The 57058-nt window shown below is 68.5% G+C and carries 48 protein-coding genes, 3 rRNA genes, 2 pseudogenes and 1 riboswitch (2 of these 54 running past the window's edge); of the genes and pseudogenes, 29 read left to right on the top strand and 24 right to left on the bottom strand.

What is annotated here, in order from left to right; translation table 11 throughout:
* On the bottom strand, positions 1–276 hold the beginning of the coding sequence (gene otsB / locus WBK31_RS38770; protein WP_364068329.1) for a trehalose-phosphatase. It extends 495 nt beyond the left edge of the window; the window shows 276 of its 771 coding nt (coding positions 1–276); its start codon is at positions 274–276; its stop codon lies off the left edge, out of view.
* Positions 277–315: 39 nt separating this feature from the next.
* Positions 316–615: a DUF3263 domain-containing protein gene (locus WBK31_RS38765; protein ID WP_364068331.1), complete on the bottom strand. Its 300-nt coding sequence runs from the start codon at positions 613–615 to the stop codon at positions 316–318.
* A gap of 118 nt (positions 616–733) precedes the next feature.
* On the opposite strand from WBK31_RS38765, the gene WBK31_RS38760 reads away from it, so the two are divergent.
* The 3 genes from WBK31_RS38760 (at position 734) to WBK31_RS38750 (ending at position 3400) form a co-directional block, all read left to right on the top strand.
* Positions 734–1546, top strand: a complete 813-nt coding sequence (locus WBK31_RS38760) for an SAM-dependent chlorinase/fluorinase (protein WP_364068333.1) — start codon at positions 734–736, stop codon at positions 1544–1546.
* 127 nt (positions 1547–1673) lie between these two features.
* Complete coding sequence (locus WBK31_RS38755) at positions 1674–2228, top strand: hypothetical protein (RefSeq protein ID WP_406674011.1); 555 nt, start codon at positions 1674–1676, stop codon at positions 2226–2228.
* Complete coding sequence (locus WBK31_RS38750) at positions 2225–3400, top strand: S8 family serine peptidase (protein WP_406674010.1); 1176 nt, start codon at positions 2225–2227, stop codon at positions 3398–3400. The genes WBK31_RS38755 and WBK31_RS38750 overlap by 4 nt, the downstream gene beginning before the upstream one ends.
* 145 nt (positions 3401–3545) lie before the next feature.
* Here WBK31_RS38750 and WBK31_RS38745 read toward each other — a convergent pair whose 3' ends face one another.
* The 5 genes from WBK31_RS38745 to WBK31_RS38725 form a co-directional block, all read right to left on the bottom strand.
* Positions 3546–4562, bottom strand: coding sequence for a dipeptide ABC transporter ATP-binding protein (locus WBK31_RS38745; RefSeq protein ID WP_364068339.1), 1017 nt, complete (start codon positions 4560–4562; stop codon positions 3546–3548).
* Positions 4546–5583 (bottom strand): ABC transporter ATP-binding protein, encoded by a 1038-nt coding sequence (locus tag WBK31_RS38740; protein ID WP_406674009.1) that lies wholly within the window; start codon positions 5581–5583, stop codon positions 4546–4548. The genes WBK31_RS38745 and WBK31_RS38740 overlap by 17 nt, the downstream gene beginning before the upstream one ends.
* A 13-nt stretch (positions 5584–5596) precedes the next feature.
* Positions 5597–6571, bottom strand: coding sequence for an ABC transporter permease (locus tag WBK31_RS38735; protein WP_406674008.1), 975 nt, complete (start codon positions 6569–6571; stop codon positions 5597–5599).
* Positions 6564–7508 carry an ABC transporter permease gene (locus WBK31_RS38730; RefSeq protein ID WP_364068345.1) on the bottom strand — a complete coding sequence of 315 codons (945 nt, stop codon included), beginning with the start codon at positions 7506–7508 and terminating at the stop codon, positions 6564–6566. The genes WBK31_RS38735 and WBK31_RS38730 overlap by 8 nt, the downstream gene beginning before the upstream one ends.
* 125 nt (positions 7509–7633) lie before the next feature.
* A complete protein-coding gene (locus WBK31_RS38725) occupies positions 7634–9142 on the bottom strand; it encodes an ABC transporter substrate-binding protein (RefSeq protein WP_364068347.1) in 1509 nt (502 codons plus the stop codon).
* Positions 9143–9744: 602 nt separating this feature from the next.
* On the opposite strand from WBK31_RS38725, the gene WBK31_RS38720 reads away from it, so the two are divergent.
* The 4 genes from WBK31_RS38720 to WBK31_RS38705 all read left to right on the top strand — a co-directional run bounded on the left by WBK31_RS38720 (position 9745) and on the right by WBK31_RS38705 (position 11879).
* On the top strand, positions 9745–10341 hold the full coding sequence (locus WBK31_RS38720; RefSeq protein WP_406674007.1) for an ABC transporter permease: 597 nt from the start codon (positions 9745–9747) through the stop codon (positions 10339–10341).
* A gap of 23 nt (positions 10342–10364) precedes the next feature.
* Positions 10365–10679, top strand: a complete 315-nt coding sequence (locus tag WBK31_RS38715; RefSeq protein ID WP_406674006.1) for an ABC transporter permease — start codon at positions 10365–10367, stop codon at positions 10677–10679.
* Entirely contained in the window at positions 10672–11538 is an 867-nt protein-coding gene (locus WBK31_RS38710; protein ID WP_364068351.1) for an ABC transporter ATP-binding protein, read from the top strand. Before WBK31_RS38715 ends, WBK31_RS38710 begins: the two co-directional genes overlap by 8 nt.
* A 167-nt stretch (positions 11539–11705) precedes the next feature.
* Positions 11706–11879 (top strand): hypothetical protein, encoded by a 174-nt coding sequence (locus WBK31_RS38705; RefSeq protein WP_364068353.1) that lies wholly within the window; start codon positions 11706–11708, stop codon positions 11877–11879.
* Between the two features lie 845 nt (positions 11880–12724).
* Here WBK31_RS38705 and WBK31_RS38700 read toward each other — a convergent pair.
* Positions 12725–13687 carry a hypothetical protein gene (locus tag WBK31_RS38700; RefSeq protein WP_364068355.1) on the bottom strand — a complete coding sequence of 321 codons (963 nt, stop codon included), beginning with the start codon at positions 13685–13687 and terminating at the stop codon, positions 12725–12727.
* 392 nt (positions 13688–14079) lie between these two features.
* Positions 14080–15396 (bottom strand): lysine 2,3-aminomutase, encoded by a 1317-nt coding sequence (locus WBK31_RS38695; protein ID WP_364068357.1) that lies wholly within the window; start codon positions 15394–15396, stop codon positions 14080–14082.
* Between the two features lie 177 nt (positions 15397–15573).
* On the opposite strand from WBK31_RS38695, the gene WBK31_RS38690 reads away from it, so the two are divergent.
* Complete coding sequence (locus WBK31_RS38690; protein ID WP_364068359.1) at positions 15574–16131, top strand: DUF1707 domain-containing protein; 558 nt, start codon at positions 15574–15576, stop codon at positions 16129–16131.
* Between the two features lie 152 nt (positions 16132–16283).
* Complete coding sequence (gene plsX, locus WBK31_RS38685; RefSeq protein ID WP_364068361.1) at positions 16284–17303, top strand: phosphate acyltransferase PlsX; 1020 nt, start codon at positions 16284–16286, stop codon at positions 17301–17303.
* 71 nt (positions 17304–17374) lie between these two features.
* On the opposite strand, the gene WBK31_RS38680 is transcribed toward plsX, so the two are convergent.
* Entirely contained in the window at positions 17375–17659 is a 285-nt protein-coding gene (locus WBK31_RS38680) for a hypothetical protein (RefSeq protein ID WP_378785504.1), read from the bottom strand.
* On the opposite strand from WBK31_RS38680, the pseudogene WBK31_RS38675 reads away from it, so the two are divergent.
* From WBK31_RS38675 to WBK31_RS38660, 4 genes and pseudogenes are all read left to right on the top strand, one after another.
* A pseudogene (locus WBK31_RS38675) lies at positions 17589–18302 on the top strand (HAD-IC family P-type ATPase); the annotation flags it as partial. The gene WBK31_RS38680 and the pseudogene WBK31_RS38675 sit on opposite strands and share 71 nt — an antisense overlap.
* Before the next feature lie 145 nt (positions 18303–18447).
* Entirely contained in the window at positions 18448–19692 is a 1245-nt protein-coding gene (locus tag WBK31_RS38670; protein WP_406674005.1) for an HAD-IC family P-type ATPase, read from the top strand.
* Entirely contained in the window at positions 19689–21416 is a 1728-nt protein-coding gene (gene argS / locus WBK31_RS38665; RefSeq protein WP_378785508.1) for an arginine--tRNA ligase, read from the top strand. The genes WBK31_RS38670 and argS overlap by 4 nt, the downstream gene beginning before the upstream one ends.
* A gap of 121 nt (positions 21417–21537) precedes the next feature.
* Positions 21538–22872, top strand: coding sequence for a hypothetical protein (locus WBK31_RS38660; RefSeq protein ID WP_364068367.1), 1335 nt, complete (start codon positions 21538–21540; stop codon positions 22870–22872).
* Positions 22873–23754: 882 nt separating this feature from the next.
* Here WBK31_RS38660 and WBK31_RS38655 read toward each other — a convergent pair.
* A complete protein-coding gene (locus tag WBK31_RS38655; protein ID WP_364068369.1) occupies positions 23755–24138 on the bottom strand; it encodes a cell division protein SepF in 384 nt (127 codons plus the stop codon).
* Between the two features lie 168 nt (positions 24139–24306).
* Here WBK31_RS38655 and WBK31_RS38650 point away from each other — a divergent pair, with 168 nt between their 5' ends.
* From WBK31_RS38650 to WBK31_RS38640, 3 genes are all read left to right on the top strand, one after another.
* Positions 24307–25071 carry a PhzF family phenazine biosynthesis protein gene (locus WBK31_RS38650; RefSeq protein WP_364068371.1) on the top strand — a complete coding sequence of 255 codons (765 nt, stop codon included), beginning with the start codon at positions 24307–24309 and terminating at the stop codon, positions 25069–25071.
* A gap of 84 nt (positions 25072–25155) precedes the next feature.
* A complete protein-coding gene (gene cpt, locus WBK31_RS38645) occupies positions 25156–25692 on the top strand; it encodes a chloramphenicol phosphotransferase CPT (protein WP_364068373.1) in 537 nt (178 codons plus the stop codon).
* Between the two features lie 72 nt (positions 25693–25764).
* The gene (locus WBK31_RS38640; RefSeq protein WP_378785510.1) at positions 25765–26220 is read left to right on the top strand and encodes an NUDIX domain-containing protein; all 456 of its coding nucleotides are present in this window, start codon (positions 25765–25767) and stop codon (positions 26218–26220) included.
* 484 nt (positions 26221–26704) lie between these two features.
* On the opposite strand, the gene rrf is transcribed toward WBK31_RS38640, so the two are convergent.
* The 3 genes from rrf to WBK31_RS38625 all read right to left on the bottom strand — a co-directional run bounded on the left by rrf (position 26705) and on the right by WBK31_RS38625 (position 31831).
* Positions 26705–26821, bottom strand: a 5S ribosomal RNA gene (gene rrf / locus WBK31_RS38635).
* A 64-nt stretch (positions 26822–26885) separates the two neighbouring features.
* Positions 26886–29992, bottom strand: a 23S ribosomal RNA gene (locus WBK31_RS38630).
* 315 nt (positions 29993–30307) lie between these two features.
* Positions 30308–31831 (bottom strand): 16S ribosomal RNA (locus tag WBK31_RS38625).
* The 16S, 23S and 5S rRNA genes sit together here, the layout of an rRNA operon.
* Positions 31832–32361: 530 nt before the next feature.
* Here WBK31_RS38625 and WBK31_RS38620 point away from each other — a divergent pair.
* Both WBK31_RS38620 and mgrA read left to right on the top strand, forming a co-directional pair.
* The gene (locus WBK31_RS38620; RefSeq protein WP_364063287.1) at positions 32362–34452 is read left to right on the top strand and encodes a S9 family peptidase; all 2091 of its coding nucleotides are present in this window, start codon (positions 32362–32364) and stop codon (positions 34450–34452) included.
* Positions 34449–35441: an L-glyceraldehyde 3-phosphate reductase gene (mgrA, locus tag WBK31_RS38615; RefSeq protein WP_406674004.1), complete on the top strand. Its 993-nt coding sequence runs from the start codon at positions 34449–34451 to the stop codon at positions 35439–35441. The genes WBK31_RS38620 and mgrA overlap by 4 nt, the downstream gene beginning before the upstream one ends.
* A gap of 10 nt (positions 35442–35451) precedes the next feature.
* Here the strand turns inward: mgrA and WBK31_RS38610 are convergent, their stop codons facing one another.
* On the bottom strand, positions 35452–37827 hold the full coding sequence (locus tag WBK31_RS38610) for a YbhN family protein (protein ID WP_406674003.1): 2376 nt from the start codon (positions 37825–37827) through the stop codon (positions 35452–35454).
* A 218-nt stretch (positions 37828–38045) separates the two neighbouring features.
* Here WBK31_RS38610 and WBK31_RS38605 point away from each other — a divergent pair, with 218 nt between their 5' ends.
* Positions 38046–40055, top strand: a complete 2010-nt coding sequence (locus WBK31_RS38605) for a molybdopterin-dependent oxidoreductase (RefSeq protein WP_364063296.1) — start codon at positions 38046–38048, stop codon at positions 40053–40055.
* Here the strand turns inward: WBK31_RS38605 and WBK31_RS38600 are convergent.
* Together WBK31_RS38600 and WBK31_RS38595 are read right to left on the bottom strand one after the other, a co-directional pair.
* Positions 40042–40494, bottom strand: coding sequence for a GNAT family N-acetyltransferase (locus WBK31_RS38600; RefSeq protein ID WP_364064726.1), 453 nt, complete (start codon positions 40492–40494; stop codon positions 40042–40044). The genes WBK31_RS38605 and WBK31_RS38600 overlap by 14 nt on opposite strands.
* 60 nt (positions 40495–40554) lie before the next feature.
* Positions 40555–40971: pseudogene (locus WBK31_RS38595) on the bottom strand (GNAT family N-acetyltransferase); the annotation flags it as partial.
* Between the two features lie 76 nt (positions 40972–41047).
* Between WBK31_RS38595 and WBK31_RS38590 the strand changes: the two are divergent.
* A complete protein-coding gene (locus WBK31_RS38590; RefSeq protein ID WP_378785514.1) occupies positions 41048–41500 on the top strand; it encodes a hypothetical protein in 453 nt (150 codons plus the stop codon).
* Between the two features lie 4 nt (positions 41501–41504).
* Here WBK31_RS38590 and WBK31_RS38585 read toward each other — a convergent pair whose 3' ends face one another.
* The 3 genes from WBK31_RS38585 to WBK31_RS38575 all read right to left on the bottom strand — a co-directional run bounded on the left by WBK31_RS38585 (position 41505) and on the right by WBK31_RS38575 (position 43159).
* Positions 41505–41894 carry a VOC family protein gene (locus WBK31_RS38585; protein WP_364063302.1) on the bottom strand — a complete coding sequence of 130 codons (390 nt, stop codon included), beginning with the start codon at positions 41892–41894 and terminating at the stop codon, positions 41505–41507.
* A 32-nt stretch (positions 41895–41926) separates the two neighbouring features.
* Entirely contained in the window at positions 41927–42241 is a 315-nt protein-coding gene (locus tag WBK31_RS38580; RefSeq protein ID WP_364063305.1) for a multidrug efflux SMR transporter, read from the bottom strand.
* Positions 42242–42275: 34 nt separating this feature from the next.
* Positions 42276–42338, bottom strand: a riboswitch (guanidine-III (ykkC-III) riboswitch).
* Positions 42339–42361: 23 nt separating this feature from the next.
* Positions 42362–43159 (bottom strand): class I SAM-dependent methyltransferase, encoded by a 798-nt coding sequence (locus WBK31_RS38575; RefSeq protein ID WP_406674002.1) that lies wholly within the window; start codon positions 43157–43159, stop codon positions 42362–42364.
* A 102-nt stretch (positions 43160–43261) separates the two neighbouring features.
* Between WBK31_RS38575 and WBK31_RS38570 the strand changes: the two genes are divergently transcribed.
* Complete coding sequence (locus tag WBK31_RS38570) at positions 43262–45067, top strand: acyl-CoA dehydrogenase (RefSeq protein ID WP_364063311.1); 1806 nt, start codon at positions 43262–43264, stop codon at positions 45065–45067.
* 147 nt (positions 45068–45214) lie between these two features.
* On the top strand, positions 45215–45478 hold the full coding sequence (locus WBK31_RS38565; RefSeq protein ID WP_406674001.1) for a hypothetical protein: 264 nt from the start codon (positions 45215–45217) through the stop codon (positions 45476–45478).
* Between the two features lie 16 nt (positions 45479–45494).
* Here WBK31_RS38565 and WBK31_RS38560 read toward each other — a convergent pair whose 3' ends face one another.
* From WBK31_RS38560 to pdhA, 4 genes are all read right to left on the bottom strand, one after another.
* Positions 45495–45788 (bottom strand): Dabb family protein, encoded by a 294-nt coding sequence (locus WBK31_RS38560; protein WP_364063317.1) that lies wholly within the window; start codon positions 45786–45788, stop codon positions 45495–45497.
* Between the two features lie 115 nt (positions 45789–45903).
* Positions 45904–47364 carry a dihydrolipoamide acetyltransferase family protein gene (locus WBK31_RS38555; RefSeq protein WP_406674000.1) on the bottom strand — a complete coding sequence of 487 codons (1461 nt, stop codon included), beginning with the start codon at positions 47362–47364 and terminating at the stop codon, positions 45904–45906.
* Positions 47365–47374: 10 nt separating this feature from the next.
* The gene (locus WBK31_RS38550; RefSeq protein ID WP_364063323.1) at positions 47375–48355 is read right to left on the bottom strand and encodes an alpha-ketoacid dehydrogenase subunit beta; all 981 of its coding nucleotides are present in this window, start codon (positions 48353–48355) and stop codon (positions 47375–47377) included.
* 42 nt (positions 48356–48397) lie between these two features.
* Positions 48398–49489, bottom strand: a complete 1092-nt coding sequence (gene pdhA / locus WBK31_RS38545; protein ID WP_364063326.1) for a pyruvate dehydrogenase (acetyl-transferring) E1 component subunit alpha — start codon at positions 49487–49489, stop codon at positions 48398–48400.
* Between the two features lie 226 nt (positions 49490–49715).
* Here pdhA and purS point away from each other — a divergent pair, with 226 nt between their 5' ends.
* The 7 genes from purS to WBK31_RS38510 form a co-directional block, all read left to right on the top strand.
* Positions 49716–49961, top strand: a complete 246-nt coding sequence (gene purS, locus WBK31_RS38540) for a phosphoribosylformylglycinamidine synthase subunit PurS (protein WP_364063329.1) — start codon at positions 49716–49718, stop codon at positions 49959–49961.
* 221 nt (positions 49962–50182) lie between these two features.
* Complete coding sequence (locus tag WBK31_RS38535) at positions 50183–50572, top strand: ATP-binding protein (protein ID WP_364063332.1); 390 nt, start codon at positions 50183–50185, stop codon at positions 50570–50572.
* Between the two features lie 134 nt (positions 50573–50706).
* The gene (gene purQ, locus WBK31_RS38530) at positions 50707–51387 is read left to right on the top strand and encodes a phosphoribosylformylglycinamidine synthase subunit PurQ (protein WP_364063335.1); all 681 of its coding nucleotides are present in this window, start codon (positions 50707–50709) and stop codon (positions 51385–51387) included.
* A complete protein-coding gene (purL, locus tag WBK31_RS38525) occupies positions 51384–53633 on the top strand; it encodes a phosphoribosylformylglycinamidine synthase subunit PurL (protein ID WP_378785522.1) in 2250 nt (749 codons plus the stop codon). Before purQ ends, purL begins: the two co-directional genes overlap by 4 nt.
* A gap of 165 nt (positions 53634–53798) precedes the next feature.
* Positions 53799–55823: an adenylate/guanylate cyclase domain-containing protein gene (locus WBK31_RS38520; protein WP_378785524.1), complete on the top strand. Its 2025-nt coding sequence runs from the start codon at positions 53799–53801 to the stop codon at positions 55821–55823.
* 45 nt (positions 55824–55868) lie between these two features.
* Positions 55869–56531 carry a Crp/Fnr family transcriptional regulator gene (locus WBK31_RS38515; protein ID WP_364063344.1) on the top strand — a complete coding sequence of 221 codons (663 nt, stop codon included), beginning with the start codon at positions 55869–55871 and terminating at the stop codon, positions 56529–56531.
* Positions 56532–56571: 40 nt separating this feature from the next.
* Positions 56572–57058, top strand: partial view of an MFS transporter gene (locus WBK31_RS38510; RefSeq protein WP_406673999.1) — the beginning only. The gene runs 983 nt beyond the window's last position; 487 of the gene's 1470 nt are visible here — the first part of the coding sequence; its start codon is at positions 56572–56574; its stop codon lies off the right edge, out of view.

The following is a 57058-nucleotide window of genomic DNA, read 5'->3' as shown; positions in this document are numbered from 1 at the left end:
GGAGATGCGGCCGTCCTCCCAGCGCTCGAAGCCGTAGTGGCCGAGCACCACCAGGCCGGGCACGTCGGCCAGGCCGGGGCCGAGCTCCAGTGCGGTGGCCGCGGGCCTGCCGGTCACGATGGCCACCGCACGGACGCGGGCGCCCAGCTCGGCGAGCACGCCGGGCGCCTTCGGATGGATCACGGCCTGGGCCGGGTCGGGCACGATCGGCGACAGGGTGCCGTCGAAGTCGAGCCCGATCACGGCGCCCGCCGGATCGTTCACGATCGCTTCCATTGCAGGGATGTTCTTCACGCGGCTGCCGTACCCAGAGGGTCAGGGACGCATGCCGAGCCTCCTGGCCGCACGATCACGCCTGCGCGCAGAGCGTAATCTGCGCAACCGCTTGACCAGCATGGGGTCCTGTTCGAGCGCCTCAGGCCGGTCGATCAACTCGCCGAGAAGCTGGTAGTAGCGCGTGGCGGAGAAGCCGAACGTCTCCTTGATGGCCTGCTCCTTAGCGCCCGCGTAGCGCCACCACTGGCGCTCGAAGGCGAGGAGATCGAGATCGCGTTGGGTAAGTGGTCGTCGGGACGGTTCCTGGGCAGCATTGTCACCGCTGAGCGGTGCTCCCATGGTGTCCTCCTCGAAAGGGGCGGGTGACGATCTCGCCGCCCGCACGCGGCCCGTTCGCCATCGTAATGTGCGAAGTGCGGCTGTTCACGATGGATTGGGAGACGTACAGTCACGAAATGTGACCTCTGTCATCACGCTCCTCACCGACTACGGGTTAGAGGATGGGTATGTGGCGGCCTGTCATGGAGTGATCGCCCGGCTGGCCCCGGAGGCCAGGGTGATCGACGTCTGCCACCTGATCCCCGCGGGCGACGTGCGGCGCGGCGCGGCGGTCCTGGCGCAGACGATTCCGTACCTTCCCGAGGGTATCCACATCGGCGCGGTCGATCCCGGAGCGGGTGGCTCCCGGCGCGCGGTGGCCATCGAGGCGGGCGGCCGGGTGTTCATCGGGCCCGACAACGGGCTGCTGTCGTGGGCGGTGCACGCCGGCGGCGGCGCGCGGGCGGCGTACGAGATCAGCAACGACGACTGCTTCCTGCGCCCCGCATCCCCGACGTTCCCTGGACGCGACGTGTTCGCGCCGGTGGCCGCGCACCTGTACGGCGGGCTGGCCCTAGCCGAGGTAGGGCCGCAGGTACCGGTGTCCGGGCTGGTCACGCTGCCCGAGCCGACCACGGTGCTGCGCGACGGCTCGGTGGAGGGCGAGGTGGTCTCGGTGGACCGCTTCGGCAACACGCAGTTGTCCATCGGCGCGGGCGATCTGCAGGCGCTGGGCGTGCGGGTGGGCGACACGCTGGGGGTCTGGCTGGGGCGGCGGCGGTTCTCGCTGCCGTATCGGGAGACGTACGCGGCGGTGCCGCCGGGCGAGCTGGTGGCCTTCACGGACTCGGCGGGGCTGATCGCGATCGCGGTCAACTGCGGCGACGCGGCCCAGCGGCTGGGACTCCCGCCCGGCGCGCACGTCCGACTTTCACCTACTTATAGGAAATAGAAGACAGTTCGGAACTACTCCACGTATCGGACTGTTTACGGAAGCGTCCTTACGTCGGCGCACACGCGTGTCAGAATGCGAGCTGACCGGAGGTCCCTCCCCTCCTGCCGAGGTCGACGTGTTCCAGTTGTCCGTTGTACTGATCTTGCTGCTGTCCGCGGCCTGGCCCGCTCCCGTCACCCCCGTCTCCGAACGCTGGCGCTCCTGGCCGGTGGCCCGCATCTTCCCGCCGCTGGTGCCTGGGCACAGCCCGTCGGGGGCGCGGGTCACGTACGTGCTGGCCGGGGTCGCGCCCGAGACCGCCTGCGCGTCCGCCTTCCAGCCCGGCGCCGTGCGGCCGGGCTGCCGCGTCGCCCTGCGCGCCACGTACGCCGACAGCACGCAGACCTTCGTCGTCACCGCCGGCATCGGCGTGCTCGACGGCCCCGGGACGCCCGTCCACCGCTCGGGGCGGCCCGCGACCGTGCGGCCGGCGGCGTTCTCCGGCGGTCCCGCCGCGCGCTTCGGCGACCGGCAGTACGTCACCGGCGTGGTGCTCGGCTCGGCCGAGCGTTACGTGGTGGCGACGGCGGCCGGGTACGCCGACGGGCGGGCGTACCGGCCGGGCGCGCCCGTCCCCTCCCGCCTGCGCGGCGCCGCCCGCCAGGTCGCGACCGCACTGCACCAGGCGCTGACGCGATGAAACCGATCGTCGCATGCCTGGTGTCGGCCGCGCTCCTCGCCGGGAGCGCTCCCGCGGCGTTCGCCGGCGGCATGGGAGACGGCGCGGGAGACGGCGCCGACGAGGTGGCCGCGGCCGCGAGGGCCGGGCAGTGGCAGCTCGGCGCGCTGCGCCTGTCCGAGGCGTGGCGGATCACCAAGGGCGAGGGCGTCACGGTGGCGGTGCTCGACACCGGTGTCAACGCCGACCACCCCGACCTGAAAGGCGCCGTCGTCCAGGGCCCCGACCTGACCGCACCCGGCGGATCGGGGAACGGGCGGCGCTGGGGGCCGCACGGCACCGCGATGGCCGGGCTGATCGCCGGCCGCGGGCACGGCGAGGGTCACAAGGGCGGGGTGCTCGGCATCGCGCCCGCCGCCCGGGTGCTGTCGATCAGGGTCACGCTGGAGAACGGCGACCCGCGCCGCGCCCGCAGCCGCCCGAGCTGGCGCGACGCGCTGGCCAGAGGCATCAGGTACGCCGCCGACCACGGCGCCGGCGTGATCAGCATGTCCCTCGGCGGCGGCAGCGGCGCGTGGGAGGGCTCGGCCGCCGAGGAGGAGGCCGTCCAGTACGCCATCGCCAAGGGCGCGGTGCTCGTGGCGTCGTCGGGCAACGACGGCGCCACGGAGAACAGGAAGAACTTCCCCGCCGCCTACCCCGGGGTGATCGCCGTGGGCGCGGTGGACCGGCGCGGCAGGGTGGCCCGCTTCTCCAACAGGCAGGACTACGTGTCGGTGGTCGCGCCGGGCACGGACATCGTCACGGCCGACGGCGACGGCTCGTACGTGGTGAGCGACGGCACCAGCTCGGCCGCCGCCATGGTGGCGGGCATCGCCGCGCTCATCAAGTCGGCGCATCCGCACCTGTCGCCGTACCACGTGCGGATGGCCATCGAGATGGGCACCAGGCGGCGACCGGGCCAGGACGGCTACAGCCCCGCCTACGGTCACGGGGTGGCGAACGCGGCGCTCGCGCTGCGCGCGGCCGCCAGGCTGGCCGCCCCCACCGCAGCGCCGCCGCGTCCCGGGCCGTACTTCGGCTCCGGCCCCGCCTCCAGGACGGCGGTGGTCGCGGGGATGGTGGTGCTGGCGATCGCGATGTCGGGGTGGGTGGTGCTGCGGTCCCAGTCGCGGCGCGGGGATTCGACCTAGCAAGCCCGGCGCGGCTCCTGCCCCAACCCGCGCTGCCGGCCTGGCCGCGAACCAGGGCCTGTTCGGCCACGGCTCGGCGCTGATCGCCACGGCCTGAGAACGCGAAGACCCCCTGGGGCTCCCCAGGGGGTCTCCATGTGTCGGTTCAGCCCGCGTGCACCACGTCGTGCGTTTCGGCGAAGTGGCAGGCGCTCTCGTGCCCGATGCCGGGCCTGATCTGCAGCAGCGGCTCCTCCTCCGCGCAGATCTCCTGCGCCTTCCAGCACCGGGTGCGGAAGCGGCAGCCGCTCGGCGGGTTGGCCGGCGAGGGCGGGTCGCCCTGGAGGATGATCCGCTCCCGCTGCTCGCGCCCCTCGGGGTCGGGCACCGGCACCGCCGACAGCAGCGCCTGCGTGTACGGGTGCGCGGGACGGTCGTAGATCTCGGCGTCCTTGCCCAGCTCCACGAACTTGCCCAGGTACATCACGCCCACGCGGTCGGAGATGTGGCGCACCACCGACAGGTCGTGGGCGATGAAGATGTAGGCCAGGCCGAACTCGTTCTGCAGCCGCTCCAGCAGGTTGACCACCTGCGCCTGGATCGACACGTCCAGCGCGGAGACCGGCTCGTCACAGACGATGATCTCCGGCTGCAGCGCCAGACCACGGGCGATGCCGATGCGCTGCCGCTGGCCGCCGGAGAACTGGTGCGGGTAGCGGTTGATGTGGTCGGGGTTGAGGCCGACCACCTCCAGCAGCTCCTGCACCTTCTTGCGCCGATCGCCCTTGGGCGCCACCTCGGTGTGGATCTCGAACGGCTCGCCGACGATGTCGCCGACGGTCATCCGGGGGTTCAGCGAGGTGTACGGGTCCTGCATCACCATCTGGATGTTGCGGCGCATGCGCTTGAGCTCGGCGCCCCTGGCCTTGGCGATGTCCCGGCCGTTGATCAGCACCGAGCCCGACGTCGGCCGCTCCAAGGCCATGAGCAGCTTGGCCAGCGTGGACTTGCCGCAGCCCGACTCGCCCACGATGCCCAGCGTCTCGCCCTTGTGCAGGTCGAACGAGACGCCGTCGACGGCCTTGATCGCGCCGACCTGCTTCTTGAAGAGGATGCCCTGGGTCAGCGGGAAGTGCTTGACCAGGTCGCGTACCTGCAGGATGGCCTCACTGCCGCTCGCCATCGAGGACCTCCCTCCAGTAGTGGCAGGCGCTGCCGCGCGTGCCGCTGATCTCGTACAGCGGGGGGCCGTCGGTCTGGCAGTTGTCCTGACGGAACGGGCACCGAGGATGGAACGCGCACCCCTTCGGCAGGTTCAGCAGGTTGGGCGGCAGGCCCTTGATCGCGTACAGCTCCTGGCCCTTCTGGTCGACCCTGGGGATCGAGTCCAGCAGGCCCTTGGTGTACGGGTGCGCGGGGGCCTTGTAGATGTCGTACACCGGGGCGTGCTCGACGATGCGGCCGCCGTACATGACCGCGATCTTGTCGGCCACGTCGGCCACGACGCCGAGGTCGTGGGTGATGAGGATCAGGCCCATCTGGCTCTCGCGCTGCAGCTCGGCCAGCAGCTCCATGATCTGGGCCTGCACGGTCACGTCGAGCGCCGTGGTCGGCTCGTCGGCGATCAGCACCTCGGGGTCCAGCGCGATCGACATGGCGATCATGATGCGCTGGCGCATACCGCCGGAGAACTGGTGCGGGTAGTCGTTCACCCGCTGCTTGGCGGCCGGGATGCGGACCCGGTCCATCAGCTCGACGGCCTTCTTCATGGCGTCGGACTTGGACATGCCCCGGTGGACCCGGAACATCTCGCTGATCTGCCAGCCCACGGTGAACACCGGGTTGAGCGCGGACAGCGCGTCCTGGAAGATCATCGCGATCCGCTGGCCGCGCACCTGCGTGCGCGCCTCCTCCGACAGCTTGAGCAGGTCGGTGCCCTTGAAGCGGATCTGCCCCTTGGGGATCACCGCCGGCGGCATGTCGAGGATGCCCATGATGGCCTGCGCCGTCACCGACTTGCCCGAGCCCGACTCGCCCAGCACCGCGAGCGTCTCGCCGGGGTTGACCGTGTAGCTCACGCCGTTGACCGCTGGTACGACGCCGGCCCGCGTGTGGAACTCCACGTGCAGGTCGTCGACCGCGAGCAGCGGCCCGTCGCCCGGCCCTCCCTCGGCGGGCAACACATCCGTTTGCGTCTTCTTCACGTGATCCCCCCTTCTACCTGAGCTTCGGGTCGAGCGCGTCGCGCACCGCGTCGCCCAGCATGATGAACGCGAGCACGGTGATGCTCAGGAACACGGCGGGGAACACCAGCGGCAGCGGCGCCTCAAGGAACCTGTTGCGCGCGTCGGCGATCATCAGGCCCCACGAGATGTCCGGCGACTGCACGCCCACGCCCAGGAACGACAGCGCCGCCTCGGCGGCGATGAACGTGCCCAGGTTGATCGTGGCGACCACGATGACCGGCGCCAGCGAGTTCGGCAGCAGGTGACGGAACATGATCCGGCCCGCTCCCGCGCCCAGCGCTCTCGCGGCGACCACGAAGTCCTGGCTCTTCGCCGTGATCACCGCCGCCCGCATGATACGGAAGACCATCGGCCAGCCGAGCACCGTCATCGCCAGGATGACCAGCAGGATGCTGTTGGCCTTGCCGCGGAAGGTGGCCGCGATCAGCAGCGCGCCGAGGATCGAGGGGATCGCGAAGAAGATCTCCGTGACCCGCGAGGCGACCGTGTCGGTCACGCCGCCGCGGAAACCGGCGATGATGCCGAGCAGACCACCGATGAGCGTGGTCATGAGCGTGGTGAGCACGCCGATGACGATCGAGTTGCGAGCGCCGTAGATGGTCCTGGCGTAGACGTCGCAGCCCAGGTTGTCGCGGCCGAACAGGTGACCCGGCCCGGGACCCTGCCGCGCCGTGGACAGGTCGCAGGTCCTGGCGTTGTACGGGTCGATCGCGCTGAACAGCGACGGCCAGAACGACATGACCAGCAGGACCAGAATGATGATCACCGAGACGATGAACATCGGACGGCGCCGCAGGTCGTGCCAGGCGTCGGTCCACAGGCTGGCGGGCTTGCCGCCCTTGCCTTCACCGCCCTCGGGCTCGGTTGCTGGGGCGGCGACCGTGTCGGGGACCAGCGTCTGCGTCTCCGGGAGTCCTGGCCCGCCCGTTGGGGTTGGGTTACTCATAGCGGATCCTCGGGTCGAGCACGGCGTACAACAAGTCGACGACCAGGTTGGCCAGGATGTAGATCAGCACCAGGATGGTGACGATCCCGACGACAACCGGCTGCTCACGCAAGTAGACCGAGGTGAAGAGCTGGTTGCCGATTCCGTGGAGGTTGAAGATCGTCTCTGTGATCACCGCGCCGCCCATGAGGTTACCGAGGTCGGCGCCCAGATAGGTGACCACCGGGATCAGCGCGTTGCGCAGGCCGTGCCTGCCGATGACGCGCCGCCTGGTCAGGCCCTTGGCGACGGCCGTGCGAATGTAGTCCGCCCGCAGCGTCTCGACCAGGCTCGTCCTGGTGAGCCTGGTCAGGTACGCGACGGACACGCCGGCCAGCACGAAGCCCGGCAGCAGGTAGCTGCGCAGGCCCGCGAACGTGCCCGCGACGGGGAAGATGTCCACGCCCGTCCACTGCCTGAGCTGCACGCCCAGCACGAGCTGGAGCACGAAACCGGTCACCAGCGTGGGCACCGAGATCAGCAGCAGGGTGGAGGCCAGGATCATGGTGTCGGTGGCCCGGCCGCGGCGCAGCGCCGCCCACAGGCCGAGGCCGACGCCGATGAGCGCCTCCATGACCAGGGCGACCAGTGCGAGGTTCAGCGTGACCTGGAACTTGCCGGCGAGCATCTCCGAGACCGGCACGTCGGCGAAGTTGACGCCGAAGTCGCCCCTGAAGAGCACGCCGCTGATGTAGTACCAGTACTGCAGAAGCAGCGGATCGTTGAGGTGGTACTGCTCGCGCAGCACCTCGGCCACGGCCGGATCCGGCCGCTTGTCCCCGAACAGTGCCGCGATGGGGTCGCCGGGCAGCGCGAAGACGATGCAGAAGATGAGTAGCGTGGCGCCGAGCAGGACGGGTATCGCCTGGATCAAGCGCCTGATGACATAACGGCCCATTAAGCCCTCCGGTACACACTTGGAGGCAGCCCTCGGAGTCCGTGATTCAGCCGGTCCGAGTGACTGCCTCCAAGCTCAGCCCTCCGACGGGCGGGCGGCAAGAGCCGCCCGCCGGGCGAACGACGTCAGGCCTTCTCGATGTCCGCCCACTCAATCTGGTTCAGCAGATTGAGCTTGACGTTCTTGACCTTGGTGGAGTGGCCGAAGTTGCTCCGGTAGAAGTAAACCGGGATGTAGGGGAGGTCCTTCAGCAGGATGTCGTCGGCCTGCTGGTAGAACTTCAGACCCTCCTCGGCGGTCGGCGCCTGGTCGCCCTTGGCCACCAGCTCGTCGAACTCCTTGTTGGAGTAGCCGCCGTAGTTGGAGCCGGTGGCGATCGCACCGGTGCCGAAGATCGGGGTCAGGTAGTTCTCGGCCGACGGGTAGTCGATGGCCCAGCCCATACGGAACAGGCCCTTGTACTCCTTGGCGTCCAGGGCGTCCAGGATGCCCTGGAACTTCTCGAACGGCTTCGGCGTGACCTCGATGCCCAGGTTCGCCCGCAGGTTGTTGGCGACGGCCTCGATCCACTCCTTGTGGCCACCGTCGGCGTTGTAGCCGAGCTCGATGCTCTTGGGGCCACCGGCCTGCTCGTACAGCTTCTTGGCCTCGGCCGGGTTGTACGTGCACGCCTCGCAGGCGCCCTGGCGGTAGCCGGGGATGGCCGGGTTGATGAAGTCGTCGGCGGGGGCGCGGGTGCCGGAGAAGACCGTGTCGGCGATCGTCTTCCGGTCGATGGCCATGGAGATGGCCCGGCGGACGTCGACGTTCTCGAAGTCCTTGTTGTACTTCAGCGGGACGCCGATGTAGCCGACGGAGGCGTCGGGCTCGTCGAAGTAACGGTCACCGAGGACGGACTTGGCGGTGGCGATGGCGGTCGCCGGCAGGGAGTCGTGGATGTCCAGTTCCTCGGCCTGCAGGTCGTTCCAGGCGGTCTCGGAGCTGGTGTAGACCTTGAACTGGAGCTTGGTCCAGTTCGACGGCTTCTTGCCGGGGAACTTGTCGTAGACCGACAGCTCGATGGTCGGGTCGGTGCCCTTCTTGTACGGCTTGTCGAGCTTGAACAGGCCCTGCCCGATCGGCTTCTCACCGTACTCCTGCGTGACCTTGCCGTCGGGGCCGATCGCCGACTCCGGCATCGGGTAGAAGCAGGTGTAGCCGAGCATCGTCTTGAACTGCGAGAACGGCGCGGACAAGGTGACCTCGAGCGTCAGGTCGTCGACGACCTTCAGGCCCTTCATCTCCTTGGCGGTCGGCTTCTTGCCCTCACCCGGGTGGACGTCCTCGTAGCCCTCGATGCGGCCGAAGAAGTAGGACGACGACATGGCGTTGTCCTGGTACGCGGCGTAGTTCCACGCACGCGCATAGTCGGCCGCGGTGACGGGCTTGCCGTCGTGCCACGTGTAGCCGGGCTTCAGCTTGATCGTCCAGACCTTGCTGTCCTCAGTCGTGATCGACTCGGCGGCCTCCTCGACCGGCTGCTTGTTCTCGTCGTAACGCACGAGCGGAGAGAAGACGGCTGCGAGAACCTCAGAGCCCTCGGTCTCAGTGGTGTTCTGCGGGTTCAGGAGCTCCTGGGGCTCTCCGATCTCCATGCGGACCGGCGTGTCTGAGCCGCCCGCGGCGGTGCCACCGTTGTCCGAGGCACCGCCGCCACACGCGGCAACCGCGAGGGCGAGCAGCGCGGTACCGGCGACGATCCGTGCGCCCTTAGTAACACGCATGGTGAAAGAATTCCTCCCTCTACAGGTTGGGCGCCAAGCGCTGAGCTGCGGTGATCGTGAGCAGCCTGACGGGGAGTTCCTGGTATCCCCCGGATTTGGCTGACATGGTCAAACCAGCCGACGCCCTGCCAGTCGATCGCGACTATCCCTTACTCCTTGCCACCAGGGAGTCTCTGGCGCGTTGCAGTTCGGTCACACGTGTGCCTATCCAGCGTCACAGACAATCCGCCTGATGCCTCGCAAATAGTACAAAACTCAACAGACCGACCAAGCCGGGGTGTGAACAGTCGATGAAAATTACCCCCTACAGGACCGTGGTCGCGCCTCCGCCCCCGCGCGCCCGCTCCCTGAGCTACGGTTGACCAGGTCTTGGCAGCGCCTTGGAACCCGGCGCCGCCTTCGATCGTCCAACTGTCTGTCGTCGATCCGTACGACAGGCACCCCACCCACCGGGATCCAATAGAGTCCTTGCCATGAGCCAGCCGGAATCCGCTGTCGCGGACGCCCAGGCGGGCGGCCGAAGCGGGCAGGAGCCGCTGGCCAAGCTCGCCCAGAGATACGGACTTCGCCGTGCCATCGCGCGGCCGAGGTTCCCTGTATATCTGCGCCAGCTGTGGGAGCGGCGACACTTCATCCTGACGTACGCGACCTCGCGCAACGTCTCGAAATACTCCAGCTCCACCCTCGGGCAGCTCTGGCAGGTGCTGACCCCGCTGCTCAACGCCGCCATCTACTTCCTGATGTTCGGCCTCATCCTGGGCGGCGGCAAGGACATCGAGAACTACCCGGCGTTCCTGCTGACCGGGATGTTCATCTTCACCTACACCCAGCGCACGGTCACCGCGGGCGCCAAGTCGATCTCCAGCAACCTGTCGCTCATCAGGGCGCTGCACTTCCCGAGGGCCTCGCTGCCACTGGCCTACACGATCCAAGAGCTCCAGCAGCTCGTGATCTCGATGGCCGTGCTGCTGGTCCTGGTCGTCATCACCGGCGAGATGCCCACGTGGTTCTGGCTCATGATCCCCGTGGTGCTCCTGCTGCAGACGTTCTTCAACATCGGGCCGGCCTGATCGTCGCCCGGCTCGGTGCGACGATGCGCGACCTCAACCAGCTGCTGCCCTTCATCACCCGCACCTGGCTGTACGCCTCCGGCGTCTTCTTCTCCATTCAGGACAAGGTCGTGGGGTCGGCGCACCTGCCCCAATGGGTGGCCGATGTGATGTATCTCAACCCGGCCGCGTCGTTCATCGAGTGGATGCGCGAGATCCTCATCGCCACCTACAGGCCCGAGTTCGGCCACCACCCCCCGCCGATGGTGTGGATGTCTTGCGTATTCTGGGCGGTGTTCGCACTCGGCTTCGGCTTCTGGTACTTCTGGCGGTCCGAAGAGAGGTACGGGCGTGGCTGAACTGACCAAGGAGCTGTCACAGGTGAAGGGCGACAAGCCCGCCGTCCCCGGCAAGGACGCCAAGAAGCGTCCCGCCCCGGAGCCTTCGGGCAAGCGGCCCCTCGACGTACCCACGGGCACGCCCACGGTCATCGTCGACGACCTCCACATCGTCTACCGCGTCTACGGCGCCGCCACCGACGCCGAGAAGGGCAACGCGGTCAACGCGCTCACGCGCATTCTCAAGCGCCAGGGCCGCCCGCAGATGAAAGAGGTCCACGCGGTCAAGGGCGTGACGTTCGTGGCCTACCACGGCGACGCCATCGGCATCGTGGGCCGCAACGGCTCGGGCAAGTCCACGCTGCTGCGCGCCATCGCCGGCCTGCTGCCCCCGCACAAAGGCGCCGTCTACACCGACGGCCAGCCCTCGCTGCTCGGCGTCAACGCGGCTCTGATGCGCGAGCTGACCGGTGAGCGCAACATCGTCCTCGGCTGCTACGCCATGGGCATGACGCCCGCCGAGGTCAAGGAGAAGTACCAGGAGATCGTCGACTTCTCGGGCATCGACGAGTTCGTCCAGCTGCCCATGTCCACCTACTCCTCCGGCATGGGCGCCCGCCTGCGCTTCGCCATCTCCTCCGCCAAGACCCACGACGTCCTCCTCATCGACGAGGCGCTGGCGACCGGTGACCGCGAGTTCCGCAAGAAGAGCGAGGCCCGCATCCGCCAGATCCGCGAGCAGGCCGGCACCGTCTTCCTCGTGGCCCACGACCTGAGGGTCATCGAGGAGACCTGCAACCGCGTCATCTGGCTGCACAAGGGCAAGATCCGGATGGACGGCGACCCCAAGGAGGTCATCGCCGCCTACAACAAGGGCTGAGCCCCGTCACTCTTCCTAGGACCCCCGCTCCTGATGGCGGGGGTTTCGCATGTCCAGGTCCGATTCGATCCTCCGTGCGAAACGGGAGCGACGCCTGGGGCGAAAGACTGACAGCGCGGTGACCGTTCCGCTAGAATTCGAACGTCAATTCGATCCGAGGAACGGTGATGGAGTGGGGGCGCGCCATGGGAGAGCTGTCGGCCGCGATTGACCACCTGGCCTCCGAAGACGTCTCCGAGATCCCGCGGATGCAGCTGGCCGAGCAGCTGCTGGAGCTGCACTGGCAGATGGCCCGGCTGCAGGCCCAGATCGCCCGCCGCACGGGCGTCCGCATCCCCTGAGCGCCGCAGGGAGGCTATCCCCCTGAGCGCCCGCAGGAGAGCGCCGTACGCGCCTCTCCCGGGCTCTCAGAGGCCGATGGGGCCACAGGACCGATGAGCGTCGCTTGGGCCGGGCATGCGAAAGCCGCCGACCCCCTGGGGCCGGCGGCGGGGCGGGGCTCGCGTGGCGCCGCTGCCCTGCAGTGGCGGCGCCGCGCGCGAGCACGCCCGGGGCGAGGGCGCGTCCGCCCTGGCCCGTCATCGGACCGTCCGCGCGGTGCGAAGGTCCCTACGTCATCCCCTGCGCGTCAGTGCACCGGACGTCCGGCACCTGAGACGACCTGGTCGCGCTGGGCCACGGCCACCGATGCCCCGCTGATAAGGGGAGCACCGGACCGGCCGGAGACGACCCGCCACAGCGGCCAGAGCACCCGAAGGAGGTCCCGGCCCGCCGAAGGCGTGATCTGTGTGGTGGCGGCCGATCCCGTAAGAGAGGGACACCGGCCCGCCAGGAGCGGCACCTGCTCGTGGCCGCCGGCCTCTCGCCGGGAAGCGCTGGATCCGCCGGAGGCGGATTGCCGCGGCGTTCCGGCCTTCCGCCGAGGAAGTGCCGGACCGCCGGAAGCGGGACCTGTGGCACCCCGCGAGGAGCGCCGGACCCGCCGGAGGGGGAATCCGCCGTGTCACGACCGGTCGTTCCACTGCGGGGAACGCCGATCGCAGGAAGGGAGCCCGTCATGAGGAGCGCGCGAAGCGCGTCGTGTCGCCGGACGGAGACGAGGGCGTCGGCACCTAGAAGACGCCCGCGGACCTCCATACCGGCTCACCGGACGAGTCACGCTCGCGAGCCCACCCGGCCCGCGGGCTTAGTGGTGGGCGGCCACGCCGCGCACCGATCCGGTCAGCGCGTCGGTGGTCCAGCCCAAAGCGGTGACCACGTCGCTGTAGGCCCCGGCGGCCTTGACGCCGCGGCTCGCGACGAAGGCGGCGGAGCCCGACACGAGCGGCGCGAGCTCGTCCACGGCGACGGCCTGCGAGGTCGCGGGCAGCGCCTCGACGACCGGCGCGACCTCGGCGGGCGCGACCTTGCCGACCACCGGCGCGAGCCGGCCGTTCCCCGCGTGCGGCAGCGCCTGCGCGGCGGCCTCGCTCAGCCCGGCCACGAAGCGGTCGGCCGAGACGGCCTGCAGGCTCTTGGTGGCGCTCTTGACGGTGCCGGCGGTGAGGACGCCGGCGTCGGCGACGCCGCTGCCGGAGCCCGGCAGCAGGGCGGTGCCGGGCAGCCCGCCGAACGCGCCGCCGACCGGCGAGGCCAGGACACCGTTCACCGTGCTGAACGCCGCCTCGGCCGGGACAGCGCGATCGGCCTTGACGGACGGCTGCGCCATGCGCGCCGCGCCCAGGAGGGGCAGCGACGAGGTCAGGGCGCCGCCGCCGAAGGCCATGTTGGAGACGATGGGCGAGATCTCGGGAATCGGACCGCCGGTGCGGGTGATGTCCTCGAACCCGTTGCCCCTGGCATCGGCCCGACGCTGCGCCTGCAGCTCGCTGAGCCTGTCGCGCTCGACCTCGCTCATCTGCCTGGAGGGGAGGGCGACGGACTTGGCCTTGCCGAGCAGGCCGCCCAGCAGGTCGCCGCCCAGCAGATCGCCGCCGGTCAGGCCGCCGAGGATGCCGCCGAGCGGGCCTGCCGCAGTGGTGCCCCCGGCGTCGACCGTCGCGTGCGCGGCGGTCTCCTTTTGACCATCGGCTTGCGCCGGCACGGCCATGGCCGCCGCCGCCAAGCCGAATGCTGTGACGGCCAGGGCCGTCTTGACTACTCGATTCATGGTTGCCTTCCCGGCTCGTGATCGATCGCTCTCGAATGCGATGGAAATGCGAATCGATAACCCCCGTATGCCGTCGCGTACGCGCTATGGGCACCACACTGAGCGTGTCGCAACGGCTGAGCTACGCAGGAAGTTCTACCACCCGCGGGGAACGGCTCGCAGGCGCATGAATGCCCATGTAGCAGGGGTTTGCAGCCCGGTTACCGAGTAAAGGGGCGGCGTTGAGCGGGGAGACAAAACGGATTCAGGCGGCCTTGTTTCCGATATAGCACGCACAAGACCGCCTGAAATGGGGAGCGCCCCGGCGGCCCGTGAACAAAGGGTCGCGAAAACAAATGTCACGGGCCGGGGGCGCGGTATTTTCCGGGTCGCGATGGACGCGCGCGACCGGATCAGGCGGGCAGCAGGGCGTCCGCCGACTCGAACGGAAAACGGTCGGCGAAGGCCGGGCGCAGGTCCGTCAGCCAGACCGCGTTGGGGTCGAAGCGCGCGAAGAAGGGCCGTCCCACGAGCGACGGGTCGCGAGCCTGGATGAAGTGGAGGACGAACACCTTCTCGCCGGCGATCTCGGTGACGCCGTCGACGCACACCTTGCCGGGCGTGGCCGACATGGACGGCCCGCGTACGGTCCGGCACAGACCGGAGACCGAGGCGTAGGCGTCCCTGAAGATCTCGTACGCCCGCGCCAGCGGGACCGCGAAGTAGTCCTGAGGACCGGTGTCGCGCTCGACGAACATGTAGTAGGGGATCATCCCCATCCGGAGCTGCCGCCGCCACATGCCCGCCCAGATGGCCGGGTCGTCGTTGATCGACTTGATCAGCGGCGCCTGCGTCCTGATCGTGGCCCCGCTGCCGAGGATGTTCTTGACCGCCTCCTCGACCAGCGGCGACTCCAGCTCCCGCGGGTGCGAGAAGTGGGCCATGAACGCGAGGTTCTTGCCCGACGCGACCACCTGCTCGAACAGCCGCAGGGTGTCGCCGGCGTCGGGGTCGCTGGTGAAGCGCTGCGGCCAGTAGGCGAGCGACTTGGTGCCGATCCTGATGCTCTCGAGCTGCTCAAGCTCCATGAGCGGCTCGATGTAGCGCCTGACCACGGGCTCACCCATGATCATCGCGTCACCGCCGGTGATCAGCACGCTGGTCACCTCGGGGTGCTGCCGGATGTAGCCGACCATCTGGTCGATGTCGTCCGAGGCGAACTTCAGGTCCGCGTCGCCGACGAACTGCGCCCACCGGAAGCAGTAGGTGCAGTAGGCGTGGCAGGTCTGCCCCTGTTTGGGGAAGATCAGCACGGTCTCCGGATACTTGTGCTGCAGGCCAGGGATGGGCTCGTCGTTGATCTTCGGGACGTTGAGCTCCTTCTGGCCCGCCGGGTGCGGGTTGAGCTGGGCGCGGACTCGATTGGCCTCGGCCTGGATCTCAGCGTTCGGCGCCTCGGCCTTGAGCAGGTCGGCCAGCCGGGCGACGTCGGCAGCGGGCAGCATGTCCTCCTGTGGGAAGACGAGCCGGTAGATCGGGTCGTCGGGTGCGGCCGACCAATCTATGAGTTCATCCACGACGTAGGCGTTGGTCCGGAAAGGCAGCACCGTGGCGACGGCGCGCACCTTGAGGCGCTCGTCGTCCCCGAGCCCCGCACGCCGCAGAAGCTCGTCGAGGTGCTTGGACGTGTACGCCCGGAAGCGTCGCGTGCCAGCTTGGTTCAAGATCACTAGGCCTTTCCCATCTTTTTTGTTCGATCGGGTGTAAACCTCACGACCCTGTCGCGCGTCTACGGTTCTTAATACCCGGACGCGCGCACTACCGTCACCGGTTCCGCCGGTCTCCAAGTTTTCCTTGAGGTTCGGGACACTCGCGACATATCGCGATCCGGCATAGACTGACTTATCGTGACCCAGGATCCAGAGCTCCGCGCCTCAGACGCCGACCGCGACCGCGTGGCCGCCATCCTGTCCGAGGCGCTCGCCACAGGAAGACTCACCAGCGTCGAGCACGCCGACCGCCTGGACCTGGCGTACAACGCCAAGACCGTCGGCGAGCTCGTCCCCCTCACCCGCGACCTGCCCGACGTGTCCGCCTCCGGGGTGCCCTCGACCATCGAGAAGCAGGTCATCAACTCCACCTTCAGCAAGATCGTCCGCAAGGGCCGGTGGGTGGCCTCCCGGCACCTCACGCTCTCGGCCGGCTTCGGCGCGCTCATCATCGATCTGTCCGACGCCGTGCTGCCCGGCCGCGAGATCACCCTCGAGACCAGGGCGCATTTCAGCAAGGTCATCGTCAGGGTGCCCGCCGACGCCCACGTCATCGACGAGGGCAGCTCGATCTTCGGCAAGCGCAACGTGAACGCGGGCGACCGCGGCGACGGCCCGCTGATCAGGCTGACCGGTTCCTCGGCGTTCTCCAAGGTGATCGTCACGCGCGGAAAGGACGACTGGAACCTGCACTAGCCTCGACGTGCGAGTGGAACGCCCCCGGCCGGGCACCATGAGGGCCTACCTGCCGGTTAACCTGGCAGCTGCCTTGCCTGCGGTGCGGACATCCGAGCCCGCCCACCGGCCCATGCCGTGACGGCGGGCTCGAAGCCGTACGAGGTGACCATTTGTCAGACACCAGGCCGATCGCGCTCGACGCCATGGGCGGCGACCACGCCCCGCACGAGATCGTGGCGGGGGCCGTGCACGCCGTACGCGAGCGCGGCCTGCCCGTCGTGCTCGTCGGCTCGCCCCGCGTGCTGTACGAGGCGCTCGCCGACCACGACGCCACCAAGGAGATCCCGATCGTCCGGGCCGAGGAGGCCCTGGCCATGGACGAGGGCGCGCTGGCCAGCCTGCGCCGCCCCCGCTCCAGCATCGCGATCGCCTGCCACCTCGTCCGCCGCGGCGACGCCGCAGCGGTCGTCTCCGCAGGGTCCACCGCCGGCGTCGTCGCCACCGGCAGGCTGCGGCTCAAGGGCCAGCAGGGCGTGCTCAGGCCCGCCATCGCCGTCTCGCTCCCCACACAGCCCACCCCGACCGTGCTCGTGGACGCCGGCGCCAACGCCGAGGCCAAACCGGAGATGCTGGTGCAGTTCGCCCAGCTCGGCACCACGTACGCCGAGCTCGCCCACGGCGTCGCCGAGCCCAGGGTGGGCCTGCTCACGATCGGCAGCGAGGCGGAGAAGGGCAACAAGGTCGTCAGGCGCGCCCACGAGCTGCTCCAGGCCGCGCCCGGCGTGAACTTCGCCGGCAACGTCGAGGGCCACGACCTGCTGACCGGCAAGGTCGATGTCATCGCCTCCGACGGCTTCACCGGCAACGTCGCGCTGAAGACCATGGAGGGCGCCGTCCGCTACGCCTTCACCGAGCTGCGCGAGGCCATCGGCGACAGCCGGCTGGCCAGGCTGGGCGCGGCGCTGCAACGCTCCCGCATCCGCGAGCTGCGCCGCCGACTCGATGCCGAGGCCTACGGCGGTGCGGTGCTGCTCGGGCTGAACGGTACTGTGGTCATCGCCCACGGCGCCTCCAAGGCCCAGGGCATCAGCGCCGCCTGCCGGCTCGCCGCCGACCTGGCGGCCGCCGGCATCGTGCCCGCCATCGGCGAGCGGATGTCGGCGACGGGCCGGCCGCATCGATTGTGGTAATAGGGCGAAGTCACCCCCGAGGAAGGGTGCCGACCCTTTAGGGTGTGTCACCGATCCACAGAAACGGGGGGTTATGTGGACGGGCTCACCTCGGTGGTCCACGGGCTCACATCCGCCCAGGTAGCGAGGGCCAAGGCCAACCACGTGCCGCGGCGTTCCAGCAGGTCGCTGAGCGCCATCCTCAGGGCGAACGTGCTGACCCGGTTCAACCTCGTCATCGGCGTGCTCTGGGCGCTGATCCTGATCTTCGGCGAGTGGCAGGACGGCCTGTTCGGGCTGGTCATCGTGGCCAACGCGCTGATCGGCATCGTCCAGGAGGTGCGCGCCAAGCGCACGCTCGACCGGCTCGCGGTCATCAACGAGGCTCCCGTACGCGTGCGCCGCGACGGCGAGGAACGCCTGATCAGCCCCCGCGAGGTGGTGCTCGGCGACCTCATCCTGCTGGGCCCCGGCGACCGGCTGCTGGTGGACGGCGAGGTCGTGGAATCCGACGGCCTGGAGGTCGACGAGTCGCTGCTGACCGGCGAGGCCGACCCCGTGCACAAGCGGCCGGGCGATCAGGTGCTGTCGGGCAGCTTCGCGGTGGCGGGCAGCGGCGCGTTCGTCTCGACCAGGGTCGGCACCGACGCCTACGCCGTACGGCTGGCCGAGGAGGCGAGCCGCTTCCACCTCGCGCACTCCGAGCTGCGCGCCGGCGTGGCCGACTTCATCAAGTACATCACCTGGCTGGTCGTCCCGATCGGCGCCCTGCTGATCTACAGCCAGCTGCACAACTCGGCCGACCTGGGCACCGCCATCACCGGCGCGGTCGCGGGCATCGTCACCATGATCCCCGAGGGGCTGGTGCTGATGACGTCCATCGCGTTCGCCGTCGGCGTCGTACGCCTCGGCCGGCGCCGCTGCCTGGTCCAGGAGCTGCCCGCCATCGAGGGGCTGGCCAGGGTCGATGTGCTCTGCCTCGACAAGACCGGCACGCTCACCGCCGGCGGCATGGACCTCGACCAGGTGCTGCCCGTACGCGACGACGAGCCGGTCGAGCCAGCGCTGGCCGCCATGGCGCACCTCGACGCCCGGCCCAACGCCACCGCCGAGGCCATCAGGGCCCGCCACCCCGCGCCGCCTGGCCTGGACCGCCCGCGACACCGTGCCGTTCTCCTCGGCGCGCAAGTGGAGCGGCGCCGACTTCGGCGAGCGCGGCACCTGGCTGCTCGGCGCGCCCGACGTGCTGCTCAAGGGCGGCGACGCCTACGACAGGGCCGCCGAGCTGGCCGCCTCCGGCGCGCGGGTGCTCGCGCTGTGCCGCGCCGACAGCCTGGATGCCGCCGAGCGCGGCCACGCCGTGGTCGAGCCCGTCGCGCTCGTCACGTTCTGCCAGCCCATCAGGCCCGACGCCCGCGAGACCCTGCGCTACTTCGCCGAACAGGGCGTCACGGTCAAGGTCATCTCCGGCGACAACCCGCTCGCGGTCTCGGCCATCGCCGCCGGCCTCGGCATCCCCGGCGCCGAACACGCGGTGGACGCCCGTACGCTCCCCCACGACGACCCCGCCGCGCTCGGCGAGATGCTCGACTCCCACACCGTCTTCGGCCGCGTCACCCCGCAGCAGAAGCGCGAGTTCGTCACCGCGCTGCAGGCCCGCGGCCACACCGTCGCCATGACCGGCGACGGCGTCAACGACGTGCTCGCGCTCAAGGACGCCGACCTCGGCATCGCCATGGGCGCGGGCAGTCCGGCCACCAAGGCGGTCGCGCAGGTCGTGCTGCTCGACAACACCTTCGCCACGCTGCCCCACGTCGTCGGCGAGGGCCGCCGCGTGCTCGCCAACATCGAACGCGTCTCCAACCTGTTCCTCACCAAGACCTTCTACGCGATCGTGCTGTCGCTGCTCGTCGGCGTGGCGGGCGTCGCGTTCCCGTTCGCGCCCCGCCATTCGACGCTGACGAACTTGCTGGTCATCGGCATCCCCGCGATCTTCCTCGCGCTCGCGCCCACACTCGAACGCTCACAGCCCGGGTTCGTGGCCCGGGTGCTGCGCTTCGCCGTACCGGCCGGGGTGCTGTGCGCGCTGGCGGTGATGGCGACGTTCTGGGCCGCACACGACGCCGCCGCCCCGCTGCTGGAGAACCAGACCGCCGCCGTGATCACGCTCTTCCTCACCACATGGTGGGTGCTCGTGCTCATCGCCAGGCCGCTCACCTGGTGGCGCGGCGTGCTGGTCGCGGCCATGGCGGCGCTGTTCGCGGCCGGGTTCGCGCTGCCGTTCGTCAGGAAGTTCTTCGCACTCGAACCGGGCGGTCTCGGCGACGTTCTGACCGCCGTCGGCATCTCGCTCGTGGCGGCGGTAACGATAAGCGTGGCGGTCAAGCTCGCCGGTACCCTTAGACCATGACCGACCCGCAGAAAGTGCTCACCGAGCGCGTCCAGCAGGCGCTGGGCCGCGCGTTCGGCTCCGAGTACGCCGACGCAGACCCGCTGATCCGGCCCTCCCAGTTCGCCGACTTCCAGGCGAACGTCGCGATGAGCCTGGCCAAGCGCCTGCGACGGAGCCCGCGGGAGGTCGCCGAGGCGATCAAGGCGGAGCTGTCCGACTTCCCCGGCACGGTCGAGGTCAGCGGCCCCGGCTTCCTCAACATCACGCTCGCCGACGGCTGGATCGCGTCCGAGGCCGACGAGATGCTCGGCGACAAGCGGCTCGGCGTCGGCCTCAGCACCCCGCCGCAGACCGTCGTGATCGACTACTCTGCGCCCAACGCGGCCAAGGAGATGCACGTCGGCCACCTGCGCACCACCATCGTCGGCGACGCGCTGGCCCGCCTGCACGAACACGTGGGCAACACCGTCATCAGGCAGAACCACCTCGGCGACTGGGGCACCCCGTTCGGCATGCTCATCGAGCACCTGCTCGACATCGGCGAGCCGGCCGCCATCGCCCAGCTCGAAGCCGGTCAGGGCACGGAGTTCTACCAGGCGGCGCGCGCCAAGTTCGACAGCGACGACGACTTCAAGGCCCGCGCCCGCAAGCGCGTCGGCACCCTCCAGTCGGGCGACCCCGAGACGCTGCGCCTGTGGCACGTCTTCATGGACGCCACCGTGCGCTACTTCAACAAGGTCTACGACCTGCTGGGCGTCACGCTCACCGACGCCGACATCGCCGGCGAGAGCATGTACAACCCCATGCTGCAGAAGACCTGCGACGACCTTGAGGCGTCCGGCACCGCGAAGATCAGCGAGGGCGCGCTCTGCGTCTTCCCGCCCGGCTTCACCGGCCCCGACGACAAGCCGCTGCCGCTCATCATCAGAAAGAGCGACGGCGGCTACGGCTACGCCACCACCGACATGGCGGCCATCCGCTACCGCGTCCACGATCTCAAGGCCGACCGCATCCTCTACGTCGTCGGCAGCGACCAGGCGCTGCACTTCCGCATGGTGTTCGCCGCCGCCAAGATGGCCGGCTGGCTGCCCGACAGCGTCTCGGCCGAACACGTCCAGATCGGCATGATGCTCGGCAAGGACGGCCGCCGCTTCAAGACCCGCTCCGGCGAGTCGGTCAAGCTGATGGACCTGCTCCAGTCGGCCGTCGACAAGGCGTACGCGCTGATCGCCGAGCGCGGCTACGACGAGGAGACCCGCAAGGAGATCGCGCGGGCGGTCGGCATGGCCGCGGTGAAGTACGCCGACCTGTCGGTCAGCCACGACAGCGAATACGTCTTCGACCTCGACCGCATGGTGGCCTTCACCGGCAACACCGGCCCCTACCTGCAATACGCCCAGGCCCGCATCCGCTCCATCTTCCGCAGGGGCGGCCTCGATCCCGACGACGCGACCGGCCCCATCAGGCTGGGCGCCGCACCCGAGCGGGCGCTCGCCCTGCAGCTGCTCGGCTTCGGCACCGTCGTCGAGCAGGCCACGGAGCTGAGCGAGCCCCACCGGCTGTGCGCGTACCTCTACGCCACCGCCTCCGCCTTCACCGACTTCTTCGAGCAGTGCCCGGTGCTCAAGGAAGGCGTCGCCCCCGAGACCCGGGCCTCCAGGCTCGCCCTGTGCGCGCTGACGCTGCGGGTGATGGAGACGGGGCTCAACCTCCTCGGTGTCCCTGTCCCCGAGCGCATGTAAACCGGCACGTTGGCTCAAAGTCTCCCGTACCGTCATGGGCGCGCCTCCACCGGGTTGGCGCGCCCCAACGGCTAGGCTTTACGCGGTCATGAACCGCGGCCGAAACGGGGAGTTCTCTGCCTTGAGCACGGACCTGACTGCGAGCCCCCCAGCAGCGACCGAGCTGCATCGCTATGCCGAGGCGCTGATCGCGCACCTCGCCGCCAAGGGCACCGCGCCACCGGCCGCACCGAGCTTCAGCGACATACCCGGCTACTGGCTGCCGCCCGCCGTCGAGGCGCTGGTCGCGCTGCTCGCCGGCGAAGACCCGATGGAGCCGCTGAGCCGGGCCGCCGGGCGCGACCAGCAGCAGACCGCGCTCTTCCTCTGCCTCGCCCTGGCCGTCTCCGGTCAGGGCAGCCGCATCCACGCCTCGTGGCTCGGCACCGCCTTCGGCGAGCTGTCGGTCGACCGGCCCGTCACCCACGGCCAGCGCTCGCTCTGGCTGGCCGCCGCCAGAGGCGCGTACGGCCCCGCCGGCAAGATCTTCGTGCTGCGCAAGCTCGACGCGCTCGCCGTCCAGGACCACGCCGACGCTGAGCAGTGGATCCAGGCGCTGGTGCCCGGTGAGCCCTCCGTCGTCGTGCCGCCGTCGCTGGCCGACTTCCCCGAGATGGCGGAGATCCCCGAGCTGGCCAAGCCCGCCATGGCCGCCGCCCGCCTGGCCAGGCTGCGCGCCCGCTGCGCCGAGATCACCTCGGCCCGGCAGGGCGACCAGACCGCCGGCGCCCCGCTCGACAACAGCGCGGGCGAACCCGTCACCAACTGGGCAGAGGACGAACCGCTCGCCGTGCTGCGCTCGCTCATCGGCCAGGGCGGGCCCGCGGGGCCGATGGCCTCGCTCCACACGTACCTGCTCGACGACCTGCGTCCCGGCGCAGACCCGCACCTCGCGGCGATCGCGCTGCACGTGGCCGCCCCGATCCTGCGCGGCGCGGCCGAGGAGCTTGAGGCCGACAGCCGCCTCGAGCCTCCCGAGACGCTCACCGTGCCGCTGCTCGGCCACCGCATCCGGCTGCGTCCCGAGGGCCCCGACCAGACGTCGCTGGCCGCGGCCGAGGAGTCCATCCGTACGGAGGGCATGACGCCGCCCGGGCGGCCGTGGGCCGCGATCGTCCTCATCGTCCTCGGCGTGGCCTGCCTGGTCGGCGCCGTCGTGGCCGAATTGCTGCTCGCCGCCGCGGCCGTCGCCATGATCGGTCTGGCCGGCTGGCGGCTCTGGCAGCGCCGCAAGAAGATCGAGGCGGATGCTCGTTACGTCGACAAGCAGGTCAGCGAGCTTCGTGAGCTGGCCGAAGGGGCGGTGTGGGCGCTGCACGCGTACGCCCGTGAGGCCGAGGCCCGCGCCAAGCAGGCCGCCGAAGACGCCACCGAGCTCACCCGCCTCATCCGCCGCGGCCCCCGCGCCGCCCACTGACCGCCCTGACGCCCGGCATCCACCACCTGGTGCAACCCGCCACGTGAGCGTCACCGTCACTGACGCAGCGCGGGTGACGGCGGGAGCGGACCACCGGCCTGACGCAGCAGGAGAGCCGCCGAGCCCCGCCACTGTCACCGCGCCGCAGCGGGAGAGCCCCACGGCCGGCCACCACCTTCGTCGCGGTGCCGCAAGACGCCGCCCACGGGCGCTTGGACGGCTGCAGATCGCGAGGACCGCCCGCGTGGGGCACAGACCAAGTCATGCCTGCGTCGCGCACATATCGCGAGGGCGAACGGCATGGGGCGCACACCGAGTCACGCCCGCGTCAGGCGCAGATCGCGAGAACTACCCGCGTGAGGCGCACACCGACTCGCACCCGCGTCAGGCGCAGATCACGAGAACTACCCGCGTGAGGCGCACACCGACTCACACCCGCGTCAGGCGCAGATCACGGGGGCCGCCCACGTCAGGCGCACACCGATTACCGCTCGCTGCGAGGCTCCGCGGCAGGCCGGTGACGCCGTTCTCCTGGCTCCGCACTCGAGCGCTCACGAAGGGTGATGACCGAGGCGCCCAGGAGCCCCTCGGCAGAAACAGGAGAAAGGCAGGCGGCCTGGGACCGGGAGGGAGACGGCCCAAACCCGCAACGACATCAACCCGGAGAACTACCGAGACCCGCACGGCATCGATCCGGAAGACGGCCTGGCCCTGCACGACATCGACCCAGGAAGAAGGCATCGCCCCAGGGCGACGGCCCGAGCCCGCACGCGCGGCATCCGCACGACACCGAGACGACCTCATGACGGCACCGGAAAGAAACCCGGCCACCTCGGCCGGGCCCGGCGCGCGGAACCACCGGCAGGAACCGGTGTGGCCCGGTCAGGTGACCTCGATCTCCACGTGCGCCGGCGCGAGCAGGAACACCCGCTCCGCAATGCGCTCGATCCGCCCCTCGCACCCGAACACCAGCCCGGCCGCGAAGTCCACCATCCGCGTCGCCTCAGACATCGACATGGCCGTGACGTCCATGATCACCGTCTGACCGTCACGGAAATGCTGGCCGATCACCGGTGCGTCGTTGTACTTGAGCGGCTGCACCATGACGATGCGCGACGAGTCGACATTCGCACGCCACCTGCGGGCTGCCCGCTCGGTCGCCGGGACGTACTCGTCCTCGTACTGGTCGTCGTACTCGTAGCCCTCGTCGTAGTGCTCGACCCCGCTCAATCCAAGGTAGCTCACCACCTTGTGCACTGCCCCCATCGGCTTGTCCTTTCCTCAGGAACTCACCGTAATCGGCACGTCCCTACACATTGGACGGTAACCGACGATTCCGCATTCGCCACGCGACACGCCCAGCCCTAATTCCATTTTGTACAGCTTGCAGCCCGCTTGCAGCTGGATATCCGCCCCCCGTATACCATCGGGCCCATGCGCCTGTTCACCGTCGACGCCTTCACCGGCACGGCTTTCAAGGGTAATCCCGCCGCCGTCTGCCTGCTGGACTCTCCGGTTACTGATCGATGGATGCAGAGCGTAGCGGCCGAGATGAACCTCTCTGAGACCGCTTTCCTGCTTGGAGATTCCCTGCGCTGGTTCACCCCGGCCGTCGAGGTGACGCTGTGTGGTCACGCCACGCTGGCCACCGCGCACGTCCTCTATTCGACCGGAGCCGCGACGGGCCCGCTCGAATTCAGCACCGCCAGCGGCACCCTTACCGTGAATCGCCGTCCCGACGACATGATCACAATGGATTTCCCGGCCAAGGACGTGACCCCTGTCGCCGTTCCACCCGGCCTGGAGAAAGCGCTCGGCGTCACCCCGGTCCGGGTCGGAAAAAGCCGACTCGACCTGCTGGTGGAGCTGGACTCGGCGGAAACCGTACGCGACCTGACGCCCGATATCGCGGCGCTGGCCGAGGTGGACGCGAGAGCCGTCATCGTCACCGCCCTCGGCACCGACACGGACTTCGTCTCCCGTTTCTTCGCGCCGAACGTCGGCGTCCCCGAAGACCCGGTGACGGGCTCCGCTCATTGCGCGCTCGCGCCGTACTGGGCGGCGCGCCTCGGGCGTACGTCTTTGGTGGGGGCGCAGCTGTCCAAGCGCGGCGGCATCATCCACGTCACGCACGCCGGTGACCGCGTCCACTTGGCGGGGCAGGCGGTCACGGTGATGTCCGGCACCCTCCACGTCTGAACAAGCAGCGTCGGCCGGGTGCGGTGGTGCTGAGCTGCCGAAAACCGGTTTCGGACCGCCCCGGCGGCCTTTTAGGGTAGCCGGGTGGCAACAGACGTTATCGTGCTCAACGGCGGTTCCAGCTCCGGTAAGACCGGCATCGTACGGTGCCTCCAGGCCATCCTCCCCACCCCGTGGCTCGCCCTCGGGGTGGACACCATGGTGGACGCGCTGCCTGCGGCGCTGCAGGCGTCGGAGGAGGGGCTCGACATCAGTCCCGACGGCACGGTGAACGTCGGGGCCGAGTTCGCCGCCCTTGACCGCGCCTGGTCGGAGGGCGTGGCCGCGATGGCCCGGGCCGGCGCCCACATCATCATCGACGACGTCTTCCTCGGCGGTGCCGCCTCCCAGGAACGCTGGCAGAAGGCCCTCGCCGGGCTCGACGTGCTGTGGGTGGGCATCAAGTGCGACAAAGAGGTGGCGGCCGGCCGGGAGCTCGCCCGCGGCGACCGCACTCGCGGCATGGCCGCGCAGCAGGCAGAGCTCGTCCACAAGGGCGTCATGTACGACCTGGAGGTGGACACCACGCGCGCCGAGTCCCTTGAGTGCGCCAAAATCATCGCCGCCCACGTCACCACCTGACGACGCCCCGGCAGGCCGTATGCAGCCGACAATGCCCTGAGCACCGCACGGCCCCTGGGGAGGAGACGCCTGATGCCGCAACGCCAGCAGGTAACCGTCGACGTCCACGTGATCCTCGAACGAGGCGACGACGTCCTCCTCTGCCTGCGCCAGGGAACCGGCTACCGGGACGGCTGGTTCTGCCTCCCCTCAGGGCATCTCGAGGAGGGCGAGACCGTCATCGACTGCGCGGTACGGGAGACCCACGAAGAGGTCGGCGTCCACGTCGACCCCGCCGCGCTGCGACCGGCGACCGTTCTGCACCACCTCAACCCCGAGGGACAGCCCCGCATCGGCTTCTTCTTCGCCACCACGCAGTGGACCGGCACCATCGTCAACGCCGAGCCGCATAAGTGCGCCGCCGTCGAATGGTTCCCCGCCCACCGCCTCCCGGAGAACACGGTCCCGTACACGATCGCCGGCCTCCGCCACTACCACCGCAATCAAGGCATAGGCACCCACGGCTGGCCCACCCGCCCCGGAAATTGACTCGGCCTCACGCCGGTACCAGGATCTGGGCGGAGAATCCGCGGTTACGTCCCCTCAAGTGGTGTAGAACCGGCCCTCATCGGCGCGTCGCCTTCGACGCAAGGGGGCCGTCTCCGTGCGGCTCACGCAGAGCCGCTGACGACTGATTCTCGGTGTCTACCGACCATGATTCTCAAAGTCGTGCGGCCTGCCCATGATTCTCAGAGTCGTGCGGCCTGCGCAGGAGCGGCTACAGAGATGCGCGCTGAGGCGGCTTGACGGATCGCTCGCAACCTCCTCAGAGCGGGGCAGGAGGCGCTGTTGGCGAGCTCTAGGCCGGCGACGACATGGCCTCACGAGCTCCAGAGCCTCTGGAAAATATCCGGGCATGCAAAAGAGGGGCTCCGACACCACAACAGATGCCAGAACCCCACCCCCAACACACACAAAAAAGAGGGGCCTTGGTATCCGAAACCAGATACCAAGACCCCTCTCATCAAAGATTGTCCGGCGGTGACCTACTCTCCCACACCCTCCCGAGTGCAGTACCATCGGCGCTGAGAAGCTTAACTTCCGGGTTCGGAATGTAACCGGGTGTTTCCTTCCCGCCATAACCGCCGTAACCCCACGAAACAGCACACCATTTGCTGTCTCAGAATTGCCTAGTGAACGCGAGCAAAAGCTTTGTGGTCAAGTCCTCGGCCTATTAGTACCGGTCAGCTCCACACGTTACCGCGCTTCCACCTCCGGCCTATCAACCCGGTCATCACCCGGGAGCCTTACCCCACAACGTGGGTGGGAGACCTCATCTCAAGGCGAGCTTCCCGCTTAGATGCCTTCAGCGGTTATCCCTTCCGAACGTAGCCAACCAGCCGTGCACCTGGCGGTACAACTGGCACACCAGAGGTTCGTCCGTCCCGGTCCTCTCGTACTAGGGACAGCCCCTTTCAAGTCTCCTACGCGCGCAGCGGATAGGGACCGAACTGTCTCGCGACGTTCTAAACCCAGCTCGCGTACCGCTTTAATGGGCGAACAGCCCAACCCTTGGGACCTACTCCAGCCCCAGGATGCGACGAGCCGACATCGAGGTGCCAAACCATCCCGTCGATATGGACTCTTGGGGAAGATCAGCCTGTTATCCCCGGGGTACCTTTTAGCCGTTGAGCGACACCGCTTCCACACGCCGATGCCGGATCACTAGTCCCAGCTTTCGCTCCTGCTCGACCCGTCAGTCTCACAGTCAAGCTCCCTTGTGCACTTACACTCAACACCTGATTGCCAACCAGGCTGAGGGAACCTTTGGGCGCCTCCGTTACCCTTTAGGAGGCAACCGCCCCAGTTAAACTACCCACCAGACACTGTCCCCGATCCGGATCACGGACCAGAGTTAGACGTTCAAAACGACCAGAGTGGTATTTCACCAACGACTCCACCCGAACTAGCGTCCGAGCTTCCCAGTCTCCCACCTATCCTACACAAGACGCTCCAAACGCCAATGTCAAGCTGTAGTGAAGGTCCCGGGGTCTTTCCGTCCTGCTGCGCGTAACGAGCATCTTTACTCGTAGTGCAATTTCGCCGGGTCTGCGGTTGAGACAGCGGGGAAGTCGTTACGCCATTCGTGCAGGTCGGAACTTACCCGACAAGGAATTTCGCTACCTTAGGATGGTTATAGTTACCACCGCCGTTTACCGGCGCTTAAGTTCTCACCTTCGCCAACTTACGTCAGCTAAGCGGTCCCCTTAACGTTCCGGCACCGGGCAGGCGTCAGTCCGTATACATCGTCTTACGACTTCGCACGGACCTGTGTTTTTAGTAAACAGTCGCTTCCCCCTGGCCACTGCGACCCCCACCAGCTCCAGCAGCAAGTGCCATCACCAGCAGAGGTCCCCCTTCTCCCGAAGTTACGGGGGCAATTTGCCGAGTTCCTTAACCACAGTTCACCCGATCGCCTTAGTATTCTCTACCTGACCACCTGAGTCGGTTTAGGGTACGGGCCGCCACAACACTCACTAGAGGCTTTTCTCGGCAGCATAGGATCATCCACTTCACCACAATCGGCTCGGCATCACATCTCAGGATCACACGCGGCGGATTTGCCTACCGCGCTCCCTACATGCTTACCCCAGGACAACCATCGCCTGGGCTGGACTACCTTCCTGCGTCACCCCATCGTTTACCTACTACCCAATCAGGCCGAGCGTTCGGTCTAACACCACCTCCGAAGAGGCAGCTGACTTAAGGACTCTTAGTATCAAGGGGTTCAGTATGGGCGCGTTGAAGCGGGTACGGGAATATCAACCCGTTGTCCATCGACTACGCCTGTCGGCCTCGCCTTAGGTCCCGACTTACCCTGGGCGGATTAACCTGGCCCAGGAACCCTTGGTCATCCGGCGCGAGGGTTTCTCACCCTCGATTCGCTACTCATGCCTGCATTCTCACTCGCACAGCCTCCACAACTAGATCACTCTGCTGCTTCACCGGCTGCACGACGCTCCCCTACCCACCAACAGGCTCAGTGTCCTGTCAGTGCCACGACTTCGGCGGTGTGCTTGAGCCCCGCTACATTGTCGGCGCAGAATCACTTGACCAGTGAGCTATTACGCACTCTTTCAAGGATGGCTGCTTCTAAGCCAACCTCCTGGTTGTCTCTGCGACTCCACATCCTTTCCCACTTAGCACACGCTTAGGGGCCTTAGTCGGTGATCTGGGCTGTTTCCCTCTCGACTACGAACCTTATCGCCCGCAGTCTCACTGCCACGCTCTCACTTACCGGCATTCGGAGTTTGGCTGACGTCAGTAACCTTGTCGGGCCCATCGGCCATCCAGTGCTCTACCTCCGGCAAGAAACACGCAACGCTGCACCTAAATGCATTTCGGGGAGAACCAGCTATCACGGAGTTTGATTGGCCTTTCACCCCTACACACAGATCATCCCCCAGGTTTTCAACCCTGGTGGGTTCGGTCCTCCACCCAGTCTTACCTGAGCTTCAACCTGCCCATGCGTAGATCACCCCGCTTCGGGTCTACAGCATGCGACTCAAACGCCCTCTTCAGACTCGCTTTCGCTACGGCTCCCCCACACGGGTTAACCTCGCCACACACCATAACTCGCAGGCTCATTCTTCAAAAGGCACGCAGTCACATCACAGCTGAGCAAGCCCAGCTAAGCTCCTACGGCTTGTAGGCACACGGTTTCAGGTACTCTTTCACAACCCCTCACCGGGGCACTTTTCACCTTTCCCTCACGGTACTCGTGCACTATCGGTCACCAGGGAGTATTTAGGCTTACCAGGTGGTCCTGGCAGATTCACACAGGATTCCTCGAGCCCCGTGCTACTTGGGATCCCCTCCAACAGTCCATCCAATTTCGCCTACCCGGCTCTCACGGTCTACGGCGCCCCTTCCCAGAGGCTTCGACTATCAGACGGATTTATCACTGCTCGTGGCTCCGGCAGAAGCCACCGGAAGGTCCCACAACCCCGAACATGCAACGCCTGCCGGCTATCACACACGCCCGGTTTAGCCTCATCCGCTTTCGCTCACCACTACTCACGGAATCACTATTGTTTTCTCTTCCTACGGGTACTGAGATGTTTCACTTCCCCGCGTTACCACCAACCGCCCTATACATTCAGGCGGAGGCAACACCACATGACTGGTGCTAGGTTTCCCCATTCGGACATCCCCGGATCAACGTCTGGTTGGCGACTCCCCGAGGCTTATCGCAGCCTCCCACGTCCTTCATCGGCTCCTGATGCCAAGGCATCCACCGTGTGCCCTAAAAAACTTGGCCACAAAGATGCTCGCGTCCACTATGCAAATCTCAAACAACAAACAGCGACTCCAGACCCCACCACACAAACCCGTGCAGTGTTCGCTGGCCCTGTCTCCAAGGAACCGGTCGCCCGTTTCCTCAGGACCCAACAGTGTGCCCAAGCTCACCAAGCCCCCGCACGCCCGTTCCCACTCCCAACCATCCCCACAAGAGAGACCGCTGGGCGGTACTAGCACGCCGGCAACCCGGCAAACCTGAATAACCAGTGCTCCACTCGTGAGCTGTCACCACCCCACCAGACACTCGCCGGTGAAGAGTGAAGATGCTCCTTAGAAAGGAGGTGATCCAGCCGCACCTTCCGGTACGGCTACCTTGTTACGACTTCGTCCCAATCGCCAGCCCCACCTTCGACCGCTCCCCCCACAAGGGTTGGGCCACGGGCTTCGGGTGTTGCCGACTTTCGTGACGTGACGGGCGGTGTGTACAAGGCCCGGGAACGTATTCACCGCAGCATTGCTGATCTGCGATTACTAGCGACTCCGACTTCATGGGGTCGAGTTGCAGACCCCAATCCGAACTGAGACCGGCTTTTAGGGATTCGCTCCACCTCACGGTATCGCAGCCCTCTGTACCGGCCATTGTAGCATGTTTGCAGCCCAAGACATAAGGGGCATGATGACTTGACGTCATCCCCACCTTCCTCCGAGTTGACCCCGGCAGTCCCCCATGAGTCCCCAACCCTCCGAAGAGGTTGCTGGCAACATGGAGCAAGGGTTGCGCTCGTTGCGGGACTTAACCCAACATCTCACGACACGAGCTGACGACAGCCATGCACCACCTGTCACCCAGCCCAAAAGGGAAGATCTATCTCTAGACCGGTCCGGGTGATGTCAAACCTTGGTAAGGTTCTTCGCGTTGCGTCGAATTAAGCAACATGCTCCGCCGCTTGTGCGGGCCCCCGTCAATTCCTTTGAGTTTTAGCCTTGCGGCCGTACTCCCCAGGCGGGGCGCTTAATGCGTTAGCTCCGGCACGGAGATCGTGGAAGACCCCCACACCTAGCGCCCAACGTTTACAGCGTGGACTACCAGGGTATCTAATCCTGTTCGCTCCCCACGCTTTCGCTCCTCAGCGTCAGGTAAGGCCCAGCAAGCCGCCTTCGCCACCGGTGTTCCTCCTGATATCTGCGCATTTCACCGCTACACCAGGAATTCCACTTGCCCCTACCTACCTCTAGCCGGCCCGTATCCACCGCAGACCCGCAGTTAAGCTGCGGGCTTTCACGGCAGACGCGACCAGCCACCTACGAGCTCTTTACGCCCAATAATTCCGGACAACGCTTGCGCCCTACGTATTACCGCGGCTGCTGGCACGTAGTTCAGCCGGCGCTTCTTCTGCAGGTACACGTCAACTTCGTCCCTGCTGAAAGAGGTTTACAACCCGAAGGCCGTCATCCCCCACGCGGCGTCGCTGCGTCAGGCTTCCGCCCATTGCGCAATATTCCCCACTGCTGCCTCCCGTAGGAGTCTGGGCCGTGTCTCAGTCCCAGTGTGGCCGGTCGCCCTCTCAGGCCGGCTACCCGTCGTCGCCTTGGTAGGCCACTACCCCACCAACAAGCTGATAGGCCGCGAGCCCATCCCCAACCGAAAAAACTTTCCACCACCAGACCATGCGGCCGGAGGTCGTATCCGGTATTAGACCCAGTTTCCCAGGCTTATCCCAGAGTCAGGGGCAGGTTGCTCACGTGTTACTCACCCGTTCGCCGCTCGAGTACCCCCGAAGGGGCCTTTCCGCTCGACTTGCATGTGTTAAGCACGCCGCCAGCGTTCGTCCTGAGCCAGGATCAAACTCTCCAAACAATGTCTGGAAAACAATCCCAGCCGGCATCAACAACATTGATGCCAACTAAAAGGAATCCACGTCATGGAAACATGACGGGGTAATGCATCATGCACTGGCTTTTAACACACTGTTGAGTTCTCAAGAAACGGACGCGTACATCCCCGACCGAAACCACATCCGCGATCCCGGCGGCGGAGGCGTTCACTCCGTTCGTTTTGTTGTGTCTTAATCTTTTCAGCCGCCCCGAGCCCTGTCAAATTGACCCGACTCGAACGACTTGCCAAGAATTAAGCCGCGTCCCCTTTCGGAGACAACCCCTCTAACTTACCAGCCCTTCGACCGATCCGCGAATCGATCTCCGAACCAGCGCGTCGCAGGGGATTACCGACGATCCCGGACACACCACACCTATGTCACCGAAGTGAAGGAAGTGGGTTGTGCCGGACCGCGTCGGCTCTTAAAGATTAGCAGCGCCCTTCCACCGCTCGAGCCCGTTCTCCGGCTTCTCCGGCAACAGAACGATCACAACCGAACATAGACTCCCCACGTGAGCAGCAACACGCCGCCAGTGGCGAAGAAGATCCCTACGGAGCGCACCCATCACGGCGACACCGTCATCGACGAGTACGCCTGGCTGAGCAACAAGGACGATCCCGACACCACCGCCTATCTGGAGGCGGAGAACGAATTCCTCAAGCAGGAGACCGCTCACCTGTCGGACCTCCAGGAGCAGGTGTTCCAGGAGATCAAGAGCCGCACCCAGGAGACCGACCTGTCGGTGCCCAGCCGCAAGGGCGCGTGGTGGTACTTCACGCGTACGGAGGAGGGCAAGCAGTACGCGATCTCGTGCCGGGTCCCCGCCGACAGCGAGACGCCACCGGAGATCACCCCCGGCGAGCGGCTCGACCAGGAGCAGGTGATCCTCGACGGCAACGAGCTCGCCGGCGACAGCGAGTTCTTCTCGATCGGCACCAGCTCGGTATCCCCCGACGGCAAGATGCTGGCCTTCTCGACCGACTACAAGGGCGACGAGCGTTTCACGCTCAGGTTCAAGAACCTTGAGACGGGCGAGATCCTGCCCGATGAGATCACCGACATCTTCTACGGCGGCGCATGGGCGGCCGACGCCTCGGCGTTCTTCTACACCCGCGTCGACGACGCCTGGCGTCCGTACCAGGTCTACCGCCACACCCTGGGCACTCAGGACGACGTGCTCGTCTACGAGGAGAACGACGAGCGCTTCTGGGTGGGCATCGGGCTGACCCGCAGCGAGAAGTACCTCGTGCTCGGCGCGGGCAGCAAGATCACCAGCGAGGTGCGGATCCTCGACGCGAGCGACCCCGGCGGCGAGTTCACGATCGTCAGGCCCCGGCAGACCGGCGTGGAGTACGGCGTCGAGCACGCCGGCGACTTCTTCTACATCCTGCACAACGAGAACGCCGAGAACTTCGAGCTGGCCACGGCGCCCCTCGACGACCCTGGCACGTGGACCCCGATCATCCCCCACCGGTCCGACACCAGGCTGCTGGAGATCGACGCGTTCTCCGACCACGCGGTGGTGCACTTCCGCCGCGACGGCCTGACCGGGCTGCGGATCCTGCCCTACCCGGCCGACGGCGCGAGCTGGCGCGAGCGGGTGGAGGCGGCCGAGCGCAACGCCTACGAGATCGACTTCCCCGAGCCGCTGTACGACGTCGGCCCGGCGGGCAACCCGCAGTTCACCACGCGGCGGCTGCGCCTGGCGTACACGAGCATGATCACCCCGCCCAGCGTCTACGACTACGATCTCGACTCCCACGAGCTGATCCTGCTCAAGCAGCGCCCGGTGCTCGGCGGCTACGACCCGGCCGACTACGAGCAGGCCCGCGAGTGGGCCACGGCCGAGGACGGCACGAAGATCCCCATCTCGCTCGTCAAGCGCAAGGACGCGGCCACGCCCGCCCCCACCGTCCTGTACGGCTACGGCAGCTACGAGACCTCGATCGACCCGAGCTTCTCCGTGCCCCGGCTGTCGCTGCTCGACCGGGGGTTCATCTTCGCGATCGCCCACGTGCGGGGCGGCGGCGAGATGGGCAGGAGCTGGTACGAGCAGGGCAAGCTCACCCGCAAGCGCAACACGTTCACCGACTTCGTGGCGGCGGCCAGGCACATGAAGGCGGCGGGCCTGAGCAGCAAGGTCGTGGCGCGCGGCGGCTCGGCGGGCGGGCTGCTGATGGGCGCGGCGACGAACCTGGCCCCCGAGGAGTTCGCGGGTGTCGTGGCCGAGGTGCCGTTCGTGGACGCGCTCAACACCATCCTCGATCCGTCGCTTCCGCTGACCGTGATCGAATGGGACGAATGGGGCGACCCGCTGCACGACCCCGAGGTCTACGCGTACATGAAGAGCTACTCGCCGTACGAGAACGTGGACGGCAGGCCGTACCCGCCGATTCTGGCGATCACCAGCCTGAACGACACCCGCGTGCTCTACCACGAGCCGGCGAAGTGGATCGCGAAGCTGCGCGCCACGGCGCGCGGCGGGCCGTTCCTGCTGAAGACGGAGATGGGCGCGGGGCACGGCGGGCGCAGCGGACGGTACGACGCCTGGCGTGAAGAGGCGTTCGCGCTGTCCTGGATCATCGAGAAAGGCACGTCATGACGTATCAGGCCGACGAGCGGCGCTACGAGCGGCAGCCGTACAACCGCAGCGGGCGCAGCGGGCTCAAGCTGCCGGCGGTGTCGCTGGGTCTGTGGCACAACTTCGGCGACAACCGGCCGATCGAGAACTCGCGGGCGATCCTGCGGCGGGCGTTCGACCTCGGGGTGACGCACTTCGACCTGGCCAACAACTACGGGGTTCCGTACGGGTCGGCGGAGAGCAACTTCGGGCGGATCCTGCGCGAGGACTTCCTGCCGTACCGGGATGAGCTGGTCATCTCGACCAAGGCGGGCTTCGACATGTGGCCGGGCCCGTACGGCGAGTGGGGCTCGCGCAAGTACGTGCTGGCCAGCCTGGACCAGTCGCTCAAGCGCATGGGCCTGGAGTACGTGGACATCTTCTACAGCCACCGTCCCGACCCGGAGACGCCGCTCGAGGAGACCATGGGCGCGCTCGACCACGCGGTGCGCTCGGGCAAGGCGCTGTACGCGGGCATCTCCAACTACTCGGCGGAGCAGACGGCGCAGGCCGCGCGGATCATGCGCGAGCTGGGCACGCCGCTGCTCATCCACCAGCCGTCGTACTCGATGATCAACCGGTGGATCGAGGACGAGCTGCTGGACACGCTGGAGGAGGCGGGCATGGGCTGCATCGTCTACTCGCCGCTGGCGCAGGGCCTGCTGACCGACCGCTACCTCGACGGCGTGCCGGCCGACTCGCGGGCGGCGACCAGCCGGTTCCTGAGCGAGGACCAGATCGACCGCGACCTGGCCCGCGACCTCAACGAGATCGCGAAGACGCGGGGTCAGACGCTGGCGCAGATGGCGCTGTCGTGGACGCTGCGCGACTCGCGGGTGACGAGCGTGCTGATCGGGGCGAGCAGCGTCAAGCAGCTCGAGGACAACGTGGCGTGCGTGGACGGGCCCGCGTTCACGCAGGACGAGCTGGCGGCCATCGACAAGATCACCGAGTCCCGCCGCCGCAGCTGAGCACGCGCGGTCAGAGGGCCTCGTGGCGCTGCAGGTAGGTGAACGAGGCCCAGCCGGGCAGCACCGGCAGCCAGAACGTGAGCAGCCGGTAGAGCAGCACCGCCGAGGTGGCCAGCTCCTTCGGCACCCCGGCCAGCACGAGACCGCCGACCAGCGCCAGCTCGACCGCGCCCAGACCGCCCGGTGTGGGCGCGGCCGAGCCGATGGCGTTGGCGGTGAGGTAGACGACGGCCACGGCGGTGAAGCTGATGTCGTGGCCGAAGGCGGCGATGCACGCGTCGAGGCAGAGCACGAACATCAGGGTGATCATGAGCGTGCCGGTGGCGGCCTCGATCATCTTGCGCGGCGACTGGAGCACGTCGAGCAGCCGCGGCAGCACGTTCGAGAACAGCTTGCTCAGCCGCCCGGTGATCAGGCGGCGCAGCGGCGGCACGCCGAGCACGACCACGACGAGCACCGCGACGCCGAGCAGCGCGAGCACGAGCCCGCGTGACGGCGTGAACGAGGTGGCGGTGCTCGAGCCGGTGATGTAGGCGAACAGCGCGAGCAGCCCGATGTGGAAGACCAGCATGATGAGCTGCGAGGCCCCCACGCTGGCCACCGCGCTGGCCGGGTGGATGCCGCGCTTTTGCAGGTATCGGGTGTTGATCGCGACACCGCCCACCGCGGCGGGCGCGACGAGCTTGACGAACGAGGACGCGAACTGCACGAGCACCGTGCGCCACAGCGGCAGGTGCTCGGGCACGAAACCGCGCAGCATGAGCGCGGCGGCCACGAAGCTCAGGAACGAGGCCACCAGCGCAAGGCCCGACCAGGCCCAGTTGGCCGTGGTGACGACGTGGTAGACGTCGACCTGGCTGAGCTGGGAGAGCACGATGTAGGCGGCGATCGTGCTGGCGATGATCGTGATGAGCGTGCGGGGGCGGAAGCGTTCGAGGCGGATCTCCTCGACCTTGCTCTGCGGCTTGAGCGCGACGATCTGGTCGCGGATGCCGGGCAGCACGTGTTTGGCCTTGGCCAGCGCGGCGCGCGTCTCCCGGGTGAGCGCGATCTGCTGTAGCAGCGGCATGGCGGCGGCCAGCGCGTCGGGGCCCATGACGTCGGCCGCGGCGCGCACGGAGCGCTCGGGGCCGACGCGCAGCGCGAGGTAGGTGAGCAGCTGGGCGATGTCGAGCCTGAGCAGCAGGTCTCCGGCGGCGACCTCGCCGCTGCGGGCGTCGGTGAGCACGACGCGGCCGGCGGTGTCGATGTGGATGCTGTCGCCGGTGAGCCTGCGGTGGGCGAGACGCTGGATCTGCAGCAGCGCGACCTGCTCCCAGATCTGGTGGAGCAGCTGGTCGTCGATCTCCTCGTCGGGCACCTCGTCGAGCGGGCGGGTCTCGATGTGCTCGTAGGCGAGCAGGGCCGCCTCGGTGCCGATCTCACTGGTGCCGAGCAGACGGGGGGTGCTGGCGCCCGCGGCCTGGGCGGCGTACGCCATGAGGGCCTCGCGTTCGAGCTCGGCGCGCAGCGACCGGATGGCGCGGCGGCGGGTCTCGGAGTTGAGCCTGATGCGCCGCCACAGCCGGTACGGCAGCCCGGCCACCTGCCGGTCGCGGTCGAGGACGGTGACGTCGAGGCTGGTGCCGTCTTTGAGCCCGACGGCGTAGCGGCGGCTGCCCTGATAGTCGTCCTCGACGCGGCGGGCGGAGACCGGGGAGAACGACAGCTTGCGCAGGGCGGCCACGACGGCGCTGCCCGGCGGGCGGGTGTTGGGGCTGCCGACGCCGTAGAGGGTGGCGTAGCCGATGGCCATGCCGACCAGGACGGTGACGATGGCGCTCGGGATGGTGATCTGGCGGCCGGAGAAGAAGGCCAGGATGTAGAGCGCGACGGTGGTCCACATCAGCATCCGCCAGGTGGGGCGGCGGGAGATGCGGACGGCGGTGGCGTAGGCGACGACGGAGGTGAGCAGCGTGTTGAGCGGCTCGATCGTCCGGTCGCCGGTGAGCAGCACGCGCAGATCTTCCATGGTGCCGCTGACGAGCCATTGGCCGAGCAGGAACGAGCCGGCGATGCCGACGATGGCGGCGATGAGCCCTTCCGCGACGCGCAGGCCGTCGCGGTGGAAGACGCGCTCGACCGCGAAGGCCACGGGCACGATGAGCACGGCCGCGCCACCGAGGAAGGCGGCGATCCTGCTGAGCAGCGGCACCAGCTCGGCGCCCTCCTTGACATCGGCCTCCAGGCCGATGAGCGTCTGCTTGGCGACGAGGGCGAGCAGGATCACCGCGCCGAGCACGATGAGCGTGGCGAAGAAGCGCAGCAGGTCGGAGGGGCGGCGCAGGCGCTGAGGCAGCAGCGGTTCTACGACGTAGACGTCGGTTTCCGCGCGTGACTCGGCCACGGCAGGATCCCCCTCCGTGAGGTCCTCCGTGTCATCTCGTTCCCTGATATCGGCCACCGACAGCGATTCTGCACCTTCCCGTGGCGGACTGTACGATCTCGAGGCCTTCACTGTGCCCGACCGTCCCCCCGCAGTCGTCGCAGGGGGCAGGCTACACGCTGCCCTTCCCCCGGTTCACCTTTGAATTCCTGTGTACGTGGCGACATAGGCTGTGTCGCATGTCGGGTGCATTGAGAGTATTGGGGGCCTGTCCGCTTGACTGCCCGGACACCTGCTCGTGGGTGGTCGGAGTGGAGGACGGCCGCGCCGTCACGTTGCGCGGCAACCCGGATCAGCCCTACACCAGGGGCGCGCTGTGCGTGAAGGTCAACCGTTACCTCGAGCAGACCCGGGCCGCCGATCGCATCCTCTATCCGCTGCGGCGTGTCGGGCCTAAGGGCTCGGGGCGGTTCGAGCGGATCACGTGGGACGAGGCGCTCGACGAGATCTCCACGCGGCTGCGCGCCATCGTGGACGAGTACGGCGGCGAGGCCATCTGGCCGTACCTCGGCACGGGCACGCTCGGCTACATCCAGGGCTGCGAGGGCGTGGCGGGCCGGCGGTTCTGGAACATGCTGGGCGCGTCCAAGCACTGGCTGAACATCTGCTCGGGGGCCGGTAACAGCGGCCTGCGCCGGACGAACGGCACCGCGGCCGGCATGGACCCCGAGGACTTCGCGCACTCGAAGCTCATCCTGCTGTGGGGCACGAACACGCTGACCAGCGGCCACCACCTGTGGAAGTTCATCCAGCAGGCGCGCGCGGACGGCGCGTACGTGGTGGCGATCGACCCGATCCGCACCAGGACGGCCGACCAGGCGGACGAGTGGCTGCCGATCAGGCCGGGCACGGACGCGGCGCTGGCGCTCGGCCTGCTCAACGTCGTGCTGGCCGAGAACGCCCAGGACGACGAGTACCTGGAGGCCCACACCGAGGGCTGGGCGGAGTTCCGCGAGGAGATCCTGGCCCACCCGGTCGAGAAGGTGGCGGAGATCACCGGCATTGCGGCCGAGGACATCCACAGGCTGGGGATGAGGCTGGCGCACACGCGCCCGACCGGGCTGCGCGCCACGCACGGGCTGCAGCGGCACAAGGGCGGCGGCACGGCGCTGCGGACGATCTCCGCCGTCCCCTCGGTGACCGGCGACTGGCGCTACCAGGGCGGCGGCATGGCCTTCTCGACCAGCGATCACGTGCACCTCAACATCGACACCCGCGAGGACCTGCTGCCAGGCCCGGTGCGCACGCTGGTGATGACGAAGCTGGCCTCGCAGCTCGACGAGTCGGTGAAGTGCCTGTGGGTGTACGCGGCCAATCCGGTGGGCTCCTCCCCCGACTCGAACGCGATCAGGCGGCGCCTCATGCGCGAGGACCTGTTCACGGTCGTCATGGAGCACTTCCCCACCGACACGGTGGACTACGCCGACATCGTGCTGCCCGCGACCATGCAGACCGAGCACCACGACCTGCACGCCGGCTACGGGCACATGTACCTGGTGTGGAACGAGCAGGCGGTGCAGCCGCCCGGCGAGTGCCTGTCGACGACGGAGACGTTCCGGCGGCTGGCGGCGCACATGGGGATGACCGAGCCGTCGCTGTACGACTCGGACTTGGAGCTGGCCGAGCAGCTACTGAACAGCGGGCATCCCTCGCTTGAGGGCATCACGCTCGACAGGCTCCGCAAGGAGGGCTGGGTGCGGATGAACTACCCCAAGCCCTTCATACCGTTCGCCGACGGCTTCCCGACGCGGTCGGGCCGCATGCGCTTTCCGAGGAAGGGCGAGGCGTACGTGCCGCCGCACACGACCGTCGCGGCGGACGGCTCGCCGTACCGGCTGCGGCTGGTGACGCCGGCCTCGCACACGTTCCTCAACACGACCTTCGGCAACAACCCGGAGCTGCGGCGGCGGGCCAAGGATCCGGTGGTGCTGGTCAACCGGGCCGACGCCGAGGCGCGGGGGCTGAAGGACGGCCAGCGGGTGCGCGTGCACAACGACGGCGGCGAGTTCCTCGCGGACGTGGAGATCAGCGACCGGGTGTCGGCCGGCGTGGTCGCCTCGACGAAGGGCCGCTGGCCCAAGCTCAGCCCCGGCGGCGCCAATCCCAACGCCGTCGTGGCCGAGCGGGACGCCGACATGGGGCGCGGCGCGGGCTTCCACGACAACCTGGTGGAGATCAGTCCAGCTTGAGCTTGTAGCCGACGTGGGAGTCGGTGAAGCCGAGCGAGGCGTAGAAGCGGTGCGCGTCCGTACGCGTCTTGTCGGAGGTGAGCTGCACCAGCGCGCAGCCGCGCGCTCTGGCCCGGTCGATCGCCCAGGTGATCATCTTGCGGCCGAGGCCCTGGCCGCGCGCCGCGGCGGCGACCCTGACCGCCTCGATCTGGCAGCGCTCCGCGCCCAGGCGGGACAGACCGGCGAGGTAGGTGAGCTGCATGGTGCCCACGACCTTGCCCTCGCGCTCGGCCACGATCAGTTCGTCGTAGGGGTTGGCGTCGATGCGCTCGAAGGCGGCGAGGTAGCGCTCGTCGCCGGGGTCGCCCTCGCGCTGCGCGCCGAGCGGGTCGTCGGCCAGCATGGCGACGATGGCGGGCACGTCGTCCCTGCGCGCGGGGCGGAAGATGAGCGACATCACGTAGTGGGACTCCATGAGCGACGGGTTGGACGGCAGGGCCATGGTCCTGCCGCTCGGGGTGAAGCCCTTGGCGGCGTACAGGGCGCGGGCGGCGTGGTTGGTGTCCACGACCCACAGGCCCATCTCCTCGGCCCCGGTGCTCCTTGCCCACTCCACGGCGGCGTCCACCAGCCGGGAGGCGACGCCCTTCCTTCTGGCCTCGGGGGCGACCCACATGGACAGCAGGTGGGCGTGCCTGCCCTCGTCTTCGAGCAGCACGCAGACCAGGCCGACGTCCTGGCCGCCGGATGTGGCCACCCAGTAGCGGCTGTCGGGGTTGGCCAGCCGCTCCGCCCACTTCTGCGGGGTGAACTCGACCTCTCTGGCGTACGAGGAGCCGAACGCGTCGGGCGTGTCCTGCAGCGCGCGCAGCCGCACATCGCGCAACCGATCTTCGTCACCGGGCCCGAGGGGAACAAGCGGGATGTCCGTCATGGCGACATCATGTCAGGGACAGCTCAGGGTCCGCCCCCGATGCCTCTCGGCAGGTACGAACGGCAGCATGGCTGACATGAACGAAATAACCCGACGAGACGAGGTCTCGCTCTCGGCCGCCGCGCTGCGCGGCGCGCCATGGAAGACCGCCGCCATCACCGGCGGCGCGGTGGCCGCCGTCGGCCTGCTCTGGGACGCGGTCATCGGCGACGGCGGCGACCTGTCGTGGGCGCTGGGTCTCGGCATCGCGCTGTTCTCGCTGGTCGCCGCCATCGGCGCGGTGTCCAAGCCCGAGGAGGGCGACCGGGTCACCCGGCAGGCCAGGCACTGGTCGCTGCGGCACCCGTGGAAGTTCGCGCTCCTGCCCGCCGGCATCATGGCCGTGCTCGACTACCCCGTGCAGCTCGTGCTGGACGGCGAGGGGGTCTTCGGCGCCGGCTGGGACGCGCTGTGGAACGGCGTGCTCGTCTACCTCATCGCCGGCGTCGCGACGCTCTGCCTGCGGGGACGGGCGCGATCAGCGCACTAGACCCTCATCCGGCCGCGGAAGCGGCCCGCTCCTGCGGTGACCTGCACACACAGAACTCGTTGCCCTCGGGGTCGAGCATGGTGACCCACCCGGTGCCGTCGGGATTGCGCAGATCCTGGTAGACGGTCGCCCCCAGCCCGATCAGCCGCTCGACCTCCTGGTCACGGGTCCTGCCCTCGGTGGCGTTGACGTCGAGGTGCAGCCGGTTCTTCACCGTCTTGCCCTCGGGCACCCTGATGAACAGCAGGTAGGGGTCCTGCTTCGTGCGCAGCATCACCGCGTCGTCGCCCGGCTTGTCGCCCTCCCCCAAGGGCAGCCCGGTGACCTTGCTCCACCAGCTCGCGATCTCGTACGGGTCGGCCGCGTCAAAGGTGACGGCGTGAATCTCGATCATGGAGACAGCCCAGCACGACACCATCAAAGGCGTCAAGCCAGTGTTCGCAGCCCGATGACGCCCGCCAGAATCAGGGCGATGCAGATCAGCCGGGCCGGCGACACCTGATCGCCCATGGCGATCATGCCGAGGATGGCCGTGCCGGCCGCGCCGACGCCGGTCCACACGGCGTACGCGGTGCCCACTTCCAGGCTTTTCAGCGCGTACGACAGCAGCCCGAAGCTCAGCACGGCGGTGACGGCGAACGACAGCGTCCACCACAGGTTGCTGAAACCGTTGCTGAGTTTGAGCGACAGGGCCATGGCGACCTCGAACAGGCCGGCCAGTACCAGGACGATCCACGCCATGATGGTTGCTCCCTCGATGACGATGACTGACTCGGGTGCGTCGTCTTGGCGTACCGGGTACGGCGCGTCTCGTCCGGGAGCCTCGTCGGCTCACTCAGGGCAACGTGGCCCCGCGTGCGATCATTCCCACCAGATGGTGACCCACCGGTCCCGCGGCAGGGGCCACATGCCCAGCTCGAGGACCGTCTCGGCGACCTCCTCGGCCCGCGACGGGTCGAGGCACACCCGGCGGCAGACGCTCTGGGCCAGCTCCTCCAGGGAGTTGAAGCGTTCCAGGGGGGACTCCCGCTCCTCCACCTGGACGGGGAAGCCCATGGCGGCCGCCAGCGCCACGCAGTCCTCCGCGATGGGCCGCACCGGCCGGTCGACGCCGTGGAAATGCTGCCACAGCGGGGTCATCCAGCTCATGGGGTGGCGGTGCGGCAGCTCGATCACCACCCGCCCCTTGGTGTGCTCGTCGAGCGCGCGCAGGAAGGGCGCCAGGTCGGGGACGTTGTAGACAACGTGCGCGCAGATGGTGGCGTCGGCGACCGGCACCTGATCGGCGACGTCGGGCCAGCGCCCCTCGACCGTGGTGACCGGCACGCCCAGCTTCTCCGCCCTGGCCGTCAGCCCCTGGAGCATGGAGGCGGAGGTGTCGACGGCGTAGAGGTGGCCGATGCGCTCGTGCAGCGGCAGCGACGACGCGCCGGGCCCCGAACCCACGTCGAGCAGCGTGCCCTTGTCGGGCAGCGCCTCCGACAGCCGGGTCATGGTGGGGCCGTCGTCGGGCTCGGCCAGCGCCCGGTCCGTACGGGTGCCGAACCTCTCCGGCGAATGGCTCCACGGGTCCGCGACGGCCTTGGCCAGGATCTCATCCGGAATCGCCCAGGATTCGAGTCGCTCTCGCCAGCGCGCGGCGAGTTCTTCGGCGTCCATGGAGACGAGCATGCCATGCATGCCGTGGGTTACCCGTGGGTAGCATTGCAGAGTAAGGTTACTGACCAGTACAGCAGCCTCGGTTCAAGGAGATCGACGCCCATGGGCCACTACAAGAGCAACGTGCGTGACCTGGAATTCAACCTCTTCGAGGTCTTCGGGAGAGGCGAGATCCTCGGCACCGGGCCCTTCGCGGAGATCGACGAGGACGTCGTACGCTCCGTGCTCGACGAGATGAACCGCCTGGCGACCGGCGTGCTCGCCGACTCCTTTGAAGAGGGCGACAGGAACCCGCCCGTGTTCGACGCGGCCACCGGCTCCGTGAAGCTCCCCGAGGGTTTCAAGAAGTCGTACAAGGCGCTGGTCGACGGCGGCTGGGCGAACCTCGACCTGCCCGCCGACCTGGGCGGACCCGGCCTGCCGCGCAGCGTCGCCTGGGCCACCGCGGAGATGGTGCTCGGCGCCAACCCGGCGCTCTACATGTACGCGGCCGGGCCGAACTTCGCGTACACGCTGTGGCGGCTCGGCACCCCCGAGCAGAAGCGCTTCGCCGAGCTGGCCATCGAGCGCAACTGGGGCGCCACGATGGTGCTGACCGAGCCCGACGCCGGCTCCGACGTGGGCGCGGGCCGTACGAAGGCGATCAGGCAGCCTGACGGCACCTGGCACATCGAGGGCGTCAAGCGCTTCATCACCAGCGCCGAGCACGACATGGCGGAGAACATCTTCCACCTCGTGCTGGCCCGCCCCGAGGGCCACGGCCCCGGCACCAAGGGCCTGTCGATGTTCCTGGTGCCGAAGTACCACGTGGACCTCGAGACCGGGAAGCTGGGCGAGCGCAACGGCGTCTACGTCACCAACGTCGAGAAGAAGATGGGCCTGAAGGTCTCCACGACCTGCGAGCTGACCTTCGGCGACAAGCACCCGGCGGTCGGCTGGCTGGTGGGCGAGGTGCACGAGGGCATCAAGCAGATGTTCATGGTCATCGAGCACGCCCGCATGATGGTCGGCACCAAGGCCATCGCCACGCTGTCCACCGGCTATCTCAACGCCCTGGAGTACGCCAAGGCCCGCGTGCAGGGCGCCGACCTGACCAAGAGCGCCGACAAGAGCGCCCCCAGGGTCACCATCACCCACCACCCCGACGTGCGGCGCGAGCTGATGCTGCAGAAGGCGTACGTGGAGGGCATGCGCGCGCTGGTGCTCTACACCGCGACCTTCCAGGACGCCCTGCTCATCGACCCGGAAGACCGGCACGCCGACGAGATGAACGACCTGCTGCTGCCGGTGGTCAAGGGCGTGGGGTCCGAGCGGTCGTACGAGCTGCTCGCCCGCTCGCTGCAGACCCTGGGCGGCTCGGGCTACCTCCAGGACTACCCGATCGAGCAGTACATCCGCGACGCCAAGATCGACACCCTGTACGAGGGCACCACCGCCATCCAGGGCCAGGACCTGTTCTTCAGGAAGATCCTGCGCAACCAGGGCTCGGCCATCGGCAAGCTGCTCGCCGAGATCAACGAGTTCGCCGCCTCCGAGGCGGGCAACGGCCGGCTGAAGGAGGAGCGCAAGCTGCTCGCCGAGGCCGCCGCCGAGGTCAAGGCCATGGGCGACACGATGGCGGGCTGGGCGCTCGCCTCGCTGGAGAAGCCCGAGGAGGTCTACAAGGTCGGCCTGAACACGACCAGGTTCCTGCTCGCGCTCGGCGACCTCATCATCGGCTGGCTGCTGCAGCGCCAGGCGGAGGTCGCGCTGGAGAAGCTGTCCGGCGGCGAGGACCCGTTCTACCTCGGCAAGGTCGCCGCGGCCTCGTTCTTCGCCAAGACCGTGCTGCCCCGCCTGGCCGCCGAGCGCCGCAGCCTCGACTCCACCGGCCAGGAGCTGATGGAGCTGCCCGAGGCCGCCTTCTGACCCCCTTCATCCCCGTCTCCTGGCTGTGTCCTGCGCGGGCGCAGCCAGGAGCGGTGGCACTCGTCGCCCGGCTGAGCGCGGGCAGGGCCGGGCGCTCTCTGTCACCTCTGGCGTGATATCGACGGGTGCGCTGTGCCTTACCCGGGTATGACCGTGGCGGTACGCGTCTTTTCCCTGGAGGTCGTCATGGGTGTCGGGGTAAGCATCTTCTTCCTCACGCTTGGCGCCATCCTGAGGTTCGCGATCGAGCCCGACGTCTTCGGCCAGAGCGTGCACATGGACGTCATCGGCCTCATTTTCATGATCGTCGGCGGCGCCGGGATCGTGCTGAGCATCGTGCTGGCCCCTCGCCGGGGCAGCACGTCCGAAGGCCAGCTGATGCACCGCGAGAACCACCCGCCGGAGGTCTGAGACCCCCGGAGGCCGCTCAGAGGCTGAGCTGGACGGCGGCGCGCGAGGCCACGATCGGCTTGATGTGCCCGGCGATGATCGCCTGGTGCTCGGGGTGGTCGCGGTAGACGAGGTAGTCGTCGGTGCTGTCGAAGTCCGCCACTATCGCGAAGTCGTAGTTGCCCTGGTTGATGCCGGCGTCCCGGCCGTACGTGTACGACTTGATCTCCGGGATCAGGCCCGGCAGCGTCTTCAGAGCCTCGGGCACCGCGGCCTTCTGCTCGTCGATCGCGTCGTCGCTCCAGGTGAACAGCACGATGTGGCGAATCATGAAAGCCACTGTATCTGGAGGGGCCTCAGGCGACTCTGAGGTCGGTGGGTGCGGGTGTCCCCGCCGTACGGCGGTCGCCGGGAGAGGGGTCCTCCCGGCGGCCGTCGTACCGGTGTCAGCTCCAGGCGAGCATCCTGATGGGGTCCTCCAGCATCGCGCCCACGTCGCGCAGGAACAGCGAGCCCAGCTCACCGTCCACGATGCGGTGGTCGAACGACAGCGACAGCGTCGCCACCTTGCGCACCGCCAGCGCGCCGTCCACCACCCACGGCATGTCCCTGACCTGGCCGAAGGCGAGGATCGCGGCCTCGCCGGGGTTGATGATCGGGGTGCCGCCGTCGACGCCGAAGACGCCGACGTTCGTGATCGTGAACGTGCCGCCCGCCATCTCCGCGGGCTGCGTGCGGCCCGCCCTGGCCGTCTCCGTCAGCTCCGCGAGCCGCGCGGCCAGCTCGGGCAGCGACAGCTCGTGCGCGTCCTTGACGTTCGGCACCACCAGGCCGCGCGGGGTGGCGGCGGCGATCCCCAGGTTCACGTAGTGCTTGACCACGATCTCCTGGGCGTCCTCGTCCCACGACGAGTTGATCATCGGGTGCCTGCCGATCGCCGTCAGCACCGCCCTGGCCACCAGCAGCAGCGGCGACACCTTGACCTGCGCGAACTCCGGCAGCTCGCGCAGGCGGCGCACGGCGTCCATGGTGGCCGTCATGTCCACCTGGAGGAACTCGGTGGCGTGCGGGGCGGTGAAGGCGCTGGTCACCATGGCCTGGGCGGTCATCTTGCGCACGCCCTTGATCGGGATGCGTTCCTCGCGCTCCTGGGGGGCCCTCACCGCCGCGACCGGCTGCTGCCGCTGCTGCGCCCGTGCCGCCGCGGCCTGGACGTCCTCGCGGGTGATCGTGCCCTGGGTGCCCGTGCCCGTCACCGTGGCGAGATCGACGCCGAGGTCCTTGGCGAGCTTGCGTACGGGGGGCTTGGCCAGCGGCCGCGCCTGACCGGGAGCCGCAGCGGGACCTGCGGCGGGAGCGGGCGCAGGGGCGGGTGCGGGGGCGGGCGGCCTGGTCGCGGTGGGCGGCGGCGGGCTGGAGAGCGGGGCGTCCAGGCCCACGCGGTCCGGGTTGGCCAGCGGGTTCGTGGGCCGGCCCGGCGCGGCCTGCTTGCGCGGGCGGCGCTTGGTCGCGCCGGTCTTCACGCCGTAGCCGACCAGGACCGCCTGGCGCTCCTCCTTGGGTGCGGGGCTGCCGTGCACGCCCGGCTCCACCGCGCCCTCGGCGGGCGGCTGCGGCACCATGTCGTCGGCAGGCGCCTCGGGAGCCGCCGCGGGTGCCCCGTCCTCGCCCGCGGTGTCCACCGCGATGATCGGGACGCCCACGTCGACCGTCTCGCCCTCGCCCGCCATGAGCCCGGCCACCACGCCGTCCCAGGGGATCGGCAGCTCGACGATGGACTTCGCCGTCTCGATCTCCACCACGATCTGGTTGACCTTGACCTCGTCGCCGGGCTTGACGTGCCAGCGGACGATCTCCGCCTCCGTCAGGCCCTCGCCGACGTCGGGCAGCTTGAACTCGCGTCGCATCGCAACCCCCTCAGTACCCGAAGGTCCGGTCGACGGCGTCGAGCACGCGGTCCAGGTCGGGCAGGTAGTGCTCCTCCAGCTTCGAGGGCGGATAGGGGGTCGAGAAGCCGCCGACGCGCAGCACGGGCGACTCCAGGTGGTAGAAGCACTGCTCGGTGATCCTGGCGGCCAGCTCGGCGCCGAAGCCGCTGTTGACGGGCGCCTCGTGCACGACCACGACCCGGCCGGTACGCCGCGCCGACTCCATGACGACCGGCTCGTCCAGCGGGTTGAGCGAGCGCAGGTCGATGACCTCCAGCGAGCGCCCGTCGTCCTCGGCCGCAGCGGCGGCCTCCAGGCAGGTCTTCACCATGGGGCCGTAGGCCAGCAGCGTCGCGTCGGAGCCGGGGCGTACGACCCTGGCGGCGTGCAGCGGCGGCCACCAGTCGGTGGAGGAGGTGTCGATCTCGGCCTTCTCCCAGTAGCGCCGCTTGGGCTCGAAGAAGATCACCGGGTCGTCGCTGCGGATGGCCTGCTGGATCATCGTGTACGCGTCGGCGGGGTTGGAGCAGGCCACCACGCGCAGCCCTGCGGTGTGCGTGAAGTACGCCTCGGGCGACTCGCTGTGGTGCTCGACCGCGCCGATGCCGCCGCCGCAGGGGATGCGGACGACGACGGGCAGCTTGATCGCGCCGAGCGAGCGCATCGGCATCTTGGCGAGCTGGGTGATGATCTGGTCGGCGGCGGGGAAGACGAACCCGTCGAACTGGATCTCGCACACCGGCCGGTAGCCGCGCAGCGCCAGGCCGATCGCGGTGCCGATGATGCCGGACTCGGCGAGCGGGGTGTCGATGACACGGTCTTCGCCGAAGTCCTTCTGCAGCCCGTCGGTGACCCGGAACACGCCGCCCAGCTTGCCGACGTCCTCGCCCATGATGAGGACCTTGGGATCGTCCTCCATGGCCTTGCGCATGCCCTCGTTGAGCGCCTTGGACAGGCTGAGTACGGTCACGACGCCTCCTTCGCCCAGAACCGGCCGCCCAGTTCGCCTCGCTCAGTCACGGAACCCCTCCAAGTACGCGGCGAACTGGGCGCGCTCCTGGTCGATCAGGGCGTGGGGCTCGCTGTAGACGTGGTCGAAGATGGCCAGCGGCTCGGGGTCGGGCATGGCCAGGCACCGCCTGCGCAGGTCGGCGCCGAGCTGGTCGGCCTCGGCCTCGACCGAGTCGAAGAACGCCTGGTCGGCCTGCTCGGTCTTGAACAGGTACGACTTGACCCGCTCGATCGGGTCCTTGAGCTTCCACGCCTCCAGCTCGCTGGCGACCCGGTAGCGGGTGGGGTCGTCGGTGGTGGTGTGGGCGCCCATCCGGTAGGTGAACGCCTCGATCAGCGTCGGACCCTGGCCGGTACGCGCCGCCTCCAGCGCCTTGCGCGTCACGGCGAGGCAGGCGAAGACGTCGTTGCCGTCCACCCGGACGCCGGGGAAGCCGAAGCCGGATGCCCGCCGGTAGAGGGGGATGCGGGTCTGCTTCTCCAGCGGCTCGGAGATGGCCCACTGGTTGTTCTGGCAGAAGAAGACGATCGGCGCGTTGAACACGCTCGCCCAGATGAACGACTCGTTGACGTCGCCCTGGGAGGTGGCGCCGTCGCCGAAGTAGACCATGGTGGCGGCGCTGGCGTCGTCGCGCTGGATGCCCATGGCGTAGCCGACCGCGTGGAGGGTCTGGCTGCCGATGACGATCGTGTAGAGGTGGAAGTTGTGCTCCTTGGGGTCCCACCCGCCGTGGTTGACCCCTCTGAACAGGCCGAGCAGCTTCACCGGGTCGACGCCGCGGCACCAGGCCACGCCGTGCTCACGGTAGGTGGGGAAGGCCATGTCGGAGTCGGTCAGCGCGCGCCCCGAACCGATCTGCGCGGCCTCCTGGCCGAGCAGCGAGGCCCAGATGCCGAGCTCGCCCTGGCGTTGCAGGGCGACGGCCTCCAGGTCGATGCGCCGGACCAGCACCAGGTCGCGGTAGAGCGACCGGACCTCCTCGGAGGTCAGATCGATGTCGTAGTCGGGATGCTCGACCCGCTCTCCCTCGGGGGTGAGCAACTGGACGAGCTCAGGAGGTGCGTCAGCACCACGAGAGGCGTCTTGTGTCACGTGCCACTCCTGTGGTCGGGGCCGGTCCGGGGTGGGGTTGCCACCTTAGGCCAGCCTTCGTAGCGCCGAACCGGGAGGTGGAGGTTCGTACGCTTTTGGGGCCATCGTGGCAGACATCACAGCCCTGCGCGCAAGCCCCTTGTCCTCCCCGTTCCCGTTGTGTCGGCAGGCACACGCGCCGGTAGGCTGTGCTTCCCATCCACCCACCGCTCCCAGGAGGAACGCAGTGGCCCGCGTCATCGTGGACGTCATGCTGAAGCCCGAGATCCTCGATCCGCAGGGCCAGGCGATCGCCAGGGCGCTGCCCAGGCTCGGCTTCTCCGGCGTCTCCGCCGTCCGCCAGGGCAAGCGCTTCGAGCTGGAGATCGAAGGCCCGGCCGACGAGGCGGCGCTCGCCGAAGTGCGCAAGATGGCTGAGACGTTGCTCGCCAACACCGTGATCGAGGACTACGTCGTCCGGGTTGAGGGGTAGAAGGCACATTTGGGGGCTGGATTTCCCCTGGGGTGGTTAAAGCCGGGTTCGGGCGTGCCACAATCCCACGGGCTTGCCAACAGTAAATAACAACAACGTGATTTTGCGGTTAGCCCCGTTTTCTCAGGGAAACCTACTCCAGGTGACATTCCGGAGCCCGGAGGAGTCCGGTGGATATTGAGTTCTCGTTGGCACTGCCTCGGGATGCGATCGGCATACCGATGGTCAGGCGAGTGCTAGGCGACGCCATGCGTTCACTCAACGTGAGCGAGACGTGCATCGCCGACATGCTGCTCGCCGTCTCCGAGGCGTGCTCCAACGCGGTCCGGCACGGAGGGCCGGCCAACCGCTACGAGGTGACGGCGGCGATCGGTGCCGGCCACTGCGACGTACGCGTGGCCGACAACGGTGACGGGGTGCCGACGATGCCTCCGCACTTCCCTCCTCCCGACACCGAGAACGGCCGCGGCCTGCTGATCATGCGTTCGGTCGTCGATGAGATCTCGTTCGGCGTCACGCCGGGCCGTGGCACCACGGTCCACCTGCGCAAGAACCTCTCCTGGGACGACGACGACGCCGAGGCGCGTCCCCGGGAGCTCGCCGCCGTGTGACCCGCTCCACCTGCGCGTACGTCCCGCGTCCGAGCCGATGCCGACCACCGGAGCGCACCCGATAACCTGGTGATACCGCCGAACCGCCCCGATGGGACGGTGGCGTGCGCATTCCTCCGGAGGGGACGACTGTCATGAGCGCTGCCCGTGTGGGCGTTGTCACGTTTCCCGGCACTCTCGACGATCAGGACGCAGCCAGAGCCGTGCGCCTCGTGGGCGCGGAGGCGGTCCCGCTGTGGCACGCCGACCACGACCTGAAGGGAGTCGACGCGGTCTTCCTGCCCGGCGGCTTCTCCTACGGCGACTACCTGCGCTGCGGCGCCATCTCCCGGTTCGCGCCGATCATGGACGAGCTGGTGCCCGCCGCCAAGGCGGGCCTGCCGGTCATCGGCACCTGCAACGGCTTCCAGATCCTCTGCGAGGCGCACCTGCTGCCCGGCGCGCTCACCCGCAACGCCTCGCTCCACTACGTCTGCCGTGACCAGCGGCTCAGGGTCGAGCAGACCGAGACGGCGTGGACCAACAACTTCGCGCAGGGCCAGGAGATCGTGCTGCCGATCAAGCACGGCGAGGGCCGCTACGTCGCCTCCGACGACACGCTGGCCGCGCTGGAGTCGGGCGGGCACGTGGTCTTCCGCTACATCGGCAACCCCAACGGCTCGCTCAACGACATCGCCGGCATCCGCAACGAGGCCGGCAACATCGTCGGGCTCATGCCGCACCCCGAGCACGCCGTCGAGGAGCTGGTCGGCGCCCCGAGCACCGACGGCCTCGGCATCTTCACCTCCATCCTGAAGAACCTGGTGAACGCATGACTGACACCGTGCAGCGCGCGGCGCAGACCCCCGACGAGCCGATGCCCTTCGCCGAGCTGGGCATGAAGCAGGACGAGTACGACCGGGTCAAAGAGATCCTGGGCCGCCGCCCCACCGGCTCGGAGCTGGCCATCTACAGCGTCATGTGGTCCGAGCACTGCTCGTACAAGTCGTCCAAGGTCCATCTCAAGCAGTTCGCCACCAAGGCGCCGAAGTCCGACGCGCTGCTGGTGGGCATGGGTGAGAACGCCGGCGTGGTCGACATCGGCGACGGCTGGGCGGCCACGTTCAAGATCGAGTCGCACAATCACCCGTCCTACGTCGAGCCGCACCAGGGCGCGGCCACCGGCGTCGGCGGCATCGTGCGCGACATCATGTCGATGGGCGCGCGCCCGATCGCGGTCATGGACGCGCTGCGCTTCGGCGGCGCCGACGCCCCCGACACCCGGCGGGTGCTGCCCGGCGTGGTCGAGGGCATCAGCAGCTACGGCAACTGCCTCGGGCTGCCCAACATCGGCGGCGAGGTCGCCTTCGACCCCTGCTACATCGGCAACCCGCTGGTCAACGCGCTGTGCGTGGGCCTGCTCCGTAAGGACCAGATCAAACTCGCCACCGCCCCCGGGCCGGGCAACAAGGTCGTGCTGTTCGGCGCGGCCACCGGCCCCGACGGCATCGGCGGCGCGTCGGTGCTGGCCAGCGCCACGTTCGAGGACGAGTCGCAGGCCAAGCGGCCCGCCGTGCAGGTCGGCGACCCGTTCATGGAGAAGCTGCTCATCGAGTGCTGCCTGGAGCTGTACGCCGCCGACGTCGTGGTCGGCATCCAGGACCTCGGCGCGGCCGGCGTCTCCTGCGCCACCACCGAGCTGGCCGCCAAGGGCACCGGCGGCATGACCGTCGACCTCAACCTCGTCCCGCTCCGCGACCCTTCGCTCAGGCCCGAGGAGATCCTCATGAGCGAGTCGCAGGAGCGCATGATGGCCGTGGTCCGGCCCGACGACATCCCGGCGTTCATGGCGATCTGCGCCAAGTGGGACGTCCCGGCCACCGTCATCGGCGAGGTCACCGACACCGGCAGGCTCGTCATGACCTGGAACGGCGAGGTCATCGTCGACATCCCGCCGGGCACGGCGGCCGACGACGGGCCGGTCTACGAGCGGCCGTTCCACGAGCCCGCGGGGCAGGCGGCGCTCAACGCCGACACCCCCGACCGGCTCCCGCGCCCGACCGACCTGCGGCACACGCTGCTGCAGCTCCTCGGCTCGCCGAACCTGGCGTCCAAGGCGTGGGTGACCGACCAGTACGACCGCTACGTGCGCTCCAACACCGTGCTGGCCCAGCCGGCCGACGCGGGCATGCTGCGCATCTCCGAGGCCATCGCGGGCGCCGAGCCGACCACCCGGGGCATCGCGCTGTCCACCGACGGCAACGGCCGCTATGCCAAGCTCGACCCGTACGCGGGGGCGCAGCTCGCGCTGGCCGAGGCGTACCGCAACGTCGCCGTCACCGGCGCGAAGCCGCTCGCCGTCACCAACTGCCTCAACTTCGGCTCTCCCGAGGACCCCGAGGTCATGTGGCAGTTCGCCGAGGCCGTGCGCGGGCTCGCCGACGCCTGCAAGACCCTGGGCGTGCCGGTGACCGGCGGCAACGTCTCCTTCTACAACCAGACCGGCTCGACCGCCATCCACCCGACGCCGGTGGTGGGCGTGCTCGGCGTCATCGACGACGTCGCCAAGCGGGTGCCCACCGGGTTCGTCGCGGAGGGGCTGCGGGTCGTGCTGCTGGGCGACACCCGCGAGGAGTTCGGCGGCTCGGAGTGGGCCCACGTGGTCCACGGCCACCTGGGCGGGCTGCCGCCGCAGGCCGACCTGGAGGCCGAGGAGGCGCTCGGCACCGTGCTGGTCGAGGCGGCGCGGCGCGGGCTGCTCGAAGGCTCCCACGACCTGTCCGACGGCGGTCTGGCCATCGCGCTCGCCGAGTCGTGCCTGGCCAAGGGCATCGGCGCGACCGTCGAGCTGACCGGCGACCCGTTCACCGACCTGTTCAGCGAGTCGGCGGCGCGGGCGCTGGTCGTGGTGCGGCCCGAGGCGTACGACGAGCTGGCCTCCCTGTGCGGCCGGCACGACGTGCCCTGCTACGGGCTCGGCGAGACCGGCGGCTCGTCGCTGGTCGTCAAGGACGTGTTCGAGGTGCCGGTCGAGGAGCTGCGGGAGACGCACACCGCGACGCTTCCCGCGCTGTTCGGCTGACCCGGCCAGAACCGACGCCGCACGAAGACGCTTTTCGAAGGGCCGGTACGGATATCCGTGCCGGCCCTTCACGTGCCCGGCTTCACGTACCCGGTGCTTTTCGACCGCGCCCGGGTGAGTAAAACGACGCAGTCACGGCAGCGGGCCCGCGTGGATAATCGGTCTGTGTCAACCCCTGGTCCCACGCCGTACCTCCCACCGGCCACCCAGCCCGTACGCGGCGTGGTCTGGGGCATCCACCTGGCGCTGCCCATGCTCGGCCTCTGGCTGCTGCTGGCCAACGACCACCTCAACATCCCGTGGCAGCACAACCCGAGCCACTTCTGGCTGATCATCCTGATCGCCGGCGTCAACCTCGTGCTCGGAGTGCTCATCAGCGAGGCGTCGCGGCGGCGCAGCGACGCCCGGCTGTTCCTGGTGTCCATGGTGTTCATCACCAACGCCGGCTTCTTCTTCCTGCACGGCCTGGCCACCCCCAAGGTGATCCTGCCGGCCGGCTCGGTCGGCTTCGACGCGGGACAGCAGCTCGGGCTGTCGATCGCGGCGGTGTTCGCGTTCGTCTCCGCGCTGCCGCTGGGCGAGCGGGTCGCTGCGGCAGTGCTGTCGTGGCAGCACTTCGTCCGGGGCGCGCTGCTCGGCGTCATGGCGCTGTGGGGCGTGGTGTCGCTGGTGCCCGGCCTGACCGCGGTGAGCGAGCCGCCCGAGGTCTCGCCGATCGGCTGGCTGACGTGGGGGTCGGTGCCGGGCCTGCTGCTGTACTCGGCCTCGGCGGTGATGATGTTCCTGCTGCACCGGCGGCGCCCGTCGGCGATGCTGGTCAGCCTGATCACCGCGTACGCGCTGCTCGCCGAGTCGATGGTGGCCGGGATGTCGCAGCTCAACTGGCACCTGTCGTGGTGGGAGTGGCACCTGCTGCTGACGCTGGCGTTCGGGTTCGTGGCCTACAGCGCCTACCTGCAGTTCCGGCGCGAGGGGTCGAGCGCGGGGCTGTTCGACTCGGTGGCGCTGTCGGAGACCGTGGCCCGCATCAGGCGCGACTACGACCAGGCGCTGGAGGAGCTGGTCGAGCACGTGCGCAAGGGCGAGCCGCTGGCGGCGGCCCGGCTGTCGGGCAAGTTCCGGCTCAACGAGGGCCAGGCCGCCGTGCTCGACCGGGCCGGGCGGGCGCTGGCGGAGGAGCGCGAGCTGTCGGAGCGGCTGTCGGCGCTGGTGGACGTGAGCGTCAAGACGCGGGTCGGTCTGCCCGAGGACGAGCTGCTGACGGCCTCGCTCGAGCGGGTGCGGCAGGCGTACGGTGATGTGAAGATCGCGCTGGTGTCCGACGGCAAGACGCAGATCGGCTCGCGCGAGTACGTGTTCGCGGGCGACGACCCGATCAGGCGCGACGGGCTGCTGGCCTTCCCGCTGACCGTCAAGGGCCACCTGGCGGGCGTGCTGGAGGTGCCGATCGGGCGTACCAGCCAGGACGAGGCGCTGGCCGCGACCCTGGCCGGGCAGCTGTCGATCTCGCTGGAGAACGCCCGGCTCTACCGTGAGCTGCACACGCTGTTCCACCAGTACATGTCGCCGGACGTGGCGCATGCGCTGCTCGCCGACCCGGCGCAGGCGGAGCTGGGCGGCGAGGTGAAGGAGCTGACCGCGCTCTTCGCCGACCTCAAGGGCTTCACGACGTTCTCGGAGAAGGTGACTCCGGGCGAGATCGTCGACATGCTCAACCGCTACCACACGGTCGCCGTGCCCTGCATTCTCCGCAACGGCGGCACGATCGTGCAGTTCGTGGGAGACGCGCTGCTCGCGCTGTTCAACGCGCCGGCCACGCAGCCGGGGCACGCGCGGGCGGCCTGCAAGGCGGCGCTGGAGATGCAGCGGGCCGCCGCCGAGGTGGCCGAGGAGATGGCCTGGCAGCGCTCCGACGGCGTGGAGTGGCCGACGTTCCGGGTGGGCGTCAACACCGGGCCCGCGCTGGTGGGCAACATCGGCAGCCCCGAGCTGCGCGGCTTCAACGCGATGGGCGACTGCGTGAACGTGGCGGCCCGGCTGCAGGCGATCGCCGAGCCCGGCACGGTGGTGATCGGCGAGGCGACGTACCGGCAGCTCGGAGATGACGTCTCGGTGAACTCTTTGGGCGCGCTCAGCCTGAAGGGCAAGGAAGAGCCGGTGACCGCGTACGTGCTGAAGGGCCTCGACTAGAAGATCGACATAGATGCGGGGTCCGCTTGCCGCCATAATCGGCGCATGGCCCCCGAACCTGGCGAATTCCTCACCCTGCTGACCGACGAGGAGGTCGCGTCGCTCAAAGCGGCCGGCCGCCAGCGGCGGTGGGATCGCGGCACGACGATCATGACCGAGGGCGACACGTCCGACTGGGTCCTCGTGCTGCTGGACGGCCGGGTGAAGTGCTCGTCGCACACCAGCGCCGGCACGGAGGTGGTGCTGGCCGTGCGCGGCCCAGGCGCGCTCATCGGGGAACTGTCGGCCATCGACGGCTCGCCCCGCTCGACCACGGTCACCGCGCTCGAACCGATCTCCGGCATCGTCGTCCGCGACTTCGTCTCGTTCCTGGAGTCCCACGGCCGCGTCGCGGTGCTGCTCATGCAGCAGATCAGCGCCAAGCTGCGCGACTCCGACAGAAAGCGCATCGAGTACGGCGCCTTCGACACCACCGGCAGGGTCGCCACCCGGCTGATCGAGCTGGCCGAGCGGTACGGCGAGAAGACCGCCGAGGGCGTGCGGGTGGCGCTGCCGCTCTCGCAGGACGAGCTGGCCGGCTGGACCGGCGCCTCCCGCGAGGCCGTCAGCAAGGCGCTGCGCGCGCTGCGCGACCGGGGGCTGATCGAGACCGGCAGGCGGCGGGTGGTCATCCACGACCTGGAGGGTCTGCGCAAGCGCGCCAGATGATGACATTCCACGACGTACGACGTACGTCATAGTGGAAATCATGGTCGCGGTCACCTCACCCGACGCCACCCGCATGCGCTACGCCTGGCGGGTCTGCGCGGTCACCAGCCTGGGCCTGGTCCTCATCGGCATCGCGGGCAGCACGCTGAACGTGGCGCTGCCCGCCGTCGTGCGGCACTTCCAGGCGGGCCCGCTGGAGTCCGGCTGGATCCTGCTGTCGTTCCTGCTGGTCAACACCGCGAGCCTGGTGTTCTTCGGCCGGGTGGCCGACCTGCTGGGCAGGCGCGAGGTCTACCTGACGGGGTTCGCGCTGTTCACGCTGGCCTCGCTGCTCGCCGGGCTGTCGCCGTCCGTGGGCTTCCTCATCGCGATGCGCGTGTTACAGGCGGTCGGCGCGGCCATGATCCTGGCGAACGGCACGGTGATCATCACCGACGCGTTCCCGCCCGAGCGGCTCAGCCAGGGCATGGGCGTCTACATCGGCACGATGTCGGTCGCTCAGCTCGCCGGGCCGACCGTAGGCGGCC

Source organism: Nonomuraea sp. N2-4H (assembly GCF_045291505.1).
Classification (GTDB): domain Bacteria; phylum Actinomycetota; class Actinomycetes; order Streptosporangiales; family Streptosporangiaceae; genus Nonomuraea; species Nonomuraea fastidiosa.
The sequence above is the reverse complement of the archived record's forward strand: the minus strand, read 5'-3'. Positions and strand labels throughout refer to the sequence as shown.

Excerpts from the sequence above, each read along its gene's own strand:
- WBK31_RS38765 (WP_364068331.1), bottom strand. The coding sequence starts at position 615 with ATGGGAGCACCGCTCAGCGGTGACAATGCTGCCCAGGAACCGTCCCGA.
- WBK31_RS38750 (WP_406674010.1), top strand. The coding sequence starts at position 2,225 with ATGAAACCGATCGTCGCATGCCTGGTGTCGGCCGCGCTCCTCGCCGGG.
- WBK31_RS38745 (WP_364068339.1), bottom strand. The coding sequence starts at position 4,562 with ATGGCGAGCGGCAGTGAGGCCATCCTGCAGGTACGCGACCTGGTCAAG.
- WBK31_RS38735 (WP_406674008.1), bottom strand. The coding sequence starts at position 6,571 with ATGAGTAACCCAACCCCAACGGGCGGGCCAGGACTCCCGGAGACGCAG.
- WBK31_RS38730 (WP_364068345.1), bottom strand. The coding sequence starts at position 7,508 with ATGGGCCGTTATGTCATCAGGCGCTTGATCCAGGCGATACCCGTCCTG.
- WBK31_RS38725 (WP_364068347.1), bottom strand. The coding sequence starts at position 9,142 with ATGGAGATCGGAGAGCCCCAGGAGCTCCTGAACCCGCAGAACACCACT.
- WBK31_RS38720 (WP_406674007.1), top strand. The coding sequence starts at position 9,745 with ATGAGCCAGCCGGAATCCGCTGTCGCGGACGCCCAGGCGGGCGGCCGA.
- WBK31_RS38715 (WP_406674006.1), top strand. The coding sequence starts at position 10,365 with ATGCGCGACCTCAACCAGCTGCTGCCCTTCATCACCCGCACCTGGCTG.
- WBK31_RS38705 (WP_364068353.1), top strand. The coding sequence starts at position 11,706 with ATGGAGTGGGGGCGCGCCATGGGAGAGCTGTCGGCCGCGATTGACCAC.
- WBK31_RS38700 (WP_364068355.1), bottom strand. The coding sequence starts at position 13,687 with ATGAATCGAGTAGTCAAGACGGCCCTGGCCGTCACAGCATTCGGCTTG.
- WBK31_RS38680 (WP_378785504.1), bottom strand. The coding sequence starts at position 17,659 with ATGACCGCGAGCCGGTCGAGCGTGCGCTTGGCGCGCACCTCCTGGACG.
- argS (WP_378785508.1), top strand. The coding sequence starts at position 19,689 with ATGACCGACCCGCAGAAAGTGCTCACCGAGCGCGTCCAGCAGGCGCTG.
- WBK31_RS38655 (WP_364068369.1), bottom strand. The coding sequence starts at position 24,138 with ATGGGGGCAGTGCACAAGGTGGTGAGCTACCTTGGATTGAGCGGGGTC.
- WBK31_RS38650 (WP_364068371.1), top strand. The coding sequence starts at position 24,307 with ATGCGCCTGTTCACCGTCGACGCCTTCACCGGCACGGCTTTCAAGGGT.
- WBK31_RS38640 (WP_378785510.1), top strand. The coding sequence starts at position 25,765 with ATGCCGCAACGCCAGCAGGTAACCGTCGACGTCCACGTGATCCTCGAA.
- mgrA (WP_406674004.1), top strand. The coding sequence starts at position 34,449 with ATGACGTATCAGGCCGACGAGCGGCGCTACGAGCGGCAGCCGTACAAC.
- WBK31_RS38605 (WP_364063296.1), top strand. The coding sequence starts at position 38,046 with ATGTCGGGTGCATTGAGAGTATTGGGGGCCTGTCCGCTTGACTGCCCG.
- WBK31_RS38600 (WP_364064726.1), bottom strand. The coding sequence starts at position 40,494 with ATGTCGCTCATCTTCCGCCCCGCGCGCAGGGACGACGTGCCCGCCATC.
- WBK31_RS38590 (WP_378785514.1), top strand. The coding sequence starts at position 41,048 with ATGAACGAAATAACCCGACGAGACGAGGTCTCGCTCTCGGCCGCCGCG.
- WBK31_RS38585 (WP_364063302.1), bottom strand. The coding sequence starts at position 41,894 with ATGATCGAGATTCACGCCGTCACCTTTGACGCGGCCGACCCGTACGAG.
- WBK31_RS38580 (WP_364063305.1), bottom strand. The coding sequence starts at position 42,241 with ATGGCGTGGATCGTCCTGGTACTGGCCGGCCTGTTCGAGGTCGCCATG.
- WBK31_RS38575 (WP_406674002.1), bottom strand. The coding sequence starts at position 43,159 with ATGGACGCCGAAGAACTCGCCGCGCGCTGGCGAGAGCGACTCGAATCC.
- WBK31_RS38570 (WP_364063311.1), top strand. The coding sequence starts at position 43,262 with ATGGGCCACTACAAGAGCAACGTGCGTGACCTGGAATTCAACCTCTTC.
- WBK31_RS38565 (WP_406674001.1), top strand. The coding sequence starts at position 45,215 with ATGACCGTGGCGGTACGCGTCTTTTCCCTGGAGGTCGTCATGGGTGTC.
- WBK31_RS38560 (WP_364063317.1), bottom strand. The coding sequence starts at position 45,788 with ATGATTCGCCACATCGTGCTGTTCACCTGGAGCGACGACGCGATCGAC.
- WBK31_RS38555 (WP_406674000.1), bottom strand. The coding sequence starts at position 47,364 with ATGCGACGCGAGTTCAAGCTGCCCGACGTCGGCGAGGGCCTGACGGAG.
- WBK31_RS38535 (WP_364063332.1), top strand. The coding sequence starts at position 50,183 with ATGGTCAGGCGAGTGCTAGGCGACGCCATGCGTTCACTCAACGTGAGC.
- purQ (WP_364063335.1), top strand. The coding sequence starts at position 50,707 with ATGAGCGCTGCCCGTGTGGGCGTTGTCACGTTTCCCGGCACTCTCGAC.
- purL (WP_378785522.1), top strand. The coding sequence starts at position 51,384 with ATGACTGACACCGTGCAGCGCGCGGCGCAGACCCCCGACGAGCCGATG.
- WBK31_RS38515 (WP_364063344.1), top strand. The coding sequence starts at position 55,869 with ATGGCCCCCGAACCTGGCGAATTCCTCACCCTGCTGACCGACGAGGAG.